The 57,671-nt window shown below is 69.9% G+C and carries 43 protein-coding genes, 1 tRNA gene, 1 pseudogene and 2 riboswitches (1 of these 47 running past the window's edge); of the genes and pseudogenes, 18 read left to right on the top strand and 27 right to left on the bottom strand.

The window, feature by feature from the left end; genetic code table 11:
- The 7 genes from PV762_RS17805 to PV762_RS17835 form a co-directional block, all read right to left on the bottom strand.
- Positions 1 to 1,788 (bottom strand): hypothetical protein (locus tag PV762_RS17805; RefSeq protein WP_421036344.1); only part of this gene is annotated, 1,788 nt, incomplete at its 3' end.
- Between the two features lie 121 nt (positions 1,789 to 1,909).
- A complete protein-coding gene (gene xerD, locus PV762_RS17810; protein ID WP_421036345.1) occupies positions 1,910 to 2,860 on the bottom strand; it encodes a site-specific tyrosine recombinase XerD in 951 nt (316 codons plus the stop codon).
- A 74-nt stretch (positions 2,861 to 2,934) separates the two neighbouring features.
- Complete coding sequence (locus tag PV762_RS17815; protein WP_421036346.1) at positions 2,935 to 3,630, bottom strand: hypothetical protein; 696 nt, start codon at positions 3,628 to 3,630, stop codon at positions 2,935 to 2,937.
- A 308-nt stretch (positions 3,631 to 3,938) separates the two neighbouring features.
- A complete protein-coding gene (locus PV762_RS17820; protein ID WP_421036347.1) occupies positions 3,939 to 5,543 on the bottom strand; it encodes a DegQ family serine endoprotease in 1,605 nt (534 codons plus the stop codon).
- Positions 5,544 to 5,678: 135 nt separating this feature from the next.
- Positions 5,679 to 7,097 (bottom strand): ATP-binding protein, encoded by a 1,419-nt coding sequence (locus tag PV762_RS17825; RefSeq protein WP_421036348.1) that lies wholly within the window; start codon positions 7,095 to 7,097, stop codon positions 5,679 to 5,681.
- On the bottom strand, positions 7,094 to 7,753 hold the full coding sequence (locus PV762_RS17830) for a response regulator (protein ID WP_297524135.1): 660 nt from the start codon (positions 7,751 to 7,753) through the stop codon (positions 7,094 to 7,096). The genes PV762_RS17825 and PV762_RS17830 overlap by 4 nt, the downstream gene beginning before the upstream one ends.
- A 50-nt stretch (positions 7,754 to 7,803) precedes the next feature.
- On the bottom strand, positions 7,804 to 8,751 hold the full coding sequence (locus PV762_RS17835; protein ID WP_421036349.1) for a hypothetical protein: 948 nt from the start codon (positions 8,749 to 8,751) through the stop codon (positions 7,804 to 7,806).
- Between the two features lie 100 nt (positions 8,752 to 8,851).
- Positions 8,852 to 8,955: riboswitch (glycine riboswitch) on the top strand.
- Between the two features lie 10 nt (positions 8,956 to 8,965).
- Positions 8,966 to 9,085, top strand: a riboswitch (glycine riboswitch).
- Between the two features lie 65 nt (positions 9,086 to 9,150).
- Here PV762_RS17835 and gcvT point away from each other — a divergent pair.
- The 4 genes from gcvT to PV762_RS17855 all read left to right on the top strand — a co-directional run bounded on the left by gcvT (position 9,151) and on the right by PV762_RS17855 (position 15,309).
- Positions 9,151 to 10,296: a glycine cleavage system aminomethyltransferase GcvT gene (gene gcvT, locus PV762_RS17840; protein ID WP_421036350.1), complete on the top strand. Its 1,146-nt coding sequence runs from the start codon at positions 9,151 to 9,153 to the stop codon at positions 10,294 to 10,296.
- A 98-nt stretch (positions 10,297 to 10,394) separates the two neighbouring features.
- On the top strand, positions 10,395 to 10,766 hold the full coding sequence (gcvH, locus tag PV762_RS17845) for a glycine cleavage system protein GcvH (RefSeq protein ID WP_421036351.1): 372 nt from the start codon (positions 10,395 to 10,397) through the stop codon (positions 10,764 to 10,766).
- A gap of 86 nt (positions 10,767 to 10,852) precedes the next feature.
- The gene (gcvP, locus tag PV762_RS17850) at positions 10,853 to 13,738 is read left to right on the top strand and encodes an aminomethyl-transferring glycine dehydrogenase (protein WP_421036352.1); all 2,886 of its coding nucleotides are present in this window, start codon (positions 10,853 to 10,855) and stop codon (positions 13,736 to 13,738) included.
- A 179-nt stretch (positions 13,739 to 13,917) separates the two neighbouring features.
- Positions 13,918 to 15,309 carry an L-serine ammonia-lyase gene (locus PV762_RS17855; protein WP_421036353.1) on the top strand — a complete coding sequence of 464 codons (1,392 nt, stop codon included), beginning with the start codon at positions 13,918 to 13,920 and terminating at the stop codon, positions 15,307 to 15,309.
- Positions 15,310 to 15,476: 167 nt separating this feature from the next.
- Here the strand turns inward: PV762_RS17855 and PV762_RS17860 are convergent, their stop codons facing one another.
- On the bottom strand, positions 15,477 to 16,046 hold the full coding sequence (locus PV762_RS17860; RefSeq protein ID WP_421036354.1) for a spore coat U domain-containing protein: 570 nt from the start codon (positions 16,044 to 16,046) through the stop codon (positions 15,477 to 15,479).
- A 138-nt stretch (positions 16,047 to 16,184) separates the two neighbouring features.
- On the opposite strand from PV762_RS17860, the pseudogene PV762_RS17865 reads away from it, so the two are divergent.
- Positions 16,185 to 16,508 (top strand): annotated as a pseudogene (locus PV762_RS17865) (MFS transporter); the annotation flags it as partial.
- A gap of 10 nt (positions 16,509 to 16,518) precedes the next feature.
- Here the strand turns inward: PV762_RS17865 and PV762_RS17870 are convergent.
- The 9 genes from PV762_RS17870 to PV762_RS17910 form a co-directional block, all read right to left on the bottom strand.
- Positions 16,519 to 17,325 carry a S1 family peptidase gene (locus tag PV762_RS17870; RefSeq protein ID WP_421036355.1) on the bottom strand — a complete coding sequence of 269 codons (807 nt, stop codon included), beginning with the start codon at positions 17,323 to 17,325 and terminating at the stop codon, positions 16,519 to 16,521.
- The gene (locus tag PV762_RS17875) at positions 17,322 to 18,626 is read right to left on the bottom strand and encodes a GNAT family N-acetyltransferase (protein ID WP_421036356.1); all 1,305 of its coding nucleotides are present in this window, start codon (positions 18,624 to 18,626) and stop codon (positions 17,322 to 17,324) included. Before PV762_RS17875 ends, PV762_RS17870 begins: the two co-directional genes overlap by 4 nt.
- Before the next feature lie 75 nt (positions 18,627 to 18,701).
- Positions 18,702 to 21,617, bottom strand: a complete 2,916-nt coding sequence (gene prsT / locus PV762_RS17880) for an XrtA/PEP-CTERM system TPR-repeat protein PrsT (RefSeq protein WP_421036357.1) — start codon at positions 21,615 to 21,617, stop codon at positions 18,702 to 18,704.
- Positions 21,618 to 21,661: 44 nt separating this feature from the next.
- Entirely contained in the window at positions 21,662 to 23,029 is a 1,368-nt protein-coding gene (gene prsR, locus PV762_RS17885) for a PEP-CTERM-box response regulator transcription factor (protein ID WP_421036358.1), read from the bottom strand.
- The gene (prsK, locus tag PV762_RS17890) at positions 23,026 to 25,164 is read right to left on the bottom strand and encodes an XrtA/PEP-CTERM system histidine kinase PrsK (RefSeq protein WP_421036359.1); all 2,139 of its coding nucleotides are present in this window, start codon (positions 25,162 to 25,164) and stop codon (positions 23,026 to 23,028) included. Before prsK ends, prsR begins: the two co-directional genes overlap by 4 nt.
- Before the next feature lie 38 nt (positions 25,165 to 25,202).
- Positions 25,203 to 26,579, bottom strand: coding sequence for a TIGR03013 family XrtA/PEP-CTERM system glycosyltransferase (locus tag PV762_RS17895; RefSeq protein WP_421036360.1), 1,377 nt, complete (start codon positions 26,577 to 26,579; stop codon positions 25,203 to 25,205).
- A gap of 518 nt (positions 26,580 to 27,097) precedes the next feature.
- A complete protein-coding gene (locus tag PV762_RS17900; RefSeq protein WP_421036361.1) occupies positions 27,098 to 28,240 on the bottom strand; it encodes a branched-chain amino acid ABC transporter substrate-binding protein in 1,143 nt (380 codons plus the stop codon).
- 351 nt (positions 28,241 to 28,591) lie between these two features.
- The gene (locus tag PV762_RS17905; protein ID WP_421036362.1) at positions 28,592 to 29,020 is read right to left on the bottom strand and encodes a DNA polymerase III subunit chi; all 429 of its coding nucleotides are present in this window, start codon (positions 29,018 to 29,020) and stop codon (positions 28,592 to 28,594) included.
- Positions 29,021 to 29,057: 37 nt separating this feature from the next.
- A complete protein-coding gene (locus PV762_RS17910) occupies positions 29,058 to 30,518 on the bottom strand; it encodes a leucyl aminopeptidase (RefSeq protein ID WP_421036363.1) in 1,461 nt (486 codons plus the stop codon).
- 28 nt (positions 30,519 to 30,546) lie between these two features.
- Between PV762_RS17910 and lptF the strand changes: the two genes are divergently transcribed.
- The 5 genes from lptF to PV762_RS17935 all read left to right on the top strand — a co-directional run bounded on the left by lptF (position 30,547) and on the right by PV762_RS17935 (position 35,593).
- Positions 30,547 to 31,746, top strand: a complete 1,200-nt coding sequence (lptF, locus tag PV762_RS17915) for an LPS export ABC transporter permease LptF (protein ID WP_421036364.1) — start codon at positions 30,547 to 30,549, stop codon at positions 31,744 to 31,746.
- Positions 31,743 to 32,906 (top strand): LPS export ABC transporter permease LptG, encoded by a 1,164-nt coding sequence (gene lptG, locus PV762_RS17920; RefSeq protein WP_421036365.1) that lies wholly within the window; start codon positions 31,743 to 31,745, stop codon positions 32,904 to 32,906. Before lptF ends, lptG begins: the two co-directional genes overlap by 4 nt.
- An 82-nt stretch (positions 32,907 to 32,988) precedes the next feature.
- A complete protein-coding gene (locus PV762_RS17925; protein WP_421036366.1) occupies positions 32,989 to 33,414 on the top strand; it encodes a sirohydrochlorin chelatase in 426 nt (141 codons plus the stop codon).
- Between the two features lie 56 nt (positions 33,415 to 33,470).
- Positions 33,471 to 34,415 carry a CysB family HTH-type transcriptional regulator gene (locus tag PV762_RS17930; protein ID WP_421036367.1) on the top strand — a complete coding sequence of 315 codons (945 nt, stop codon included), beginning with the start codon at positions 33,471 to 33,473 and terminating at the stop codon, positions 34,413 to 34,415.
- An 8-nt stretch (positions 34,416 to 34,423) separates the two neighbouring features.
- The gene (locus tag PV762_RS17935; RefSeq protein ID WP_421036368.1) at positions 34,424 to 35,593 is read left to right on the top strand and encodes a pyridoxal phosphate-dependent aminotransferase; all 1,170 of its coding nucleotides are present in this window, start codon (positions 34,424 to 34,426) and stop codon (positions 35,591 to 35,593) included.
- Position 35,594: 1 nt separating this feature from the next.
- Here PV762_RS17935 and PV762_RS17940 read toward each other — a convergent pair whose 3' ends face one another.
- Positions 35,595 to 37,751 (bottom strand): FimV family protein, encoded by a 2,157-nt coding sequence (locus PV762_RS17940; protein WP_421036369.1) that lies wholly within the window; start codon positions 37,749 to 37,751, stop codon positions 35,595 to 35,597.
- A gap of 248 nt (positions 37,752 to 37,999) precedes the next feature.
- Between PV762_RS17940 and PV762_RS17945 the strand changes: the two genes are divergently transcribed.
- The 3 genes from PV762_RS17945 to PV762_RS17955 all read left to right on the top strand — a co-directional run bounded on the left by PV762_RS17945 (position 38,000) and on the right by PV762_RS17955 (position 40,078).
- Positions 38,000 to 38,704 (top strand): Crp/Fnr family transcriptional regulator, encoded by a 705-nt coding sequence (locus PV762_RS17945; RefSeq protein ID WP_088408218.1) that lies wholly within the window; start codon positions 38,000 to 38,002, stop codon positions 38,702 to 38,704.
- Between the two features lie 127 nt (positions 38,705 to 38,831).
- Positions 38,832 to 39,872, top strand: coding sequence for a phosphotransferase (locus PV762_RS17950; protein ID WP_421036642.1), 1,041 nt, complete (start codon positions 38,832 to 38,834; stop codon positions 39,870 to 39,872).
- A 129-nt stretch (positions 39,873 to 40,001) separates the two neighbouring features.
- Positions 40,002 to 40,078, top strand: a tRNA-Pro gene (locus tag PV762_RS17955).
- A 63-nt stretch (positions 40,079 to 40,141) separates the two neighbouring features.
- Here PV762_RS17955 and PV762_RS17960 read toward each other — a convergent pair.
- Both PV762_RS17960 and PV762_RS17965 read right to left on the bottom strand, forming a co-directional pair.
- The gene (locus PV762_RS17960) at positions 40,142 to 40,837 is read right to left on the bottom strand and encodes an alpha/beta fold hydrolase (protein ID WP_421036370.1); all 696 of its coding nucleotides are present in this window, start codon (positions 40,835 to 40,837) and stop codon (positions 40,142 to 40,144) included.
- Positions 40,838 to 40,880: 43 nt separating this feature from the next.
- Positions 40,881 to 41,393: a hypothetical protein gene (locus PV762_RS17965; RefSeq protein WP_421036371.1), complete on the bottom strand. Its 513-nt coding sequence runs from the start codon at positions 41,391 to 41,393 to the stop codon at positions 40,881 to 40,883.
- 325 nt (positions 41,394 to 41,718) lie between these two features.
- On the opposite strand from PV762_RS17965, the gene PV762_RS17970 reads away from it, so the two are divergent.
- Entirely contained in the window at positions 41,719 to 42,717 is a 999-nt protein-coding gene (locus PV762_RS17970) for an alpha/beta fold hydrolase (protein WP_421036372.1), read from the top strand.
- A gap of 40 nt (positions 42,718 to 42,757) precedes the next feature.
- Here the strand turns inward: PV762_RS17970 and PV762_RS17975 are convergent, their stop codons facing one another.
- Genes PV762_RS17975 through PV762_RS17985 form a run of 3 tightly spaced genes read right to left on the bottom strand, consistent with a single transcriptional unit; the run spans position 42,758 to position 45,109 of the window.
- Positions 42,758 to 43,819, bottom strand: coding sequence for a proline iminopeptidase-family hydrolase (locus PV762_RS17975; RefSeq protein WP_421036373.1), 1,062 nt, complete (start codon positions 43,817 to 43,819; stop codon positions 42,758 to 42,760).
- Complete coding sequence (locus tag PV762_RS17980) at positions 43,812 to 44,402, bottom strand: pyridoxamine 5'-phosphate oxidase family protein (protein WP_421036374.1); 591 nt, start codon at positions 44,400 to 44,402, stop codon at positions 43,812 to 43,814. Before PV762_RS17980 ends, PV762_RS17975 begins: the two co-directional genes overlap by 8 nt.
- Positions 44,403 to 44,461: 59 nt before the next feature.
- Entirely contained in the window at positions 44,462 to 45,109 is a 648-nt protein-coding gene (locus PV762_RS17985; RefSeq protein ID WP_421036375.1) for a LuxR C-terminal-related transcriptional regulator, read from the bottom strand.
- A 230-nt stretch (positions 45,110 to 45,339) separates the two neighbouring features.
- On the opposite strand from PV762_RS17985, the gene PV762_RS17990 reads away from it, so the two are divergent.
- Genes PV762_RS17990 through PV762_RS18005 form a run of 4 tightly spaced genes read left to right on the top strand, consistent with a single transcriptional unit; the run spans position 45,340 to position 48,345 of the window.
- Positions 45,340 to 45,807, top strand: coding sequence for a DUF1348 family protein (locus tag PV762_RS17990; RefSeq protein WP_421036376.1), 468 nt, complete (start codon positions 45,340 to 45,342; stop codon positions 45,805 to 45,807).
- Positions 45,808 to 45,851: 44 nt separating this feature from the next.
- Complete coding sequence (locus tag PV762_RS17995; RefSeq protein ID WP_421036377.1) at positions 45,852 to 46,685, top strand: LuxR C-terminal-related transcriptional regulator; 834 nt, start codon at positions 45,852 to 45,854, stop codon at positions 46,683 to 46,685.
- Positions 46,646 to 47,299, top strand: coding sequence for an isochorismatase family protein (locus tag PV762_RS18000; protein WP_421036378.1), 654 nt, complete (start codon positions 46,646 to 46,648; stop codon positions 47,297 to 47,299). Before PV762_RS17995 ends, PV762_RS18000 begins: the two co-directional genes overlap by 40 nt.
- A gap of 56 nt (positions 47,300 to 47,355) precedes the next feature.
- Positions 47,356 to 48,345 carry an alpha/beta fold hydrolase gene (locus PV762_RS18005; RefSeq protein ID WP_421036379.1) on the top strand — a complete coding sequence of 330 codons (990 nt, stop codon included), beginning with the start codon at positions 47,356 to 47,358 and terminating at the stop codon, positions 48,343 to 48,345.
- Here PV762_RS18005 and PV762_RS18010 read toward each other — a convergent pair.
- From PV762_RS18010 to PV762_RS18025, 4 genes are all read right to left on the bottom strand, one after another.
- Entirely contained in the window at positions 48,329 to 51,292 is a 2,964-nt protein-coding gene (locus tag PV762_RS18010; protein WP_421036380.1) for an ATP-binding protein, read from the bottom strand. The two genes, PV762_RS18005 and PV762_RS18010, sit on opposite strands and share 17 nt — an antisense overlap.
- Positions 51,289 to 54,012 (bottom strand): ATP-binding protein, encoded by a 2,724-nt coding sequence (locus PV762_RS18015; protein ID WP_421036381.1) that lies wholly within the window; start codon positions 54,010 to 54,012, stop codon positions 51,289 to 51,291. Before PV762_RS18015 ends, PV762_RS18010 begins: the two co-directional genes overlap by 4 nt.
- Positions 54,005 to 55,663: an ATP-binding protein gene (locus PV762_RS18020; RefSeq protein ID WP_421036382.1), complete on the bottom strand. Its 1,659-nt coding sequence runs from the start codon at positions 55,661 to 55,663 to the stop codon at positions 54,005 to 54,007. The genes PV762_RS18015 and PV762_RS18020 overlap by 8 nt, the downstream gene beginning before the upstream one ends.
- A gap of 171 nt (positions 55,664 to 55,834) precedes the next feature.
- Positions 55,835 to 57,671 carry the 3' portion of a TonB-dependent receptor gene (locus tag PV762_RS18025; protein ID WP_421036383.1) on the bottom strand. 329 nt of this gene lie beyond the right edge of the window, so 1,837 of the gene's 2,166 nt are visible here — the last part of the coding sequence; its start codon lies off the right edge, out of view; its stop codon occupies positions 55,835 to 55,837.

A 57,671-nucleotide genomic window follows, 5' to 3' on the forward strand; every position in this document is an offset into this window, starting at 1 on the left:
CGCCAGGAAGCGCTCCCCGGCGCCGGGCGGTGCGGCGACCAAAGCGTCGAACAAGATCGGCATGCGCTGATCCAGGACTGCGATCGTGCGATCAAGCGCTGGCGGCCGGGATCGCAGTTCAAAGTCGCTCACGGCATGGCGCAGCGAAGCCGCCGTCCTCTGCGGCTCAGGCGTCTCACTGGAGGCGCTCCCAGCCAGCGTGGGTTCGCTCGCTGCACGGCGTAAGGCCCCTGGTGCCTTCGGAGCCGGGGTCGGATCGAGTCCCTCCGTCTCGGGCAGCTCACCCTTCGACAGCAAGGACAGGACCACACTGGATTCGTCGACGCCGGCGGGGTCCGCGATCGATGGCTTGTCCGGGATGGACGGGGCGCGCGATGCGTCCTGCATCGCAGGTGTCGCAGGTGTCGCGGGCATCGCGTGCTTGCGCGCCTTCGCCAGCGCACGTTCCAGGTCCGCCGCCTCCTGGCGGGTGCGTCCGGTCTTCACGCCGCCGTCGACATCCGGCAGCGGGGTCTTCGGCGCGCGCGCCGACCTGTCCACCAGGCGCTCCTGGATGGCGCGCCGTTCCGCCCAGATCTGCTTCTGCGCGTGCGCCGAGATGACCAGCCTCTTGGCAACCGGCGCGTCAGGAGGCGGCGGTGCCGCGCGCTTGCGCGGTGCCACAGGCACGACGACGATCGGCTCGAGTGGCGCGGGCTGCGTGGCGGGCGCCTGTGCCTCCGACGCGGCGGGTCGGGCAGCGACCGGCTTCATCGGCTCGGGCAGCTCGGCGAGCCCCTCAGCAGGCACCGGCGCATCCAGCAGTGGCGATTCGGCGTGGGCCGGAGGCGACTTCATCCGCCCCGCTGCCGCATTGATCAAGCCCTCCTGACCCTGCGCGAAGGCGGGACCGCGATGGGTCCGCGCCGCTTCGAGGAAGCGCGCCTGATCTACCGCCCGGTCGTGCGAGGTCGGCATCGGCGCACCCACATCGCCCACATCGCGCGCCACCGCATCGAGCTCGCGCTGGCGGCCCATCGCATGCATCAGCGCGATCGCCGCGCCCGACCAGGTCGCGCCGTCCTCGCAGAAGGTGCTCATCTGCGCGTGCTCGCCCCGTTCGAGACGCTGCGTGAATCCCTCGAAGACGCGTGCCATGTCGCCATGGAAGTTCTCCGGCGAACGGGGATCGGCGCGGGCCTCGTGCACGCGGATCCACTGCGACTGCATGCGCCGGCCGGCCTGCGACAGCTCGATTTCCATCAGCCAGTGGCCGTCCTCCTGCGGCAAGGGATGCCGGGCGACCGAGCCGGTCACCCATCCGCCGGACGAAGGCAGTTCGCAACGGCAGACGGCGCCGGGCCGGTCCAGCATCGCCAGCAGCGGCGGCAGCGTCCGGCCCCCGCCATGCGCGACCACGACGTCGGTGACGTTGCGCTCGCACAGACCCTGCAAGGCGCCGATCACATGGGCGGCGTTCATGCCCTGCCCCAGGACGGGCAGCGCCCCCTGCAACACCGGAGGCATCGGTGCCATGGCCCTGGCGGGGACCGGCCAGCCGTGCGGCGACGGCAAGCCCATGGGCATCATCGCGGCGTTGAGCCGCGGCGGCACCACCTGTTCGAGCCAGCCGCCGACCTGCGCGGCCGACAGCGGCAGCATGTGCTGCGGATGGAGATCGGCGGGCGGACGCGTCGGGCAGCACAAGTCCGGCCAGTGGACCGACGACGACATCATCGGCGTGGCCCGGCTCGCGTCCCACGGATGGCCCGTCGGAGGAAGCTGGAAAGGGAGCGTGTGGAAGAACATGCGAGCGGCGGGCGCTTCGCATCGGGACCATGCGTCGCGCTCCGGAGGATCAGAGGTGGCGGATTTGTGCGCCAACCAGGATCGAGGGTTCGCACCGTCGCGACAGCCCTTCAGCCGGGCATCACCCGCGCGGGTGATGCGCCGCGTGCAGCTGCTTGAGGCGCTCCCGCGCCACATGCGTGTAGATCTGCGTGGTCGACAGGTCCGCATGGCCCAGCAACAGCTGGACCGCGCGCAGATCCGCGCCATGGTTGAGCAGATGGGTGGCGAAGGCATGCCGCAGCGTGTGCGGGGAGATCGGACTCGTGATCCCCGCGATGAGGGCGTACTTCTTGACGATCCGCCAGAAGCTCTCCCGCGTCATCGCCTGCCCGAACCGGCTGAGGAACAGGTCGTCGGTGCCGCGCACCCCCAGCAGTTGCGTGCGCGCCTCCTTCAGGTAGCGCATCAGCCAGACATGCGCCTCCTCGCCGAAGGGCACCATCCGCTCCTTGTCGCCCTTGCCGGTCACGCGCAGCACGGCTTCGCGCAGGCCCACGTGCACGCTCTTGAGCGTCACCAGTTCGGTGACGCGCAGTCCGCTGGCGTACATCAGCTCTAGCATCGCGCGGTCGCGCAGCCCTTGCGCCGTGCCGACGTCGGGCGCATCCAGCAGCGACTCGACCTGCTGTTGCGAGAGCGTCTTGGGGACCCGCATCGGCTGCTTGGCCGTGATCAGCTTGAGCGTGGGGTCGCGGTCGATGCGGCGCTCGCGCAGCGCCCATCGGAAGTAGCGCTTGAAGACGGAGAGCCGCCGGTTCGCCGAGCTCGCCTTGCCGCCCTCGTGACGGGCGGCGGCGTAGCCCATCAGGTCCAGTTCCTCGACCTGGTCGAGCGACCGGTCCCGCTCCTGCGCCAGCCAGTCGGCCAGCAGCTGCAGATCGCGTCGATAGGCCAGCTGCGTGTTGCGGGACAGGCCTTCCTCGATCCAGAGCGACTCGATGAAGGCATCGACCGCCCGACGGCTGCGCTCACGCACGGCGGAGGGAACGACAGGTTCGGAAGCGGACGGCAACGGGAGCGACGACGACATGTCGCGCATGATGCCAGCGCCGGGAGGCACTCAAGACCCCCGGAAGCACCGGGACGGACGGCCCGATCCGCCGCTCAGCGCCGACGGACGGGCTGCTCCGGCGTGGCCTCGGCCACGGCCCGTAGCAGCGCCTCCTTCAGGCAGTTGAGCGCGAGCACGGACTGTGTGCAACGCGTCAGGGCCGCTTCGCCGCCGGGAATGCCGTGCGTCGCCTTGCGCAGGGATTCCGCCAGACGCGCTTCCAGCGCGGCGAACCCCGTGTCGAGTACGCTGTGTCCCGAGCGCAGCGCGACGCCGACGCGATCGATCTCTTCCCGCTCCATCTGGCGCAGCGCCTCCCCGGCGTGCTGGCGCAACGCACGGACCACGAAGTCGCGCTCCTCGAGCGAGCTTGCGCGCCGATCATGCACATGCCGGTAGTCGACGCGCATGCGTCCGATGAGCGGAATCAGCTGCGACCTCAATCCATCATCCAGCGGCGTCATGAGGCCGCTGCCGCGCTTCACGGTCAGGGTATGCCAGAGCTTCGTCCAGACCACGGGCTCGGGCTGCGCCAACTGCAGCAGCAGCGCCCGGACGCTCTTCCCGAGGCGGCGCGCACGCCCCCGGTCGCCCATCCAGAGCAACAGATCCTCACCCGGCTGCGCCGCGGTCTTCGGCGGGATCCGGACGATACCTGGCAGCGAGGACACGGCCGCGGGAACGACCACCCGGCTTCCCGCAGGCGGCTGCTTGAGTCCTTGACGAGCTTGTCGCAACTTGATGCGCAAGGCGGCTTGCGCGTCCTGGAAGGCGGGGGCGCCCGCGCGAAGGGCGGCGACGCCACAGCTGGAGGAAAGAGAGGCGGACATCGGAGGACCTCGTCGTTGTCGATGGTTCACGTTCGTCAACCCGCGCCGACGTCCTGTTCCCGAACCATCGGACAAACCACGATCTCGTCAAAAACTCCGGCAACTTTTGGCATCCGTTCCGTCGAAAAAAAGGGGCCCGCGCCACCACGCGCGGGCCCCACGGAGCAACCGCCACAGGCAGCGGTTGATTGGGAGGAAAGGAAGTCCCGAGGGACGGGGGACGCGCCTCAGCCGATGCGCACGGGCACGAAGATCTTGTCGCCCCCCCGCTGCACAAGCAACGCGACGGACTTCTCCGCGCCCTTGACCGCGCTGCGGACCTGGTCGAGCGATTGCACCGGGGTGCCGTTGACGGCCAGCAGCACGTCGCCGGGACGCACGCCGGCACGCGCCGCGGCGCTGCCCTCGCCGACCTCCTGGATCAGCAGCCCGTCGCGGGTGCCGAGCTGGCGGCGCTCCTCGGGCTGCAGCGGCCGCAGGGCGAGGCCCAGCCTGGCATGGTCCGCGTCCGCGTCGCCGCCCTTGGCGAGCCTGGCGCCCTTCTCGTTGGCGTCGCCGAGGGTGGCGGTGATCGTCTCGCGCTTGCCGCCGCGCCAGATCTCGATGTCGACCTTGTCGCCGGGCAGCGATTGGTCCACAAGCGCCGGCAGATCCCCGCTGGCCACGATGCGCTGCCCCTTGAAGCCCAGGATCACGTCCCCCGAGCGGAGACCCGCCTTGGCGGCCGGGCCGTCGGCCTCGACGTTGGCGACCAGCGCGCCCTCGGGGCGGTCCAGCTTGAAGGAATCGGCGAAGCCCTGATTGACCTCCTGCACCATCACGCCGAGCTTGGCGTGCTGCACCTTGCCGCCCTTCTCGATCTGCTGGCGCACCTTGTTGGCGACCTCGACGGGGATGGCGAAGGACAGCCCCTGGTAGCCGCCCGACGCGCTGTAGATCTGCGAGTTGATGCCGACCACCTCGCCGCGCGCGTTGAACAGCGGACCGCCGGAGTTGCCGGGGTTGATCGCCACGTCCGTCTGCAGGAAGGGCACGCGGCTCTCGTCCGGTCCCAGCGAGCGGCCCTTGGCGCTGATCACGCCGGCGCTGACGCTGTTCTCGAAACCGAACGGCGAGCCGATCGCGAGCACCCATTCGCCCACGCGCAGGTCCTTGGTCGCGCCCATCCGGACGGTCGGCAGGTTCCTGGCCTCGATCTTGAGCACCGCCACGTCGGTCGACTTGTCGCTGCCGAGCACCTTGGCACGGTACTCGCGGCGGTCGGTCAGCTTGACGACCACTTCCTGCGCATCCTGCACCACATGGGCGTTGGTCAGGATCACGCCGTCGGCGCTGACGATGAAGCCCGAGCCCTGGCCGCGGACCTCGCGGCTGCCGCCTTCGCCGGGTCCGCCCCCGTTGGGACCGCCTGGCATGCCCGGCACGCCGAAGCGGCGGAAGAACTCGTAGAAGGGATCGTCCGGATCGATCTGCGGCGTGCGCGAGGCGCGCGTCTTGACGGTGCCGGACACGCTGATGTTGACCACTGCCGGGCCCTGCGCCGCGGCGATCTGCGCGAAGTCGGGCATGCCGGCGGGCGGCGGCGTGAAGTTCGCGGCCGGCGCCGCGGCGTTCGCCAGCGGCGTCGCGACGGCGGCGACCTGCGTGTCGCCGTTCGATGTCGGCGCGGACGTCGTCGCACCCTCGGTCGGGGCCTCCGCCGAGGTCTGCGCGACCGGCGTCAGCTTCGCATTGCGCATCGCGAGCGCACCGCCCGCGGCTCCGAACACACCGGCCACGGCCAGCGCCCACACGAGTTTCTTCACCGGAATCATCTTCTCCACTTGAGCCATCTGAACCTCCAGATTCACTGGGAGCCGCCGACCGGAGCGGGAGACCCCGGCGTCGACTCGATGGCTGAAGTTTGAGCAGCTTCGCTTAGGTCGCTCTTAAAGATTCCGGCCCACCGACGCTCGTCGCCTTCGGGTTCAGGCCGGCGGGAGAACAGGGGGTGGTGGGGAGGGCGGCAGCGCCGGCTGCGGCACTGGCTGCGGGATGCGGGAGAGCGGCATCGACAGTTCGACGCGCAATCCGCCGAGCGCCGTGCTGTGTCCCAGGCGCAGCGTGGCGCCATGGTCGTCGGCGATGCTGCGCACCAGCGCCAGGCCGAGACCGCTGCCCGGCGCCTGCTGGGCCTGGGACTCGGACCGGTAGAAACGGTCGAACACGCGCCCGCGCTCGGCGTCGGGAATGCCGGGGCCGTCGTCCTCGACCACCAGCAACGCCTGGCCGCCGCTGCGCTCCAGGCTCAGGTCAACGCGGCTGCGGCCGTACTTGAGGCCGTTGTCGAGCAGATTGCGCAGCAGCATCGTCAGCGCCTCGCGATGACCGTCGACCAGTGCCGCGTCGCAGCGCTCCATGCCGAGGTCGATGCCGCGGCCCTGCGCCAGCGTCGCGCCGTCGATGACGGCGTCGCGGCACAGCTCGTCCAGCGCGATCGGCTTCGCCGGCGCCTGCGCCTTGGCGCTGTCCTGGCGCGCCAGCGCCAGCAGCTGCTCGATCAGATGGGAGGCCCGGTCGATGCCCAGGCCGAGCTTCTCCAGGGCCTGCGCACGCGCCCCCTCGTCCGGCGCGCGCCGCAAGGACTGCAGCTGGAGCTTCAGGGCCGCGAGCGGCGAGCGCAGTTCGTGGGCGGCGTCGGCGACGAAGTGCTGCTGCTGTTCGAAGGCCTGCCGCACGCGATCCAGCAGCGCGTTGAGTTCGGTGACCAGCGGCAGGACTTCGGCGGGCACATCCTCCTCGTCGACGGGGGCCAGGTCTTGCGCCGCGCGGCGCGACAACTGCTGGCGCACGCGCTCCAGCGGCGCCAGCGAGTGCGACACCACCCACCACACCACCAGCGCCAGCATCGGCAGCATGAGCGCGGTCGGCAGCACGGTGCGCCACGCGAGCTGCCCGGCCATGCGTTGCCGCACGGCGATGTCCTGCGCGACCTGCACGACCTGGAAACGCCCCTGCACCGCGAAGACGCGATACCGCTTGCCGCGCAGCGCGACGTTGGAAAAACCCAGCACGGCGCGCTGGGGCAGCCAGTCCGGTCCGGCCGAGCGGTACAGCGGCGTGCCGTCCAACCCCCAGACCTGCACGATCAGGTCGATGCTCTGTTCCTCGCCGAGCGGCAGCGGCAGGCCGGTGCCCATGCCCGCGCGCAGCGACAACGCCACCTGCTGCATCTGGTAGTCGAAGATCTCGTCGGTCTCCATCAGCGCGTTGCGGTAGGCGCTCATGCCCTGCGCGAGCGCGCCGGTCAGCACGGCGCCGAGCAGGAACAGCAGCAGGCGGTAGCGCAGCGAGCTCGGCAGCAGCTGCAGCCGCATCCGGCCGAGGCGTCCCGGGCCGGGCGTCATTCCTTGGGCACGCGGTAGCCCACGCCGCGCACATTCTGGATCAGTTCTGCGCCCAGTTTCTTGCGCAGGCCGTGGATGTAGACCTCGACGGCGTTGCTGCTGATCTCATCTTTCCAGCCGTAGAGCTTTTCCTCGAGCTGCTGGCGGGAGAGCACCATGCCGGGACGCGCGAGCAGCGGCTCCAGCACGGCCCATTCCCGCTGGGACAGCGTGACCGGATGGCCGTTGGCGGTGACCTCGCGCGTGGCGGGATTGATGCTGACGCCCATGTGCTCGTAGACCGGCTCCGCGCGGCCGGCGGCGCGGCGCAGCAGCGCGCGGATGCGGGCCAGGAGTTCGTCGAGCTCGAAAGGCTTGAGCACGTAGTCGTCCGCGCCGGCGTCCAGCCCGGCGACGCGCTGGGCGGTGGCGTCGCGCGCGGTGGCGATCAGCACCGGCACCGCCTGCTTGCGACCGCGCAGCGCCTGCAGCACGCTCATGCCGTCGCGCCGGGGCAGGCCCAGGTCCAGGATCACGAGGTCGTAGGTCTGGGACTGCAGCGCGGTGTCGGCGATCTCGCCGTCACGCACCCAGTCCACGGCGTAACCCTCGGCACGCAGCAGCTCGAGCAGCTGCTCGCCGATCATCAGGTCGTCTTCCACCAGCAGGAGTCGCATGGGCACGATTGTGCACGCGCGCCGGGGCGACCGCGGCCGCGAGCGGCCGGTCAGGCGTCCGCGGGGCGCCGTCGCACGGGGCCGGCCTCGAGGACCGCGGGCGCGCGCCAGTCGCGCGACGGCGCGATCGGGAGCGGTGGGGGCGGCGGCAGCGGCAGATCCTTCGCCGGCGAGGGCGTTCTCCGGCGCCGGGCGGCAAAGCCTGCCCCCGCCTCCTTGGGCGATGTCCCCGCACGCAGCTGCTCGATCACGCAGCGGATCTGGACGAGGTCCCGCTGGCGCTCATGGATCACGGCCAGGCCGTCATGGTCCTCGGCGTCCTCGCGCGGCGAGCGGCATCGCCTGGCCAGCGCGATGGCGTCCCGCAGGCCGCTCGCGAACCGGACCGCCTTGCCGGTCGGCAGCGCATGCACGGAGAGGGACTTCCTGCTGCGCAGTTCACCGTCCACCTCGATCGTCAGTTCGATCCCACGCGGCAACTGGCCCGGCGGCGCCGGCAGCGGCCCTGTCCGGATCCGCAACCGGCCATGGCCCGCGAGCTCCCGGTCCACCATGCACGGCCCGCCGAGCAGGCGCTCGACCAGCGAGCGGTGCTCCGGCGCCACCCTCGGATCGGGTTCCTGGCGGACCGGCACGGCCACGCCGCCGATCCCCTGGTTCAGCACTGCGTCGGCCAGACGCACGAGCAGATCGCCGTCCTGCCCCGCGCCGGGTCCGGCGGCGATGGCCCAGGGATCGCCGGGTCGGCGCAGCACGCCGGATCGGGATCCGGCTTCCAGCCCGGCCACCGGCCCCAGCGCGGCCCGCCAGGCGGTCACGCCCTGGGACAGCAGTCGCCGGCGCTCGAACGCCTCCTTGCTGCCCGGCGCCGGTCCCTCCCGCCTCGCGGCGCTCCAGGCAGACTTCAGGTCGTGGCTGTCGGCCTTGGCATCGAGGCCCAGGCAACGCGTGAACAACGAAAAGATCGATGAGATGACCGGCATGTCGAGGGTTTCCATTCCTGCCCGTCCATCGGGCCGCTCCCCCTGTGTGCAGATGACGGCGCGGAGCACCTGTAAACCAGGCGGTCGCGAGGCGGACCGATTCCATGACTACAATGCGCCCCTGTCAGGAGAGAGTTCCCTCGCGGGAGCCGCCGAAGGCGCAGTGGCACTGGTGATCCCACGCTGCGAACGCTCAGGCAAAAGGACTGACGAAACGCTCGACACTTCGGGCGTCCTCACTGGAGAGAGACGGGGCGGACCTTGCGGTCGAGCCCGTCCACCGAAGGGGCAAGCCGCCGGTCAACCGCCGACGGCCAATCTCTCAGGTAAAGCGGACAGCGAGGGCATCTCCCCCACCTTGACGTGACCGGTTCACAGTCGGGGTGGTCATGACGAATGCCCTCGGAGCCAGACATGTCCGCCGATCAGAACCTCGATCCCCAGGCCCTCACGCCCCTGCTCAAGACCCCCCTGCACGCGCTGCATGTCGAACTCGGCGCCAAGATGGTGCCCTTCGCCGGCTACGACATGCCGGTCCAGTACCCCGCCGGCGTGATGGCCGAGCACAAGCACACCCGCACGAAGGCCGGTCTCTTCGACGTGTCCCACATGGGCCAGGTGCTGCTGGTCGGCGACGATGCCGCGGCCGCGCTGGAAACGCTGGTCCCCGTCGACATCGCCGATCTCGGGATGTTCAAGCAGCGCTACGCGCTCTTCACCGCCGACGACGGCGGCATCCTCGACGACCTGATGGTCGCGCGCCGGACCGACGGTCTGTTCGTGGTGGTCAACGCCGGCTGCCGCGACCAGGACATCGCCCACATGCGGAAGCATCTGTCGGGCCGCTGCGAGGTGCGTCCGCTGCCGGACCAGGCGCTGCTGGCGCTGCAGGGCCCGCAGGCGGTGACGGCGCTGTCGCGCCTGAACGCCGACGTGGCCAAGCTGGTCTTCATGACCGGCGGCTTCTTCGATCTGGACGGCATCCCCACCTTCGTGACCCGTTCGGGCTACACCGGCGAGGACGGCTACGAGATCTCGGTCCCCGCCGACCGGTCCGTGGATCTGGCCCGCAAGCTGCTGGCCCAGCCCGAAGTGATGCCCATCGGCCTGGGTGCGCGCGATTCGCTGCGCCTGGAAGCCGGCCTGTGCCTGTACGGCCATGACATCGACACCACCACCACCCCGGTCGAAGCCTCGCTGACCTGGGCGATCCAGAAGGTGCGTCGCGCCGGCGGCGCCCGCGCGGGCGGTTATCCGGGCGCGGCGGTCATCGACAAGCAATTCGCCGAAGGCGCCGCGCGCAAGCGCGTGGGCCTCGTGAGCCCGGAACGCATGCCGGTGCGCGAAGGCGCCAGGCTCGTCAACGCCGACGGCGCGGAGATCGGCGTCGTCACCAGCGGCACCCTGGGACCGACCGTCGGCAAGCCGGTGGCGCTGGCCTACGTCCAGACGCCCTACGCCGCGCTCGGCACCGAACTCTTCGCCGAGGTCCGCGGCAAGCGCACCCCGATGACGGTCTCTTCCACGCCGTTCACGCCCAACGGATACTTCCGCGGCTGATCCGCGAAGCCGGGGTGTCCCCGGGTCGCGCGGCATCACGCGGAATCTCGTTTTCCCCTTTCAACCTTCCGCAACCATCAGGTAGCACGGAGCCTTCCATGAGCATCAAGTACACGTCCGACCACGAGTGGGTCGACACCACCGACGGCATCGCCACCGTGGGCATCACGGTCCATGCGCAGGACGCGCTGGGCGACGTCGTGTTCGTGGACCTGCCCGACGTGGGCAAGTCCTTCGCCGCCAAGGAAGTGGCCGGCGTGGTCGAGTCGGTCAAGGCCGCCGCCGACGTCTACGCACCGGTCTCCGGCGAGATCGTGGAAGTCAACGAAGCCCTGCGCGACGACCCGTCGCTGGCCAACACCGACCCGCTCAAGGCCGGCTGGTTCTTCAAGGTCAAGCTGTCCGATCCGTCGGAGCTGGACAGCCTGATGGACACGACCGCTTACGACGAGCTGGTCAAAAACAGCTGATCGGGCCCGCCCCGATGACCTCCGGGTCACCGCCGGGCGCGTGATCGCGCCCGGCAATGAATACACCTCTCCAGGATCGCCCCGCCATGTCCGCCCTGCCCTCGTTCGCCGAACTCGAAAACGCCGCCGAGTTCCACGCCCGTCACATCGGTCCCGACGCCCATGACGAGACGCTGATGCTGTCGGCCATCGGCGCCGCGTCGCGCGCGTCGCTGATCGACGCCATCGTCCCGGCCGCCATCAAGCGCGCCGCGAAGATGGACCTGCCGGACGCGGTGACGGAAGCGCAGGCGCTGGCCGAGCTGAAGACCATCGCGGGCAGAAACCAGATCCTGAAGAGCTTCATCGGCCAGGGTTACCACGGCACCATCACGCCGGGCGTGATCCTGCGCAACATCCTCGAGAACCCCGCCTGGTACACCGCCTACACGCCCTACCAGGCCGAGATCTCGCAAGGCCGCATGGAAGCGCTGGTCAACTTCCAGACCATGGTCTGCGACCTGACCGGCATGGCCATCGCCAACGCGTCCATGCTGGACGAGGCCACCGCCGCCGCCGAAGGCATGACGCTGGCCGCGCGCATGGGCAAGAGCAAGAGCCAGGTGTTCTTCGTCGCCGACGACGTGCTGCCGCAGACGCTGGAAGTCGTGCGCACGCGCGCCGAGCCGCTGGGGATCACCGTCAAGGTCGGCAAGGCCGAGGACGCCGGCAAGGCCGAGTGCTTCGGCGCGCTGGTGCAGTATCCCGGCGTGACCGGCGTGGTGCGCCCGCTGCAGGCGATCGCCGACGCGGTGCACGCGCAAGGCGGCCTGCTGGTGGCTGCCGCCGACCTGCTGGCGCTGACGCTGATCGCGTCGCCCGGCGAGCAAGGCGCCGACATCGCCGTGGGCACCACGCAGCGCTTCGGCATGCCCATGGGCGCCGGCGGCCCGCATGCGGCCTACATGGCCTGCCGCGACGAGTTCAAGCGCTCGCTGCCGGGCCGCCTGGTCGGGGTGTCCGTCGATTCGCACGGCAAGCCCGCCTATCGCCTGTCGCTGCAGACCCGCGAGCAGCACATCCGCCGCGAGAAGGCCACGTCCAACATCTGTACCGCGCAGGTGCTGCCGGCCGTCGTGGCCAGCATGTACGTGGTCTACCACGGTCCGCAAGGCCTGAAGCGCATCGCGCAACGCGTCGCCGCCTACACCGCCGTGCTGGCGCGGGGGCTGAAGGCACTGGGCCTGACGCTGGTGCACGAGACCGCCTTCGACACGCTGCACGTGAAGACCGGCGCGCACACCGGTCCGGTGCTGGCCGCCGCCGTCGCCGCCGGCATGAACCTGCGCCAGGCCGGCGAAGACAGCATCAGCCTGACGCTCGACGAGACGACCACCCGCGCCGACCTGCAGGCGCTGCTGACGGTCTTCGCCGAAGGCAAGCCGGTGGCGGACGCCTTCGCCGGCGCTTCGGCCTCGACGCTGATCCCCGGCGCGCTGTCGCGCACCAGCGCCTACCTGACGCACCCGATCTTCAACATCCACCACTCCGAGACGGAGATGCTGCGCTACATCCGCCTGCTCTCCGACAAGGACCTGGCGCTGGACCGCAGCATGATCCCGCTGGGCTCGTGCACGATGAAGCTCAACGCGACCAGCGAGATGATCCCCATCACCTGGCCCGAATTCGCGCAGGTGCATCCCTTCGCGCCGCAGAGCCAGCTGCAGGGCTACGCGCAGCTCGACCAGCAGCTCACCGCCTGGCTGTGCCAGGCGACCGGCTACGCGGGCGTCTCGCTGCAGCCCAACGCCGGCTCGCAGGGCGAGTACGCCGGCCTGCTGATCATCAAGGCCTGGCACGAGTCGCGCGGCGACGCGCACCGCAAGATCTGCCTGATCCCGGAGTCGGCGCACGGCACCAATCCGGCCTCCGCGCAGATGGTGGGGATGCAGGTCGTGGTCACCAAGTGCGACAAGGAAGGCAACATCGACCTGGCCGACCTGAAGGCCAAGTGCGAGCAGCACAGCGCCAACCTGGCCGCGATCATGATCACCTACCCCTCGACGTACGGCGTGTTCGACACGCACGTCAAGGAGATCTGCGCGCTGGTGCATGAACACGGCGGCCGCGTGTACGTCGACGGCGCCAACATGAACGCGCTGGTCGGCATCGCCGCGCCGGGTCAGTTCGGCGGCGACGTCTCCCACCTGAACCTGCACAAGACCTTCTGCATCCCGCACGGCGGCGGCGGCCCGGGTGTCGGCCCGGTCTGCGTGGTCGAAGACCTCGTGCCCTTCCTGCCGGCGCACCGCTCGGCCGGCCTGGGCGAGAAGACCGCCATCGGCGCCGTTTCCGCCGCGCCGCTGGGCAACGCGGCCGTGCTGCCGATCTCGTGGATGTACATCCGCATGATGGGCGAGGTCGGCCTCAAGGCCGCGACCGAGACCGCCATCCTGTCGGCGAACTACGTGGCCGCGCGCCTGTCCGACCACTACGACATCCACTTCAGCGGCAACATCGACGGCGTCAAGGGCGGCGGCGTGGCCCACGAGTGCATCCTGGACCTGCGTCCGCTGAAGGACAGCTCGGGCATCTCCGCCGAAGACGTCGCCAAGCGCCTGATCGACTACGGCTTCCACGCGCCGACGCTGTCGTTCCCGGTCGCGGGCACGCTGATGGTCGAACCGACCGAGAGCGAATCGAAGTTCGAGCTGGACCGCTTCATCGCCGCGATGATCCAGATCCGCGAGGAGATCGCGAAGGTCGAGTCCGGCGCCTGGTCCAAGACGGACAACCCGCTGGTCAATGCGCCACACACGGCAGAAAGCCTGCTCAAGACCGAGTGGGCCCACGGCTACAGCCGCGACGACGCCGCCTACCCGGTGTCCGCATTGCGCCACGTCAAGTACTGGTCGCCGGTCGGCCGCGTGGACAACGTGTACGGCGACCGCAATCTGGTCTGCAGCTGCCCGCCGCTGTCCGACTACGAGTGATCGCTTTCGTTCGTATCGCCTAGCACGAGGAGGGAGATGGGGCCCTGTTTTCTCCATGTCCCCCGGCCGCGCCGCGGCCTCCTCCTAATACTTCCGAAAACAGGGCCCCATCCCCCTCCTCCACCGACCCCCTGCCCCACGCAGACGTCGGAGGAGCGGGATCCACTTCGAGGTCCGCCATGGCAGTCTCCGTCTTCGACCTGTTCAAGATCGGCATCGGGCCGTCGAGCTCGCACACCGTCGGCCCGATGCGCGCGGCGCGCATGTTCGTGCAGCGCCTGCGGCATGAGGGCGTGCTCGATCGCACCGTGCGCGTCGCCACGGCGCTGTACGGGTCGCTCGGGGCGACCGGCAAGGGTCACGGCTCCGACAAGGCGGTGCTGCTCGGCCTGGCCGGGCACGAGCCCGACACCGTCGACATCGAGTCGATTCCCGGCATCCTCGACGGCATCCGCAACGACAAGCGCATCGCGCTGGGCGGCGACCAGGTCGTGGCCTTCGACGAGGCGCGCGACCTCGTCATGTACCGCCGCCAGAGCCTGCCGCTGCACGCCAACGGCATGCGGCTGATCGCCTACGACGCCGAGGGCAACGAGATCCAGAACCGCGTGTACTACTCGGTGGGCGGCGGTTTCGTCGTCAGCGAGGAAGTGCTGGCCGACGGCAGCAAGCAGAAGCAGATCGCGCCGGACACCACCGTGCTGCCCTACCCCTTCAAGTCGGGCGCGGAGCTGCTCGAGCTGACGGAGAAGGAAGGCTGCTCCATCGCCGAAATCATGCGTCGCAACGAGCGCCACTGGCGCACCGACGAGGAGACCCGCGCCGGTCTGCTGAAGATCTGGCAGGTGATGCAGGACTGCGTCCAGCGCGGCTGCCGCACCGAGGGCATCCTGCCCGGCGGTTTCAAGGTGAAGCGCCGTTCGGCCGCGCTGTACCGCGACCTGATCGCGCATCCCGAGGCCGCGCTGCGCGATCCGCTGCAGGTGATGGACTGGGTCAACCTCTACGCGCTGGCCGTCAACGAGGAGAACGCCGCCGGCGGCCGCGTCGTGACGGCGCCGACCAACGGCGCGGCTGGCATCGTGCCGGCGGTGCTGCATTACTACGCGCGCTTCGTCCATTCGGCCAATGAGGACGGCATCGTCGACTTCCTGCTGACGGCCGCGGCGATCGGCATCCTTTACAAGGAGAACGCGTCGATCTCGGGCGCGGAGGTCGGCTGCCAGGGCGAAGTGGGCGTGGCCTGCTCGATGGCGGCCGCGGCGCTGTGCGCGGTGATGGGCGGCACGCCGGCGCAGACCGAGAACGCGGCCGAGATCGGCATGGAGCACCACCTGGGGCTGACCTGCGATCCGGTGGGCGGCCTGGTGCAGATCCCCTGCATCGAGCGCAACGCGATCGCGTCGGTCAAGGCCATCAACGCGGCGCGGATGGCGCTGCGGGGCGACGGCACGCACCACGTCAGCCTGGACAAGGTCATCAAGACCATGCGCGAGACCGGCGCCGACATGATGACCAAATACAAGGAGACCGCCCGGGGCGGTCTCGCGGTGAACATTGTCGAGTGCTGACACGCCGCCGACGTGTCAGAGGGGGAGGCCGATTCGCGTGCCCCGGACGGTACTGCTGTCCGGGATCAATCGCGAGTCAGGCGGCGAAAGCAGTCAGCACTCGAGCAAACGGTCGGTCCTGAAATCTGCCGTGACGGCACGAAGTCGGGACCGGTGTCGCATCAGCTTCAGTAGCTGATCGTCACGGTGACGGTATCGGTGTAGCTGCCCGGCACGACGCTGGCCAGCGAGGGGATGCGGCCGTAGACCGACAGCGACTGGGCCGAACCGGTGCCGGTGCCGTTCTTCGCGCTGGACGACGAGGTGCCGTCGCCCCACACCGAGCTGCGGCCGGAGTCCAGGTACAGCTGATAACCCAGCGTGTCGGAGCCGCTCTTCATCGTGCGGCTGGTGAAGTTGGTCGCGCCGCCCGCGTTCGCGCCGGCGTTCAGCGCGACGGTGTAGGACGTGGTGTTCGAGCAGGTGACGGTCAGGGTGGACGTGGCGTCCAGCGGCGTGCCGGCGACCAGCGGATCGATGGCGGAACCGAAGTTCAGGTTGGAGCCGGACACCGTGCAGGAGCTCGCGATCGTGGCCGTCACCGGGAAGGTGTTGGTCACCGGCGTGGCGCCGCGCGCCTCCTGGACCACGCTGAACATCAGGCCGGCGCCGATGGCCAGGCTGCTGAGCAGCATCGCGCTCTTGAAGCCGCTGTTGCGTTCCGCCCGGATCGCTTTGAGGTACTTGGTGGTGCTCATGTGGTGTCCCCCTGTTGATGGAACGAATCTTCCGTTTCAGGGCGTTTCCGCGGCAGACAGGCTTGCCGCATGGCGCGGTGCAGCGAAGTCGGCAGGCCGTGTAGGCAATCGACCGACAGCTGACAGACACTCTCCTCCATGACTTCCCACCTTGATTCGACACGGCGCCGCTGGCTGGCGCTGGGCGTGCCGTGCCTGGGCGTGCTGATGATCGTGCTGGACACGACCATCGTGAACGTGGCGCTGCCCTCGATCCGCGCCGAACTGAAGTTCACCCAGACCTCGCTGGTCTGGGTCGCCAACGCCTACATGCTGACCTTCGGCGGCTTCATGCTGCTGGTGGGCGGCCGACCGGGCGACCTCTACGGCCACCGGCGCATGTTCCTGGCGGGCCTCGCGCTGTTCACGGTCGCGTCGGGGGCCTGCGGACTGGCCCGGACGCGGGAGCTGCTGATCGCCGCGATGCTGGCCGTCAACGCTCCAGCAAGGGCCAGACGTACTTCACCGGCACCGCATAGGTGATGCCGCTGGGCGCGCTGAGCGCCGATTCGCGCGTGCCCTTGAGCACCACCATGTTCACGACGCCCACGACCTTGCCGGTGCGGATGTCCAGCAGCGGTCCGCCGCTGTTGCCGGGGTAGGCCGTGGCGTCCAGCTGCAGGAATTCCATCGCGCCATCGCGCAGCTGGCGCACCGCGCGTTCCGACAACGTGTTCGACGTCGGCGCCGGAAGCGCCGCGCGGGTGAGTGCGGCGACGGTGCCGCGGTGCGTCGCCATCGTCACGCCGAGCGCCGTGCCGATCGGATAGCCCATCAGCGCGATCGCGGCGCCTTCGCGCACCACCGGCTGGTCGCCGACGACCTCCGCCAGCGACAGCACATCGACGAGCGCGCCCTTGTCGTCGGCCAGCTCGACGATCGCCAGGTCACGCGCGGTGTCGCGGCGCAGCAGCTTCACGGCCCGCAGCTGCGGCTGAGCGGACGCGCCGCCCGCGGCGGGCACCGTGATCATGAGGTCCTTCTCGATCGGGTTCGGGATCACGTGCGCACAGGTGACGATGCGCCGGCCGTCGCCGATCGCGAAGCCTGTCCCGCGGAAGCCGAAGCGGGGGTTGTCCGTCGCCGCGAAGGTCCCCACCGCCACCACCGCCTGCCGGCTGCGGTCGATCAGGTCGGGCAAGGTGTTGGGCATCTCCTGCGCCCGGGCCGGCGTGGGCACGCCGGTCAGGCCCAGCGCGCCTCCCGCGCCCAGCAGCAGCAAGTCGCGTCGTTGAATCATGCCGCGAGGTCCTTTGTCGTGGTGCCCATCTCCAGCGTGGAGACGAAACTGCGCCAATGGCGGTCGGGTTCGTCGATGCGGAAGCCGTAGAAACTGCCCTGCTCGGTGTCCTTGCGCCGCACCGCGCGCGCGGTGACGTGCGCGACCTCGTTGCGGCCGAGTTCGATCTCCACGGTCCCGTCCTCGTTCAGCGGCAGGTCATGATTGCACTCGGCCTGGAAGCCGTGCGCCGAGACCTCGATCACGTCGAGATCGAAGTGACCGAGCTGGCTCTCGTTGGCGGCGCGGATGTCGAGATGTCCCGGGCACCGGATCGAGTAGCGCGGGTACTGCCGCAGCGAGCGCCCCAGGTCCTGGCCGCCGCCGCTGAGCATCGGCAGCACCTCGCGGAACTGGGCGTCCTCGCGGTACACGGACCAGAGCAACGCCTTCTTGCGGTCGTCCATCGTCGAGAACACCGGCACGACGTCGTTGAAGAAGTGATCCAGCAAGGCCGGTGTCATGACCGGGTCGTTGGTCGGGTGGAAGCGGCGCTCCGGCAGCCGGATGTTGGGCAGGCGGTGGCGGAAGAAGTAGTGGTGGAGGTTCTTCTCCGGCCGGCGGCCGCGATAGCGCTTCTCGAACAGCGCATCGGCCTCGTGCAGGTCCAGCGTCGCGCCGACCGCCGGCGCGCCGTTGGCGAAGTCGTATTCCGCCACCGTCTGTTCGCGCAGCCTCGTGAAGGACAGCAGCGCCTCGTAGAGCTCGATCTTGTCGGGGTTCACGGCGATCACCAGGTGCCGGGTGTCGAAGTACTCGGTGCAGTACTGGTGCATGAACTTCATCAGCGGGAACAGGATCGCCCCGCCGGTCTTGCGGAACGCCGGCGCGACCGCCAGCGCCGAGATCTCCGCGACCTTGCCGCCCTTGGCGCGCACGCCCTCGAGATCGAAGACCGACTGCAGCGGGAAGCCGAAGACGCCCTCGCGCACCATCGAGATCGTGCCCACCACCTGCCCGTCGTACTTGGCGCACAGCGTCGTGGTCGTGGGCAGCGCGTGATAGATCGTCACGCGCATGCCGCTCGGGTCGGGCTTCATGAAGCCGCTGCCGACGTAGGCGTCGTGCAGGATGCGGAAGCAGGCGTCGAGTTCCTCCTGCGTGTCCGCGACCTTGAGCTCCAGCCGCTCGGAGGGCGCGGGGTCGCAGTCCACCATGCGCCGGTACACCGCGAAGCGCATCGGCTTGGGCAGCGAGGAGAACAGGCGCCGCAGCCCCTGGTGGAGCCGCTTGCGCAGGCTGGATCGTCGAATCTGGCTCATGACCGTCCCCTCCCCTGGCGCGGCGATGCCACCGTCACGCGGTCCCCGCGGCGACCGACCTCGCGGTCGGGCGCCTCAACGGATCGCGGCCTGCAGCTTGCGCACCTCGGCTTGTTGCTCGTCATTCGGTCCCAGGTCCGCCAGGCGCTTGAGTTCCGCCTCGGCCTCGCCCTTGTTGCCGCCGGCCACGTACAACTGCGCCAGGCGCAGGCGGTACGCGGGCACGTTCGGCGCCTGCTTCACGGCGTCCTTCTGCACCTCGATGGCCTTGGCGGTCTGGCCCTTGGCGGCGAGCGCCTCGGCCAGCGTGTCCATGTACGGCGGCACATTGGGACGCAGCTTGTTCGCTTGCTCGGCAAATTTCAAGCCCTCGTCCGCCTTGCCGGCCCGCAGCCGCAGCCAGGCGACGTTGTTGGCCGCCGCCGCGTTGTCGGGATTGGCCGTCAGCACCGCCTGGTAACGCTGCTCGGCCTCAGGATAACGGCCGGCGTTCAGCGCCACGTCGCCGAGGTGATAGGCGAACAATTCGTCCGTCTTCACCCGGGCCAGGTAGGACGCCGCCCAGCGGTCCGCCTCGTCCTTCTTGCCGGACTGGATCAGCACGCCGTGCAGCGCGATCGCGAGTTCGGTGTTCGGCACCACCGCGCCGGCGTCGCCGGCCAGCTGGTCGGCCTTGCGATAGGCCGCGATCGCCGCCGGCGCATCCTTGCGCGCGCGCGCGACATCGCCTTCGAGCTTCCAGCCCAGGCCGAATTTCGGCTGCGCCGTCTGCAGCGCCTTCGCCGTCGTCAGCGCCAGGTCCGGCAGACCGAGCTGCAGGCTCTTCTCCACGACCTTGCGGGCCAGTTCCCCGTCGCCGGGGGCGATCGCCTGGGCACGCTTGAGCGCCGCGGTCGCCGCGGCCTTGTCGCCGGCCTGCGCGTAGGCGTCCGCCAGACGCAGCGGACCCAGCGGCGAACGCGGCTGCAAGGTCGCGACCTTGTTGAAGCTGCTGATCGCCTGCTGGCGGTCGCCGGCGGCGGCCTGCACCTGCCCCAGCAGATCGACCAGCGCGGGGTTGTCCGGGCTCGCCGTCACGCCTTCCTGCGCCAGCGCCAGCGCCGCCTTCAGGTCTTTCTTCTCCATGAGCAGACCGACCGCCGCCTGGCGCGGCGTCGCATCGTCCGGATGCTGCTTGGCGAGTTCCGTCAGGCGCTTGGCCGCAACGTCCTTGTCGATCAGCTGGTGGGTGAGCTTGAGGCCCAGGACGGCCATTTCGGCGCGCAGGTTCTTGGGGTCGGCCTTCAGCACGGCCTCGTAGCGCTTGACGGCGTCCGCGACCTTGCGTTCCTGCAGGTCCTGCGCCGCGAGGCTGTTGGCCGCCGTCATCGAGCCCGGGTCGCGCCTGGCGGCCTCCTCGAAGTGGGCCCGCGCGCCCGCGCGATCGCCGCGCAGCAGCGCGAGGCGGCCGCGCAGTTCGGCCGGGGTCGACGACTTGGGATCCTTCTTCTCCAGCGCAGCGATCGCCTGCGTCGCGCCGTCGCTGTCCTTCTTGCGCGCCAGCACGCTGATCAGCGCGATGTCGGCGATGGTGCCCTTGTCCTCGGCCGCAAGCTGGCGCAACGCGCGCAGGCCGGCGGCCTCCTCGCCCTTCATGATCTGGTTGAGCGCCAGGCCGACACGGCTGCGCATGTCGTTGGGGTTGGCCTCGGCGGCGCGCGCCAGGTAGCGCTCGGCTTCGGCGCCCTGCCCCTGCTTGAGGCGGATCTCGGCGGCCAGCGCGAGCGCCTCCGACGACGTCGACTTCGCGTCCAGCGCCGGCTGCAGGGTGGCCATCGCCTGGTCGGGATCGCCGCCGCGCAGCTGCAGCTGCGCCAGCGCGACGCGCGCAGGCTGCGTCTCGGGCGAGGCCTGGATGATCTTGCTGTACTGCGTCTCGGCCTGGCGGAAGTCGCCGTTGGCCTGCGCGACGCGACCCGCCAGGAAAAGCGCGCGATCGTTGTTCGGCGCCGCCTTCAGCAGCGCCTGCGTGAGGTCGGTCGCCTCCTTGACCTGGCCCGCGTCCATCGCGAACACGGCGGCGTAGTAGAAGGTCTGCGGGTGCTGCGGCGCGGCCGCCTTCATGGCGGCGACGGCCTCCTTGGCGCCGGCCTTGTCACCAGTGCGCATCAGCACGTTGATCAGGCCCGCGTGGGCGCCGACGAGCTTCTTGTCGAGTTCGACCGCCTTGCGGAAACTCGCGACGGCATCGGCCGAAGGCGCGTCGGACAGCACCTGCAGCTCGCCCTTGAGCTGCCAGGCCTCGCCCGATTGCGGCGACTTGGCGATCACCCGCTCGACCTCGGCGAGCGCCTCCGCCGGCTTGCCCTCGCTGCTCAGGAGCCGCACGTTGACCAGGCCCGCCGCCGGGTTGTCGGGGGCCGCGCGCAACGCGGCGTTCGCGGCCTGGCGCGCCTCGGGCAGCTTCTGCTTCGCGACGTAGGCGCCGACCAGCGCCATCTGGAGGTCGGCCTCGTCGGCCGGCGTCCGCAGGTGGGTGCTGCCGTACTGGCCCAGCAGTTCGTCGACCTTGCCCTGCAACAGCAGGAGCCGCGCCTGGAGCGCGACCAGCGCGTCGCCGCCGAAGCCCTGCGTCTTCGCCTTGTCGGCCTCGATCACCGCGCCGGGGACGTCGCCGCTGTCCAGCAGCGCCTTGGCGAGCAGGAAGCGCGCCTCGGCCAATGTCTCGTCCTTCTGCAGCGCGTTCTTGAGCTGGATGATCGCGGCCTTGTTGTCGCGCTTCTCCAGGTGGCCCTTGGCGGACTTCACCAGGTCCTGCGCCGAGTCGCCGAAGCAGCCCGCGAGCAGCAGCGCCGAGCCCAGCGCCAGCGCGGTCGCGCCGCGACGCAGCGCGCGGGGACCGGAACGATCGCTGCGATCGCTGCATTCACGGCGGGGTTGGCAGGCGTCCTCCGCGCCGAGGGTCACAGACAGGGGACCGGACATCTTGGTGTTCTCAGGCTTGCGGGACATGCGTCGTCTCTTTCGCTGTCGGGTTATCCGTGGAAGGTCACTCGTCAGGCCTTGACGCCGAGGCGGGCCATCAGATCGTACAGAGTCGGCCGGCTGACGCCGAGCAGGTCGGCGGCCTTGGCGATGTTGCCGTCGGTGCGTGACAGCGCGGCCACGACGGCCTGCCGCTCGGCGCGCTCGCGCACGGCGCGCAGGTCGAGTTCCGAGCCGTCGGACGGGACGTCGGCGCCGGCGGGCACGGGCAGGTTGAGGTCGTCGGCGGTGATGCGCTCGCCGTCGGCCATGATGGACGCGCGCTTCATGACGTTCTGCAGCTCGCGCACGTTGCCCGGCCAGCGATGGGCCTCGACGGCGCGGATCGCGTCGTCGGCCAGGCGCAGGATGGGGCGGCGCTGCTCGGACGAGAAGCGGCGCAGGAAGGCGTGGCTCAGCAGCACCGCGTCGCCGGCGCGATCGCGCAGCGGCGGGATGTCCACGACGATCTCGGCGAGCCGGTAGAACAGGTCTTCGCGGAACAGGCCCTGCTCGATCTTGGCCTTCAGGTCCTGGTGGGTCGCGCCGACGATGCGCACGTCGACCGCGATCTCCTGGCGGCCGCCCAGGCGGTCGATGCTGCGCTCCTGCAGGAAGCGCAGCAGCTTGGCCTGCAGGGGCATGGGCAGATCGCCGATTTCATCGAGCATCAGCGTGCCGCCGTGGGCGGTCTCGATCTTGCCGACCGTGGTCTTGGTCGCGCCGGTGAAGGCGCCGCGTTCGTAGCCGAACAGCTCGCTCTCCAGCAGCGCTTCGGGGATCGCCGCGCAGTTGATGGCGACGAAGCGGCCCTTGCGCTTGGACGCGTCGTGCAGCGATTGCGCCAGCACTTCCTTGCCGGTGCCGCTCTCGCCCAGCAGCAGCACGGTGGCATCGCTGCCGGCCACGCGCTCGACGGTGCGGCAGATGCGCTGCATCTGCGCGTCGCGCGTGAGCAGCTTGCCGGTAGGTTCGCCGTCCTGCTGCGTCAGCAGGCGCTGGTTCTCCTGCTGCAGCTCGTGCAGGCGCATCGCGCGCTCCACGGTCAGCACCAGCACGTCCGGATCGACCGGCTTGGCCAGGAAGTCGTAGGCGCCCATGCGGATCGCGCGCAGGGCGTTGGTCTGGTCGTTCTGGCCGGTCAGCACGATGACCTTGGTGCCGGGCTCCAGCTCGATCAGCTTCTCGAGCAGCTTGAAGCCTTCCGAGGTCGAGTCCTGGTCGGGCGGCAGTCCGAGGTCCATCGTGACCACCGGCGGCTTGTGCCGGCGGAACTGCAGCACGGCGCTGGCGACGTCGTCGGCGGTGACGGACTCGAAGCGGTCCATGGACCACTTGAGCTGCTTCTGCAGCGCGAGGTCGTCCTCGACGATCAGCAGTGACGGGGGTTGTGCACTCATCGGGCCTCCACCAGACCCGCGTCACTGCCCGACTGGGCAAAGAACAGCGGCAACAGGATGGTGACCTTGGTGCCTTGTCCGGGCGCGCTTTCCACGTTGATCTTCCCTCCGAGTTCCTGCAGGTACTGGTAGCTCTCGTAGGCGCCGATGCCCATGCCCGCCGCCTTCGTCGTCTGGAACGGCTTGAACAGCCGTTGATCGATGAACTCCTGCGACATGCCGCAGCCAGTATCTTCCACTTCCACCTGCGCGTGGCTGCCCACGCGCTGCAATCGCAGGGTCACGCGCCCGTCCAGGGGCGTCGCGTCCAGCGCGTTCTGCACCACGTGGCCGAGCACGCGCTCGATGCGCTCCTCATGGCCGCGCGCGCTGACCTCATCGCGCAGCTCCAGCTCCAGCGCGCGGCCCTTGCTCACGGCCGCCGCGGCCAGCCGCCGGGCGATCGCCGTCAGCGCCACGCCGCCGGCGCTGCCGTGATGCGGCTTGTCGCCCTCGCGCAATTGCAGCATCAGCTGACGCATCTTCTCCAGCGAGTTTTCCACCGTGTCCAGCATGTCCTGCTGGAACTCCGGGTTGTCGCGCAGGCGCTTGGCGTTCTTCATCATCAACGACAGCTGCGTGACGATGTTCTTGAGGTCGTGCACGACGAAGGCCGACATGCGGTTGAAGGCCTCGAACTTGCGCGCCTCCAGCAGCGCCTCCGCCGCCTGCATCTGCGCCAGGTAGCTGGCCGCCTGCTGGGCCGCGGTGCGCAGCAGGTCGCGCACTTCCCAGTCCAGCTCCAGGCGCGTGCGCGGCTGGCCCAGGATCACCCAGCCCGTCAGGACACCGGCGTTGAGCAGCGGGATCAGCAGCCAATGACGCGCATCGCCGGCGATCGCCTCGGGCAGGGCGGCATGGTCGTAGGCGGCCGGATGGCGGCGCCATTCGTCGAGGTCGACGATCCACGCGCGTTCCTGCAGGAGGCGCAGCAAAGGCGCGTCGGCGGTCAGCGGCTGGCGGTCGTCGTTCAGGTTCCAGCGCGCGGCCTGCTGGTAGTCCGTTCCTTCCGCCGTGGCCGGCGAGCGGCGCAGCCACAGCGCGCCGCCGGGGCTCTCCACCAGGTGCGCCAGGCCGCGGATCACCGATTCGCCCAGCTCCGCCGGCGACGCGCTGGCCGACAGCATCGCGGTGAAGCGCAGCCACTCCTGCCGGTAGTCGTAGCGGTAGCTGAAGAAGTGCTTGCTGATGTAGACCCGCAGCTTCGCGCGCAGCGAGCCCGACAGTCCCATCGTCAGCAGCGCCAGCACGCCGACCGCGAGCAGCACCTGCTGCAGCGCGCGGCCCCATTCGCCGCCGGTGTAGCGCACGTAGTAGCCGATGCCGGACACGCCCAGCAGGTACACGCCGACGATCAGCAGCGTCGCGGAGTGGAAGGCCGCGGTGCGCGAGACATGCAGCTTGTCCAGCCACTTCTTGTGGCGGCGGCTGGCCATCCAGAGCAGCGGCACGGCCAGGCTGTGCACGGCGGCGCGCACGCTGACGGCGTCGCCGTCGAACTGCGCGAACAGCGAGGCCTGCGAGAACACGAACACGTCGAACGCGAAGACCGCACCCAGCCCGAGGCTCACCGGCTTGGCGTTCCAGCGCGCGTCGCTGTCGATGTTGCGCAGCATCTGCTCGATCAGCACCAGCCCGAACACGCCCAGGCCCAGCCACGACATCGTCATCGGACGCTGCAGCGCCGCCAGCGGCGCGTCGCCCCAGTAGCGCCACAGCGGCAGCGCGACGGCGGCGGCCACGCCGGCCCAGGCCAGCCATTGCAGCGGTCGGGCGACGCCGGCGCTGCGCGCGCGGCCGTCGTCGTCGCGCGATTCGATCAGCGCCAGGATGAAGGAGAACCATGCGCCGTAGCGCAGCGCATCGCAGATGGGGAGCAGCACCAGCACGGGCCACTGGTGGGCGCCGAGCCAACCCTGCTCGGCGGCGGCGTCAAGGGCGGCCCACAGGGCCGTCAGCAGCAGGGCCGCTTCCAGGCGCAGCGCGCGGCGCCGGTGCTGGCCGAACTGGGGCAGCACCACGACCGCCAGGGCCAGATGCGCAAATACCGCGACGATCCCCGACGCGGCGCCGAGGCTCAGGGTGTTGGCCCACATGGATCAACGTCCCGGAGCGGGACGCTCCGACGTCGCGCTCAGCGCGCCCCCCGGCCCGTCAGGACCACCGCCACCGTCTCGAGCATGATCAGCAGGTCGAGGAACAGCGTGTGGTTCTTGACGTAGTACAGGTCGTACTGGAGCTTCTCCAGCGAGTCCTCGATGGTCGAGCCGTATTCGTAGCGGACCTGCGCCCAGCCGGTCACGCCCGGCTTCACGCTGTGACGCACCGCGTAGTACGGGATCTGCGCCACCAGCTCGTCGACGAAGAACGGACGCTCGGGACGCGGACCGACCATGCTCATCTCGCCGCGCAGCACGTTGATCAGCTGCGGCAGCTCGTCGATGCGGACCTTGCGGATGAAGTTGCCGACGCGCGTCACGCGGGCGTCGTTCTTGGTCGCCCACTGGGGACGGCCGTCCTTCTCGGCATCGTTGCGCATGCTGCGGAACTTGATCACCTTGAAGGTCGCGCCGCGCAGGCCGACGCGCTCCTGGGTGTAGAAGATGCCGCCGGGCGATTCCAGCTTGATGAGCAGCGCGGTGACCGCCATGATCGGCGCGGTCGCGACCAGCAGCAGCAGGGAGGACAGCAGGTCGAAGGCGCGCTTCACGGCGCTGCGCAGCACGCCCTGGTTGAAGCCGTCGCCGAAGATCAGCCAGCCGGCGTGCACGTGGCTGATCTTGATCTGCGCCAGCGTCTTCTCGAAGTAGGTGGCCAGGTCCACGACGCGGATGCCGTAGAGCTTGCAGTCCAGCAGCTGGCGAAGCGGCATGCTGCCGCCGCGGCGCTCGGACAGCGCCACGACGATCTCGTCCACGCCCAGGCGCATGGCGGCGTCGGTCAGGCTTTCGGCGGCCAGCAGCTCATGCGCGGGCACCTGCGGATCGATCTCGTTGGGGCCGGGCAGGAAACCGACGATCTGCGCGTGCGGATCGGCGGCGCGCAGGCTTTCGCTGACGGCCAGCGCGGCGTGGCCGCTGCCGAAGATCAGGATCTTGGTCCGGCCGGCGCCCTGCGCGCCGGAGTGCGCGGCGTACACGCGGTGCACCATGACCAGCGCGACGGCCAGCATGGCGGTCGTGGTCAGCAGGTCGCGGTGGGACACGGTGGCGGGGATCAGGCTGAACAGGCCGTAGGCCAGCGGCAGACCGATGAGCAGCGCGAACAGCGCACGCGCGCAGGACTGCGTCAGCGAGCGCTTGTGGGATTGGGAGTAGAGGCCGGACGCGGAGTTGATGACGAACATGCCGCCGGCGAGGGAGAGTCCGTAGGACGCGGCGAAGGTCACCATGTGCTCGCCGCTGCCCTGGCTCAAGGCGACCGCGAATACCGCCGCCACGATCAGGCCCAGGTCGAACAGCACCTGAACCAGGGTACGACGATGAAGGTAATGGTTGAAAATTCGAATCATGCCCGTCCCCAAAGCTGGTCACGGCATCCTCTTGGGATGCTGTCGCCGACCCGGGTGAACCTCTCAGGACCGCTCATCGCGAACACGCCCTCCGCCCGAGGAGGCCCCATTCGCTGCGGGGGGCATCATGCCTCCCACCCCCAGGCTTGAAAGCCCCCTGTTTGCAGGGGCGTCCGCCTTGCAATCCGGCTCGGTTGAACCCGTCTCGCCGACCGCCGCCGGATCCCCGAATCGACCCCGTGGCGCGCTGACGGGGGCCATTGTCTGTAGGGCCGCAGAGGTGCGAACCCCCTGACTGAATGCTTTGAGGGGCTCTCGTGTGGGAATGCACGTGAGTGAGGGGGGGCCCCCTCGATCAGGGGACAGGGTCTGTGTCGCCCCGACATCGGCGTGTCAGAGGGGCCTGGCGGGAGGTGCGACGGCGGGGCGGCGGACGAAAAAACGCCCACCGAGGTGGGCGTTCCTTGATCGTTCCGTGACGGCCAGGCCCCACCGGAGCGGGGCCTGGCGCCGACGGCTCAGCGCACGACGGCGAGCTGCTCGCGGTTGCCACCCTTGTAGGTGTACAGGGTCAGCGCGCCGTTCTTGATGTCGCCCTTGGCGTCGAAGGCGATCGTGCCGGTCACGCCCTTGTAGTCGGACGTCTTGGCCAGCACCGGCAGGTAGACCTTGGGGTCGGCGGACTTGGCCTTGACCATGGCGTCGACCATCACGTTGACGGCGTCATAGACGTACGGGGCGTAGATCTGGACCTCGACCTTGTTCTTTTCCTTGAACTTGGCCTTGAAGGCGTCCAGCGACTTCTTCGACTCGCCTTCCACGCCGCCCGCTTCCGCGCAGACGACCTGGCTGTCGGAGATGGTGCCGGCCGACAGCTTGGGCAGTTCGGCCGTGCAGATGCCGTCGCCGCCCATGAACTTGGCTTCGATGCCCAGCTGCTTCATCTGGCGCAGCATCGGGCCGGCCACGGCGTCCATGCCGCCGAAGAAGACGACGTCGGGCTTCTTGCCCTTCAGGGAGGTCAGGATGGCGGTGAAGTCCGTGGCCTTGTCGTTGGTGAATTCACGACCGACGACCTTGCCGCCCGCGGCCTTGACGCCCTTCTCGAATTCGTCGGCGACGCCCTGGCCGTAGGCGGTGCGGTCGTCGATGACGGCGATGGACTTGCCCTTCAGCGAGGTCACCGCGTACTTGCCCAGCGTGCCGCCCAGATGCACGTCGTCGGCCACGACGCGGAACGCCGTCTTGTAGCCGTTGCGGGTGTACTTGGGGTTGGTCGCCGAGGGCGAGATCTGCGGGATGCCCGCGTCGCTGTAGATCTTGGACGCGGGGATGGTCGTGCCGGAGTTCAGGTGGCCGATCACGCCGTTGACCTTGGAGTCGACCAGCTTCTGGGCGGCCGCGGTACCTTGCTTCGGATCGCCGGCGTCGTCTTCGGCCAGCAGCTCGAACTTGACCTTCTTGCCGCCGATCGTCACGCCCTTGGCGTTCAGCTCGTCGATGGCCATCTTGGCGCCCAGTTCATTGTCCTTGCCCAGGTGCGCGATGGCGCCGCTGGTGGGACCCACGTGGCCGATCTTGACCACCGCATCCTGCGCCAGGGCGGCGCCGCTTGCGGCAATGGCGATTGCGCCCACGATCACATTCAGCTTGGATTGCATCTAGGAACCTCCGACTCGGGATATGTGGAATGACGTTGAGTTCTCAACGCGAGCGACCATACCCCGAAAGACGGAAGCGTTTCCATAGTGAAAATGCTGTGAACGCGGTCACGGGCCAGACGTTGTGGCAGCCCTGTCACCGGGGCAAACCCGGATGGTTTTCGCGGGAGTGCGACGTCGCACACACAACCCGCACGCGGAGTGCGGATTTCCGCCCAGATCGACGATCGCGACGCGACTCAGCGCCCTGTCGACGGGCTTCGCGGCACCACGGCGGCGCGGGCTGGCACCCGCTTGGCGCAGGCCTCGGGCCTGCGAAGCAATGACAGAAATCAGCGGAAATCCGTCGGCTCAAGCCGACATCACGTGGTGATTGAGCGTCAGACCGAGCGCCTTGTAGGCCTTGAATCGTCCGCGTCCCGCGGCGACCTGCTCGGCGTCGGCGGAGACCAGCTCCAGCACACGCTCGAAACGCTCGAGGCCGGGCGGCACGCCGGGCTCGAAATTGAGCAAGACCTGGCACCCGGCCAGCGCGTCGAGCTGGTCCGAGAGCAGGATCGGGGTGCGCGCCCGCAGCGCCTCCGGTGTGTCGGCCCGCAGCAGCAGATGCGGCAGGAACTCGCCGGGCTCGAAGGTCCAGAGGGTCTGATCCAGTCGCTCCAGCAGCCGCATCGCCCCCCAGACGCCGACGGTCAGACCCGCCGCCTGCGTCTTGCGCAGCAGGCGGCAGGCATAGACCTGACGGTCGGGCACGCCGGTATAGAAGTTGACTTCCGTCACCGGACCCGCCCTCCCCTTGTCAGAACGCCGCGAGCGGTCAGCGGACCTGCGACAGCACGAAGTGCGTCAGCAGCCCGACCGGACGGCCGGTCGCGCCCTTGGCGGCGCCGCCCTTCCAGGCGGTGCCGGCGATGTCCAGGTGGCCCCAGCGGTACTTGGACGCGAAGCGCTGCAGGAACTTCGCGGCGGTGATGGATCCGCCCTCGCGGCCGGCGACATTGGCAACGTCGGCGAAGTTGGTCTTCAGGCCGTCGGCGTAGTCGTCGTCCAGCGGCAGGCGCCAGCACGGGTCCAGCGCCGTCTCGCCGGCGGCGCTCAGCGCGGCCGCCAGTTCGTCGTCGCTGGCGTACATGCCGGAGCGCACGCCGCCCAGCGCGATCACGCAGGCGCCGGTCAGCGTCGCGACGTCGACGACGGCCGCGGGCTTGAAGCGCTCGGCGTAGGTCAGCGCGTCGCACAGGATCAGTCGGCCTTCGGCGTCGGTGTTCAGGATCTCGATGGTCTGGCCCGACATCGAGGTCACCACGTCACCCGGCTTGACCGCACGGCCGCTGGGCATGTTCTCGCAGGCGGCGATCAGCACGACCAGGTTGATCTTGGGCTTGAGCTCGACCACGGCGCGCAGCGTGCCCAGCACGGAGGCGGCGCCGCCCATGTCGAACTTCATCTCGTCCATGCCGGCGCCCGGCTTCAGCGAGATGCCGCCCGAGTCGAAGGTGATGCCCTTGCCGACCAGCACGACCGGCGCCTGCGTCTTGGCGGCGCCTTCGTACCTGGCCACGATGAAACGCGGCGGCACGTCGGAGCCCTTGGCCACGGACAGGAAGGAGCCCATGCCCAGCTTCTCGATGCCCTTCTGGTCCAGGACCTCGACCTTGATGCCGTGGCTCTTGGCCAGGGCCTTGGTCTGGTCGGCCAGGTAGGCCGGCGTGGCCACGTTCGGCGGCAGGTTGGCGCACTCGCGCGCGACGGCGATGCCGGCGCCGATGGCCTGGCCGCGGGTCAGGCCGGCCTTGACCGCCTTGACCTCGTCCTTGCCGTGCAGCAGGGCGATCTTCGTCAGCTTCGAGGCGGCGGGCGCGCTCGGCTTGGTCTCGCGGTAGACGTAGGTGGCTTCCAGGGCGGCGAGCGCGGTCTGCTCGGCCAGGGACTCGGTCAGCTCGGCGCCGAAACCGACGTAGGCGATCGAGGCGCCGGCGGCGCCCTTGCCCTTGAGTTGACCCAGCGCGGCGCCCAGCGCGGCGCGTGCCGCCTTCAGCGACGGGCCGCTGCCGGCGACGACCAGTCTGGGCGCCTTCAGGCCGGCGGGACGGACCAGGGACAAGACCTGACCCGCCTTCAGCTCGAAGTCGCCGAGCTTGACGGCGTCCTTGACCAGGGCGGCGACGGTCTTGTCGAGCGAGGCCGGCAGGCTGTCGCCCGCGACCACCAGCACGAGGGCGTCAGCGCCGTGCGACGACAGGGCGTCGAGGGAAACGAGCTGAGAGCGGAAGTCCATAATGCCGAGAAGTAGATAAAGTGCCCGGATGTTATTCGATTCAACCGTACGCAAGGAACTGGCCCGCAGTTTCGGATTGGCCTTCGTGGTCATCCTGACCATCGTCGTGACGATGCTGCTGGTGCGCTCGCTCGGCATGGCGGCCAAGGGGACGGTGGCCCCGCAGCACGTGCTGCTGTCGCTGGGTTACCTGACCCTGACCCAGCTGCCGCTGATGCTCGGCCTGTCGCTGTTCGTGGCCGTCGTCATGTCGCTGGGACGCATGTACAAGGAATCGGAGATGACCGTCTGGTTCGCCAGCGGCCTGGGGCTGACGCGCTTCGCCCGCCCGGTGCTGACGATGGCCGCACCCGTGCTGGTGGTGGTGCTGATCCTGCTGACCATCGTCTCGCCGTGGAGCAACGACAGCAGCGCGCAGCTCCGTGCGCAGTTCGAGCAGCGCAGCGACCTGTCGCGCGTCGCGCCGGGCCAGTTCCAGACCTCCAGCGACGGCACGCGCGTGTTCTTCATCGAACGCGATCCGGCCGACGAGGCCGCCGCGCGCAACGTCTTCATCATGAACAACACCGAGCACCTGGAGTCGGTGACGACCTCGGCGCGCGGCGCGCTGCAGTACAAGGACAACCAGCGCGTGCTGGTGCTGGAGCACGGCCAGCGCAACGACGTCGACCGGCGCAACGGCGACAAGTCCGTGGCCCGCTTCCAGCAGTACCAGGTCGTGGTGGACGAAGAGGTCATGCGCGTCGGCGGCACGCTGCCGCCCAAGGCGAGACCGACGATCGACCTGCTGGTCGAGCGCACGCCGCAGGGCGACGGTGAACTGGCTTTCCGCTTCGGCATGGCGCTGGCCTGCGTCAACCTGGTGCTGCTGGGCATCGGCATCTCCGCGACCAATCCGCGCCGGGCCAGCAACTGGAACCTGCTGTTCGCGCTGCTGGCGTTCATCGTCTATTACAACCTGACGACCTTGAGCCAGACCTGGGTGGTCGGCAACAAGGTGAAGCTGGGCCCGGCGCTGCTGGCGCTGCACGGCGGCGCGCTGGTCGTGGCGATGCTGCTGATGCTGTGGCGCGAACAGGGCGCGCGACTGGGCGCGCCGCGCAGCGGCGTGATCCCGCCTCCGCCGGAGAACCCGGCTTATGCCGAGACGGTCTTCTCCGCGCCTCCCGCCAGCCTGGTGATCGCGCCGGCATCGATGTCTTCCTCCACGCCGGGAGTGCCCACATGAGAACCGTCCGGCGGCTGCTGTACCGCGACATCCTGAGCTCGTTCGCCCTGGTCATGACCGGGTTCCTGGCGCTGTTCTTCTTCCTGGACTTCATCGACGACCTGGAGCGCTTCCAGCGCCTGGGCCTGGGCATCGGGACGGCGGTCTGGTCCAGCATGCTCAAGCTCCCGGGCCGCTTCTACGAGCTGATGCCGATCGCGGTATTGATCGGCACCATCTTCAGCATGGCGCGGCTGGCGCAGTCCAGCGAGTTCACCATCCTGCGCACCGGCGGTCTCGGCCCGCAGCGCGCGCTGGGCCTGCTGAGCGTGATGGCCCTGGCCTTCGCGGTGCTGGCCTTCGTCGTGGGCGACTTCGTCAACCCGTGGGCGGACCGTCAGGCGCAGCTGCTCAAGTCCAGCGCCAGCGGCGGCGTCACGAACGCCCAGGGCGCGTGGTTGAAGGACCGCGTCGGCGACTACAGCTACGCCGTGCACGTCGGGCGGGCCCGCGCCAACGGGCAGATGGAGGACGTGCTGATCTTCGAGTTCGACAGCAAGGGCGCCATGGCCACGCGGCTGACCGCCAAGAGTGCGACCGTCGACCTGACCGGCCGCTGGCTGATGAACGAGGTGCAGCTGATGTTGTGGTCGCGCACGCCGACGCCGCTGAACCAGCCCGCCATGTCCGCGCCGCAGCACGCGGATCCCGCGGCGCCGCAGGACAGGCTGGCCGAGAACCCCGCGGTGCGCGAGATCCTCGTGCCCACCTACGAATGGCAGAGCCAGTTGCCCTCGGGCGTGGTGGCCGCGGCGGTGCAGCCGACCTGGAACATGTCCACGCTGGAGCTCTACCGCTACACGCGCCACCTGTCCTCGCAGGAGCAGTCGTCGGCGCAGCCGGAGATCCAGTTCTGGCGCAAGGCCTTCTATCCGTTCGCCTGCATGGTGATGGTGGCGCTGGCGCTGCCCTTCGCCTACCTGCATTTCCGCTCGGGCGGCATCAGCGTGAAGGTCTTCGGCGGCATCATGCTGGGCATCAGCTTCGTGGTGCTGAACGCCATCACCGGCCACCTCGGGCTGCTGCGCGACTGGACGCCATGGCTGGTCGCCTCGGCGCCCAGCCTGGTGTACCTCGGCATCTCGATGGGGGCGTTCTACTGGCTGGTGCGCTATCGATGACGTTGGCGATCCAGTGCGGGATCGCCGCCTGCCCGGCCGACGGCCGGCCCGACTCCACCTGTCGCCGGAAGGGGACCCGCTGATGCAAGGTCTGCTGCTTTTCGCCCACGGGGCCCGCGATCCGGCCTGGGCCGGTCCGTTCCAGGCCATCGCCGCGGAACTCCAGATCCGGCGGCCGGAACTGCCCATCGCCCTCGCCTACCTGGAACTCATGGCGCCCGACCTGACCACCGCCGCCGGCGCGCTGGTCGCGGTGGGCTGCACGCACGTGCAGATCGTGCCGATGTTCCTGGGCGCCAGCGGCCATGTGCGCCGCGACGTCCCGCCGCTGGTGGAGTCGCTGCGCGCGGCGCACCCCCGCGTGCTTTTCGTCCTGCACGACGCCATCGGCGAACAGCCCTCGGTGATCCGCGCGATGGCGGGCGCCACGCTGGACCTGATCACGTCCGTCACCCTGCCCGCCGATCCGCTCAACCCGGCCACGCCGACCGAGCTGCCCCAGTCCTGAGCCGTCCCGTCTGACTGTCCCGTCGACCATCCCGCCGACCTTGCGATGACCCCGCCATGAACCTGCACCAGTTCCGCTTCGTTCAAGAGGCCGCGCGCCGCAACCTCAACCTGACCGAGACGGCCAAGGCGCTGTACACCTCGCAGCCGGGCGTCTCCAAGGCGATCCTGGAGCTGGAGGAGGAGCTCGGTGTCGACATCTTCTCGCGCCACGGCAAGCGCCTGCGCAGCATCACCGAGCCCGGGCGCCAGGTCCTGAAGTCCATCGAGATCATCATGCGCGAGGTGGGCAACCTCAAGCGCATCGGCGAGGAGTACTCCAAGCAGGACGTCGGCACGCTGTCGATCGCGACCACGCACACCCAGGCGAGGTACGTGCTGCCCGGCCCGGTCACGCAGTTGCGCAAGCAGTTCCCGCAGGTCAACATCGGCCTGCACCAGGGGAGCCCGGACCAGGTCGCCCGGATGTTGATCGACGAGACCGCCGACGTGGGCCTCGCGACCGAATCGCTGTCGCAGTTCGAGGAGCTCGTCACCCTGCCCGCCTACGAATGGCAGCACGTGCTGGTGATGCGCGCCGAGCATCCGCTCGCGCAGCTCGAGCGCATCGACCTCGAGCACCTGGCCGCGCAGCCGTTGGTGTCCTACCACCCCAGCTTCACCGGCCGCACCCGCATCGACCGCGCCTTCGCGCAACGCCAGCTCAAGCCCGACATCGTGCTGGAGGCGATCGACTCCGACGTCATCAAGACCTATGTCCGGCTGGGCCTGGGCGTGGGCATCGTCGCCGAGATGGCGGTGCGCGAAGACCCGCCGGGCGGCGAACTCGTCTCGCGGCCGCTCGGCCATCTGCTGGGCCAGAACGTCGCCCGCATCGCCTTCAAGCGCGGCGCCTACCTGCGCAATTACGTGTACAGCTTCGCGGAGCTGCTCTCCGACCGGCTCAACCGCACGCTGCTGCAGCGCGCGATGAGCGGCGAAGCCAGCGACTACGACTTGTGATCCCTACCATGCGCATTCACACCCCCGTTCCCGCGAGCCGTCTGCCCCAACTGGGCGTCACCGTGTTCAGCGTCATGTCCGCGCTGGCGCAGCAGCACCAGGCGGTCAACCTCGGCCAGGGTTTCCCGGACTTCGAAGGCGACCCGGCGTTGCTGGACGCCGTCGACGCCGCGATGCGCGCCGGCCACAACCAGTACCCGCCCATGCCCGGCGTGCCGGCGCTGCGCCAGGCCATCGCCGCGAAGATCGAGACGCTCTACGGTCACGCCTACCACCCCGACACCGAGATCACCGTCACCGCCGGCGCGACGCAGGCGATCCTGACGGCGCTGCTCGCGATCGTCCATCCGGGCGATGAAGTGGTCGTGCTGGAGCCGGCCTACGACAGCTACGCGCCCAACATCGCGCTGGCCGGCGGCGTCATGGTCCCGGTGCCGCTGGATCCGGCGAGCTTCCGTCCCGACTTCGACCGCATTCGCGCCGCACTCACGCCGCGCACCCGCGCGATCATGATCAACAGCCCGCACAACCCGAGCGGCGCGGTGTGGAGCGCGGACGAACTGCGGCAACTCGCCGAACTGCTGGACGGCACCGAGGTGCTGGTGATCAGCGACGAGGTCTACGAGCACATGGTCTACGACGGCCAGACGCACCAGAGCGTGTCGCGCCTGCCGGCGCTGGCCGCGCGCAGCTTCGTCGTATCGAGTTTCGGCAAGACCTACCACGTGACCGGCTGGAAGGTCGGCTACGTGACGGCGCCGGCGCCGCTGATGGCGGAGTTCCGCAAGGTCCACCAGTACAACGTGTTCACGGTGAACTCGGCGATGCAGCACGGCATCGCGGCCTATATGCGCGACCCGGCGCCCTACCTGGGCCTGAGCGACTTCTATCAGCGCAAGCGCGACCGGTTCCGCGCGGGGCTGGCCGAGACGGCTTTCGTGCTGCGTCCCTGCCCCGGCAGCTACTTCCAATGCGTTGATTACAGCGCGCTGCCTGCGGCGCAGGCGGCGATGGGTGACATGGAAATCAGCCAGTGGCTCACGCGCGAGATCGGTGTCGCCGCGATTCCGCTGTCGGCGTTCTACACCGGCGGCAGCGACGCCAAGGTCATCCGTTTCTGCTTCGCGAAGAAGGACGAGACGCTCGATCTCGCACTGGACCGTCTGAAGAAGATCTGAATCACCGCCCCTTGGGTTCCCGCGGCGTGTCGTCCTCGACAAGCGACAGATCCAGGTCGATCGACTGCGTGAGCGGCGTGCGCGACGGCGTCGGCGACTGCCAGACCATCGTGGCCATCTGATCTGTCGGCGCGGTCGCGTCCAACGGCAGCACGACATCGATCGAATTGCCGTCGATCTCGTGCTCGGCCCGATCGCGGGCCACCGCGTACAGCAGCAGCAGATCGCGATACGCGGGCAGCCCCAGGTCCCCGTTGTATTCCTGGTGGTTGGACAGCAGGTCCTGAAGCAGGCTCATGCTGCCTTCCGGATCGGACCAGGCCGCTTCGAGCCGCGTGATCAGTTCAGCGTGGGTTTCCAACGCGTTGCCCTCGTTGAGGTCGTCGCTCCACGACGGGGCGCGGGCGTGGAACTGCGAGGAGAAGCGCGTGCCGATGCGATCGAAGGCTTCGCGGTCGCCGCGGCGCTGATAGAGCTCCATCAGCTTCAGGAAGGGCAGCCCGCTGGCCGCGTCGCGATGGTTCAGGCGCGAGGACAGCAGCTCGATCGCCGCGTCGTCCTGGCCCAGCACCATGAAGAAGTCGACCTGCTGCTCGAGGTCGATGAGTTCCTCCACGGTGACGGTGACGCCGCCGCCGCCCAGATCGGTCGAGAGCGGCGCCGGCCGCGTGTCGCCGCGCTCGAACTGCAGGCTCAGCGGCTCCATCGCGTCGAGAGCCGCCAGGGCGTCGAGCGCATCGTCCGCGGCGGTCGTCGGGGCCCGGGCGGGCGGTCGGGACGGTGAGGCGGACCTGGCGAACGCGGAAGGCGCCGGCGGGGCCGGCGGCGTCGGCGTCATCAAGGGCGCGGGCCGTGTCGGCGGCTCGTCGAGGCTCAGTGGCATCGGAATCGTCGACGGCGCCTGGGACGCCGCGGGGCCGTCGCTCGACAGGTGCGACATCAGCGGCGCCGGCGAGCTGTGCGGATCGGTGGGCGTGAACGGGGACGGTCCGGTCGGGACCGGCGGCAGCACCGTCTCGGCGCCGGCGTCCTCGTGACGGGAATCACCCAGCCAGTGCTGGCCGGCCTCGCGCTTCTGCACGCGGTTGCTGCGCCAGAGCAGCAGGCTGCTGGCGGCCAGTGCCAGGCTCAGCAGGCTCAGGCCCAGCACCCAGACCGACGAGGCGTTGCCGCCCTTCTCGGCCTCCGCGCGAGCGGCCTGCAACTCCTGGCGCAAGGTCGTCATCGCGGCGAGCGTGCGCTGCTGCTCGGCCTGCATGTCGGCGAGCTGCTTCTGCATCGCCATCATCTGCTGGCGAGCATCCTCCGCGGCGCTCGCGGCACTGGCGGCGGCCTCGGCCGCCAGCAAGGCCGGCGCTGGCGGCTGCAGCGCCTCCACCGGCTCCAGCGACAGGCGCGGCGTGGCGGGACGCACGACGCGTGCCTCGCGCCTCGGTGCCTGTGTTCGATCGCGGTTCTGCCGCGCCTCCCGCGACGAGGTCGAGCTGCCGCTGCCCTCGGAGCCAGGACTTGCCTCGGCGGTGCGGCGTGCCGGACGACGCGGGCGTTCAGTGGCGGCCTTGCCGGCATTGGCGGCACCTTCGGCGGCACGGGGCGTCGCCGCGGCGGCGATCGCCAGTTCATTGCCGGCACGCGGCGCCTGACGCGACGCGGCCTCCGACGATCGCACCGGCTGACCTTCCTGTTGCGCCTGCAGCGCGGGCGACACGGCCGGCGTGGGCGTCAGACCGGGATCGCCGATCACCTCGCCGTTCAGGCCCGGCGGGTCGATGAACGCGGTGTACTGGCGCGTCAGGCGCGTCGGGCAACCGACGCTCAACTGCACCGAGACGATGGGCTCGTCGATGCGCTGCATGCTCCGCAGCCGCACGCCGGTGACGCGAGAGCCGTCGCCCTCCACCTGCCAATGCAGGCCCGACGCGTTGAGCGCGTTCTCGCCGGCGCTGACTTCCGCGCGCACGCACTCGGGCGTCACGGTCTCGCCGGGATTGAGCTGGACGGGGAACAGCAGGTTCAGAGGCTGGCCCAATGACGAGGCCGCCTGGGGGCGGCCGACACCGAGGCTCCAGGCCGCCGGCGTCGACATCATGAGGAGGGCAAGCACGAGAACGCTGTGCGACGGCGACGCGCCGCGCGGGTCGTGAAGGTCTCGATCCATTCCCGCTGTTCTTGCTGTTGGTGTGCGTTTCACTCTAGCACGGTGCTTACAGGGACAAACCCGGAAAAGCGCCCTGCATTCCCCCCGGATGCGCATCGCCCACGCATCATGCCCGCATCGCCGAGGCACCCGCAGGCAGCGCGCGGGTCCCTCACAATAGGCCAGAAACAACCCGGAACAGGCCGCCATGGCTGCGGCCCATCCCCACAATTCAGGAGACGGCTGGCCTGTCACGCCAGCGACAAAGCATGAACAGCTCGGTTCTTACAATTTCGGAACGCAACAACATCGAGACGGGGCCGTGGTTTTCCAAGCTGTCACTGCCGCTGCGCAGCGACATTCTGGCGCGCGCCACCGTGAGACGCCTGACCGACGGCGCGCTGATGTCCGTGCGCGGCGAACCGGCCGAGGAATGGATCGGCGTGGCCAAGGGCGCGGTGCGGGTGAGTTCGGTGTCGCTGTCGGGCAAGCAGGTGACGCTGACCTACGTCGAACCCGGCATCTGGTTCGGCGACATCGCCCTGTTCGACGGCCTGCCGCGCACGCACGACGCGAGCGCGCATGGCGAAACCACGCTGCTGGTGATCCGCAAGCCCGATTTCCGCGACCTGCTGCAGCGTCACACCGAACTCTACGAAGCGCTGCTGCGCCTGAACTGCCGGCGGCTGCGCCTGATGTTCGATCAGGTCGAGGATCTCAACACCCGGCCCCTGGCCTCGCGACTGGCCAAGCAGATCCTGCTGCTGGCGCGCAGCTACGGCGTGTCGCAAGGCGAAGAGGTCCGCATCGGTCTGCAGCTGGCGCAGGAGGATCTGGCGCAATTGCTGGGCGCGTCGCGGCAGCGCGTGAACCAGGAGCTCAAGGGCTTCGAGCGCGAAGGCGCGGTGCGCGTCGAGCCGACCCGGCTGGTGGTGTTGAGCAAGGAAAAGCTGCTGGCCATCGCCAACCGCTGAGCGTCCCGGGCACGTTCCCGCCTGCCGAAGGCGGAGGATTCCGGGGACGCGTCGATCACGAATCACGACAACTCCAGGAGACCTTGTGGACGACGCTTTCACCGGCACCCGCGCCCCTTCGCAACCGATGGACACCGAGGCGCTCGCCGCCTGGCTGGCGCGCGAGATCGACGGCTTCGCCGGCCCGCTGACCATCGAGCAGTTCAAGGGCGGCCAGTCCAATCCCACCTACAAGCTGATCACGCCGGGCGCGACCTACGTGATGCGCGCCAAGCCGGCGCCGGTGGCCAAGCTGCTGCCGTCGGCGCACGCCATCGAGCGCGAGTTCACCGTGATGCGCGCCCTGGCAGGCACCGACGTGCCGGTACCGCGCATGCTGGCGCTGTGCGAGGACGAATCCATCGTCGGCCGCGCGTTCTACGTCATGGCGTTCATGCAGGGTCGGGTCTTGTGGGACCAGACGCTGCCGGGCGCGTCCAACGCGGAACGCACGGCGATTTACGAGGAGATGAACCGCGTCATCGCCGCGCTGCATCGCGTGGACTTCCGCGCGCTGGGGCTGGAGGGTTACGGCAAGCCCGGCAACTACTTCGAGCGCCAGATCGGCCGCTGGAGCAAGCAGTACCAGGCCACGATCACCGGCCCGAACGAGGCCATGGACCGCCTGATCGAGTGGCTGCCCGCGCACATCCCCGACTCGGCGCGTGACGAGCGCGAGGTCGCGATCGTGCACGGCGACTACCGGCTGGACAACCTCGTCTTCCACCCGACGGAACCGCGCGTGCTGGCGGTGCTGGATTGGGAGCTGTCGACACTGGGCCATCCGCTGGCGGACTTCAGCTACCACTGCATGTCGTGGCACATCCGCAAGAGCGGCGCGGCGCGCGGCCTGGGCGGCGTGGACCTGGCGCCGCTGGGCATCCCGAGCGAACTCGACTACGTGCGCCGCTATTGCGAACGCACCGGTCGCGGCGACGCGGCGACGGTGATGAAGGACTGGAACTTCTACCTCGCCTACAACCTGTTCCGCATCTGCGCGATCCTGCAGGGCATCGCCAAGCGCGTCGAGGACGGCACCGCGTCCAGCCAGCAGGCCCGCGAGGCCGGCGCCGGCGCGAAGCCGATGGCGGAACTCGGCTGGCAGTTCGTGCAGAGGCTCTCCAGCTGAAATGTTGTCGGGCTGATCGCGAGCGCTCCTTCCGAGGGGGCTCCGAGCCCCCTCCGAGGCGGGTGTGAGAAGAACCTTCATCGTTCTTCAAGGGGAGTGAAATTTCCAGGCTAGAATGCAAGGCTCAGTCGGGGCGTAGCGCAGCCTGGTAGCGCATCTGCTTTGGGAGCAGAGGGTCGCGAGTTCGAATCCCGCCGCCCCGACCAACCAACACGAAAGCCGCAAGGAGTCCTGCTCCTTGCGGCTTTTCCTTTGGGGCTCGCCGCTTCCTACTTGGGCGAACGCAACTGCCGGGCCGCGCGGTCGATGAACTCCGCGACCTCGCCGGGGTGCGACAGCATCGGAACGTGGCTGGCCGGCAGGGTCAGCGTGCTGGCGTTCAGCCGCTCGACGAACTGGCGCTGCAGCGCCGGCAGGATCATGCGGTCCTCGGTGGCGACGACGTACCAGCTGGGTCGGGTCTTCCACGCCGGCTGTCCGGTCGGCGCGCCGAAGGTCGAGCCATGCGTGGGCGTCTGCACGGCGTGCATCAGGCGGCCCTCCTCGGCCGGCAGATCCTGCGCGAAGTTCTCGAGCACGCCCTGCACCGTCATGCTCACGAAGCCGTGGGCGTCCGGCCGGAGTTCCGCCAGCCCCGGCGGCGGCGGGAACGCCTTGCCCAGTTCGCCGACCGCTTCGCCCTCGCCCGGCGCGAACGCGGCGACGTAGACCAGGCCGACCACCTTCGCGTCGTTGCCCGCGTTCGTGATCACCGCGCCGCCGTAGGAGTGCCCGACCATCAGCACCGGTCCGTCCACCAGCGCCAGGGCGCGCTGCGTGGCGGCGACGTCGTCGGCGAGCGAGGTCAACGGCAGTTGCACCGCCGTGACGCGAAGGCCCTGGCCGAGCAGGATGGGAATGATCTTGCGCCAGCTGGAGCCGTCGGCCCAGGCGCCGTGGACCAGGAGGATGAGAGGTGCGCACATGGCGGTGTCCTTCTTCAGTGGAGTAAAGAGGTGGTGGGAACGCTCAAGGTCCCCGCGCGATGAACCGGTCCGCGCGCGCGGCCTGGAGGACCAGGTGGTCCTGCTCGACACAGCTCGCCGGCGAGGCGCCAGCGAGCCAGGCGTTGGGGCTGGCGAACCAGCAGGCCAGTTCCCAGTCGTCGAAGACGGCCTCCAGCTCGCAGAGCACGCGCGCGCAGCAGGGCCGCACCGCGAAGCCCGGCGTCAGGAACTGGAACGCGGGGATCCACGTCCGGGCCTGCCATTGCACGGTGACGATGGACCGCGACACGAACCACCGCGCGATCTGGGAGATGGGCTGATCGACCGCGGGCCGCAGGCGGCGTTCGAGCTCCTCGCTGCAGAGCAGCCCGCCCTGATCGGAGAAGGCGTGCCGCATGACGTCGAACTGGGTCTGGCGCAGCAGCTCGTTGCCGTACCAGTCCAATCGCCGCGAGGCGTCCATGATCCGGCGCGCGGGCCGCGCGGGCCGCGCGGACGCCCGGGCGGGTCCGTCATCCAGATTGAAGATCGTCATCGGGGCACCTCGCACACGGGTCGTTGGTCGTGCCCTACTGTCGAAGTTCCGCGTCGCCGGCGAATCCTCCAGAGGGGAGGCGCCGCATTGGCCTAAAGACGGACCCTGGCTCCGCCCCTATCGAGCGATCGTGCCGCGCCGCCTTCACCACGCCTTCACCACGTTTAACCAGAGCCAACGCCGCGACGCGTCGGGAGGCGATACCTTGGCTGCGCCACGCCGATTCCGATGCGGCGATCGAAAGGACCTCCTCATGCGCGCGACCACGCTCCGCCCTCCGCTTCACTTGTCTCTCCCTCTTTCTCTTCTTCTTTCAGCGGCCCTGGTGCTCGGCGCGAGCGCCAGCGCCATCGCGGCGCCGCCGTCGACCGAGCCGCCCACTGCCGCCTCCGGCGCCGCGACTGCGGCCCCCACTGCGACTGCCGCTTCGCCGATCGTCGTCCGCCACGACTTCGCCGACATCGACGGACACCGGGTCTTCTACCGGGAGGCCGGTCCGGCCGACGCGCCGGCGATCCTGCTGCTGCACGGCTTTCCCACCTCGTCGCATCTGTTCAGCGCGTTGATCCCCAAGCTCGCGCAGCGCTACCGCGTCATCGCGCCGGACATTCCTGGCTACGGCCTGACCGAGGTGAAGGCCGGCGCCCCGTTCGGCTACACCTTCGATGAGCTGACGCAGGTCATCGCCCGCTTCGCCGAGGTCCGGCAACTCAAGCGCTACGCGCTCTACGTCTTCGACATCGGCGCGCCTATCGGCTGGCGCCTGGCGGTCGCGCACCCGGAACAGATCACGGCGATCGTGTCGCAGAACGGCAATGCCTACGAGGAAGGCCTCAGCCCCGGCTGGGCGCCGATGCGCAAGTACTGGGCCGACCCCTCCCCCGCCAACCGCGAGCCGCTGCGCGGGCTCTTCAAGCTGGAGACGACGAAGTGGCAGTACCTCGAAGGGGTCAAGCCGCCCGAGCGCGTCGCGCCCGAGCACTATCTGCTGGACCAGTCCTTCCTCGACCGCCCGGGACAGGAGGACATCCAGCTGGCCGTGCTGCTCGACTACCGCTCCAACCTGAAGCAATACCCGGCCCTGCACGACTACTTCCGCCGTCACCAGCCGCCGCTGCTCGCGATCTGGGGCGCCAACGATCCGTTCTTCCTGCCCGCGGGCGCGAAGGCCTTCCAGAAGGACCTGCCGCGCGCGGAGATCCATCTGATCGAAGGCGCCGGCCACTTCGCGCTGGTCTCGCATGGCGACGAGGTCGCCCGGCGGATGCTGGACTTCCTCGATCGCCAGCTCCCGCGACCTTCGCCGGTACCGTCACCGCGCTGAGCCGGATCCGACCGGGGCTGGAAGCAGGTTCAGCCCTCGCTCACAGCGACGCGAGGAAGCGCAGCAGGTGACCGAAGTACACGGCCTGGTCGTCCCACATCGCGAGGTGGCTGCCGTCCGGGCAGATGGCCGCCTTCGCATTGGGCATCAGCGTCGCCATGCGGCGGATGTCCTCGGGATCCATCGTGTCGTGCCGCGCGCCCAGCAGCAGCGTGCGGGTGCGGATGTCCTTGAGCCGGTCCCAGAGCTCCCAGTCCTTCAGGTTGCCGCTGACCTCGAATTCGCTGGGGCCCTGCATCTGCACGTAGATGGCCTTGTTGAGGTGCTTGAAGCTGCGCATCAGCGCATCGGGCCAGGGATCCAGGCGGCAGATGATCTTCGTGTACAGGTGCTCGAGGATGATCTGCTCGTACTCGGGGTTGTCGAAGTCGCGGGCGGCCTCCAGCGCGTTGAGCCGCGCCAGCAGCGGCGCGGGCAGCAGCGTCTCTTTCAAGTGGTTCACGTGCTTCAGGTAGGCCTGCATGCCCGCGACCATGTTGGAGACGACCAGGCCCTTCAGCACCTTCGGATGCTTCAGCGCGTACTCCATCGCCAGCACGCCGCCCCACGAGTGGCCGAACAGCACGAACTGCTCCAGACCCAGCGCACGACGCACCTCTTCCACTTCCTCCAGGTAGCGCGGCAGGGTCCAGAGCGTCGGATCTTCCGGCTGGTCCGAGTTGTTGACGCCGAGCTGGTCGTAGAAGTAGATCTCGTAACCCGCTTCCGGCAGGAAGGCCGCCATCGCCTCGAGGTACTCGTGCGAGAACGCCGGGCCGCCGTGCAGCAGCAGGATCTTGGTCTTGCCGCTGCCCACACGTTTGGTCCACACCTTGTACTTGCCACCGACGACCGGCACCAGCCGCACGCCGGCCGTGCGCACGCCGACGGGATTGAGCCCGTCCGGCACGCGGGCCGCGATGTCGGACGCACGCGCCGTGCCGGACGCGGCGTCCGCGCGAGTCGGCGCAACCAGCACGCCGGCGCCGGCCGTGGCCGCGACGGTGGCGGCTGCCGTGGCGGCGCCCGCGCCGATGGTCAGGAAACTTCTTCTGTCAGTCATGAACGTCTCTGCTGTTGGAAATGATCCGTTGCGCCTCGATCTCGGCTTCGGTGAATCGGCGCGTGATGTGCTGCGGACAGTTCCAGTCCCAGCCCTCGATGCGGATGAGGAAGACGCGCTCCACGTCCGCCGGATAGCCGGGGTCGCTCACCGCGTCGATCGCGGCGTCGCCGTGCTCGCTCGCGCCCGCCTCGACCAGTTCCACGCGTCCGAGCAGCTTGAGCCGGCGCCGGCGCGCGTAGTCGATGATGAGGATCGAGATCCGGTCGTCATGGCGCAGGTTGCCCACGCTCAGGTACTGCACGTTGCCGCGGAAGTCGGCGAAGCCGAGGGTGCGCGCGTCGAGGACCTTCAGGAATCCCTTGGGGCCGCCGCGATGCTGCACATAGGGCCAGCCCGTCTCGCTGACGGTGGCCTGGAAGAAGTGGTCGGCCTCCTTGATGAACTGCGCCTCGCGCGGTGTCAGCGCGTCGCCGCGGTCCTGCATCGTGTCGAGGAACTCGTACTGCGCGCGGCTCCCCAGCTCGGTCTGCGTCTCGCGCACGCCGGGCGTGAACATGAGGTCTGAATAGGCTCGGCCCATGGTGGTCTCCGGTGATGACTGGAAGCGCGCCCGTCGGACGACGCCTCGCGATGACGATCTCAGTTCAGCGACGCGAGCTCGAAGCGCGGCGAACGCGTGAACTCGACGATGCCGAGCTCGGCGGCGATGCTGGCGGCCTCGGTCCGCGTGGACGCGGCGAGCTTGCCGAGGATGGCCTTGACGTGGCTCTTGACGGTGCCCGGCGCGATGCCGAGGTTGGTCGCGATGGACTTGTTGCATTGCCCGCGCGCGAGCAGTTGCAACACCGTCTCCTCGCGGGTGGTCAGGGGCTCGCGCGAGAAGTTCGCGGCCACCCGCTGCGCCACCTCCGCGCACACGTAGCTGCGACCGGCCGCCAGCGCGTCCACCGCGATCAGCAGCTCCGATGCCGTGCAGGACGCCAGCAGGACGCCGCCCAGGCCGCGGCGCAGCGCGGACAGCATCGGCTGCTCGCGCGCCTGCGACGAGACGACCAGCACGCTGGCGGCCCGCGACGGATCGGCCCGGTCCGCGGACAGCCAGCGCATGCCCTGCGACCAGTCGGTCACCAGCACCTGCACCTGCAGCGGTACGCCGAAGTGAGCCTCGTCGTTCCCCACGATCTGGAGGTGGGGCGCCCGCTGCAGCGCGGCACGCAGGCCCATCGCGAGGAGCGGCTCCTCGTGATCGATGAGGACTCTCGGCAGAGCGGAGGGGACACGAACCATGACTTGCTCCTGAACGTGCACCGGCACGACTGGCGGTCATGGTCCGTCCCCGGCCGATGCGCCGTCGAGTTAGTTCCGGTTAATAACCATAAGGCGTTGTGCATCCTCGCGCCAGTCCGGCGCGCCGCCGGTTAATCGTGGTGAAACGAGGTGAGAAGCGGCCGCCCGGCCGCGTCGATCGGGTCCGCGACTTCCATACTCGTCTCACCGCAACGTGCTGGAGCACCTTCATGGAACAACGCCCGCCCTTCCCGCCCTACACCCTCGAGACCGCCCTGCAGAAGGTGCGCGCCGCCGAGGACGGCTGGAACTCCCGCGACCCCGAGCGCGTCTCGCTCGCCTACACGGTCGACACCGTGTGGCGCAACCGGGCGGAGTTCCCGCGCGGACGCGATCAGGTCCAGGCCTTCCTCACCGCGAAGTGGCAGCGCGAGCTGGACTACCGGCTGATCAAGGAGCTGTGGGCCTTCCACGAGCACCGCATCGCCGTGCGCTTCGCCTACGAATGGCGCGACGTCCACGGCCAATGGCATCGCAGCTACGGCAACGAGAACTGGGAGTTCGCGCCCAGCGGGCTGATGGCCCATCGCCACGCCAGCATCAACGACCTGCCCATCGCCGAGAGCGCGCGGCTGTTCCGCTGGGACCTGGGCCGCCGACCCGACGAACACCCGGGCCTGTCGGAGCTCGGGCTCTGACCTCGTCCCGCCACCGCCACCGCCACCGCCACCGGAGAAGCGCGATGTCCCTCAGACCCACCGTGATCGAGCTGTCCCACGAGCTGCCGGTCGTCGAAGCGGGGCTTCGACAGATCCTCGGCGCGTGGCCCGAATTCGAACTGCGGCCGTCGTCGAACGACGACGCGCCGGCGAGATCGACGCCATGGCCGCAATGGCCGCAATGGCCGCAATTCCCGCAGGGACCGCAGGGATCGCAGCCGGCGCCGGACCTGCTCGTCCTCGATCACGACCGCGCGCTGCGGCACGCGTCGTCGCCGCCCGGCGGCCCCGCCAGGCACGCGCCGGTCCTGGTCGTCGCGATGGACGGCCAGGCGCCCGACGTGCGCGCCGCGTTGTCGGCCGGCGTGCGCGGCTACGTGATGGTGAGCTGCGGCCGCGAGGAGATCGTGCGCGCCGTCCGATCCGTCGCGGCGGGTCTGCGTCATCTCTGCGCGGCCGCGTCGCTGCATCTGGCCGACAAGCTCGGGCAGCCGGCTCTGACGCTGCGCGAGGGCGAGGTGCTGGCCCTGGTGCTGCGCGGCCAGAGCAACAAGGAGATGGCGCGTTCGCTGACGATCTCCGAGGGCACGGTGAAGGCCCATCTGCGCACGCTGTTCTCCAAGCTCGGCGCGCGCTGCCGGACCGAGGCGCTGTGGATCGCCTCGGAGCGCGGACTGCTCACGCGGCCCACGCCCGCCGACGGCGCACCTGTCCGAATGGGCGAGCGGCCCATGACCGCAAGTGCGTTGGCGCCGCACGCGCTTCTTCCGAGACTGGGAACTCGTTACGCAACCGCAACTTTCCCAGAGGAGGCCCCATGCCCATCACCGCCACCGTCCGCCCTGCGTCCCGCCTGATCACGCCGACCGACCACACGCTGGTGCTGATCGACTTCCAGCCGCAGATGGCCTTCGCCACGCAGTCCATCGACGGCGTGAGCCTGCGCAACAACGCGGCCCTCGCGGCCCGCGCCGCGGCCGGATTCCAGGTTTCCACCATCCTCACCACCGTCGCGGCGCGCAGCTTCTCCGGCCCGATGTTCGACGAGGTCACCGACGCCTTCCCCCAGCACGAGCTCATCGACCGCAGCACCATGAACTGCTGGGAGGACGCCAACGTCGTCGCCGCCGTCAACGCCATCGGCAAGCCGCGCGTGGTCCTCGCGGGCCTGTGGACCTCCGTGTGCATCGTGGGTCCGGCGCTGGCCGCGCTCGAGCAGGGCTACGACGTCCTCGTGCTCACCGACGCCTGCGGCGACATCACCTCGGAAGCCCATGAACGCGCCGTCGCCCGCATGGTGCAGGCCGGCGCGCAGCCCATGACCGCGCTGCAGTATCTGCTCGAACTGCAGCGCGACTGGGGCCGCGCCGACACCTACGAGCTGACCACCGGCATCGCCCGCGAACTGGCCGGCGCCTACGGCGTGGGCATCGCCTACGCCACGGCGATGTTCGGCGCCTCCGAAGGCTGAGGCGCCCGCGCTTCAGCTCCTTCCCTTCTTTCCTCCAACCCCAGAAAGGGTCTCCCATGAAGCACTCCGCCTCCGCGTGGGTTCTCGCCTCATCGCTGCTGCTCGCGTTCGCGCCGCACGGCGTGCAGGCCGGTCCCGCCGCCACCCAGGACGCGACGAACGTCGCCAGCACGGCCGCCGTGAGCTACCGCACCGTGAAGGTCGACGGCCTCGACATCTTCTACCGCGAGGCGGGTCCGAAGGACGCGCCCGTGCTGTTGCTGCTGCACGGCTTCCCGACCTCGTCGCAGATGTTCCGCAACCTGATCCCGCGTCTGGCCGACCGCTACCGCGTGATCGCGCCGGACTACCCCGGCTACGGTCGCAGCGAAATGCCTCCGATGGACAAGTTCCAGTACAGCTTCGACAACCTGGCCAAGGTGGTCGACAAGTTCACCGAGGTCGTCGGCGCGAAGAAGTACGCGATGTATGTGCAGGACTACGGCGCGCCCATCGGCTACCGCCTCGCGGCCGCGCATCCCGAGCGCATCACCGCGATCGTGGTCCAGAACGGCAACGCCTACGACGAAGGACTGGACAACGAGTTCTGGGTGCCGGCCAAGGCCTTCTGGGCCGACAAGTCGGTGGCCAACGGCAACAAGCTGCGCCCGCTGTTCGAGCTTCCTGCGACGAAGTGGCAGTACTCGGAGGGCTACCGCGACGCGACCCACATCAGCCCGGACGCCGCGGCCACGGACCAGTTCTACATGGACCGCCCGGGCAACAAGGACATTCAGCTGGAGATGTTCTACAGCTACGGCACCAACCCGCCGCTGTACCCGTCGTGGCAGGCCTACTTCCGCAAGCACCAGCCGCCGATGCTGATCGTCTGGGGCAAGGGCGACAAGATCTTCCCGCCCGCCGGCGCGCACCCCTACCTGCGCGACCTGCCCAAGGCGGAGCTGCACCTGCTCGACACGGGCCACTTCGCGCTCGAAGAGGAGAGCGAGAAGATCGCCGGCCTGATGCGCGGCTTCCTGCAGCGCAACGTCAAGGCGTCGAAGTAAGCGAAGGGGCACCGAGCGCGGCGAGCAGCTCGGCGGCCCCGAGCAGATCCCGCGTCTCGACTCCTTCGGTGAACTCGCCGATCACGGACTGGAGCAGGTGGCGCGCGTCGGCGGTCCTCGTCCGACCGCGCCACAGCCTCGCGAGATCGCAGGCCGCGCGCAGGCGCCAGGCCAGCGTGCCGGAGGCGCTCGCGAGGGCCATGGCGTCGATCAGCAAGGCCTCGGCGACGTCGACGCGGCCCCGGGCCGACGCGATGCCGGCCTGCACGCGGATCACCTCGGGCAGGCACCAGCCCTCTTTCTGCGACGACGCGATCTCGCGCGCCGCGACGATCGTCGCCTCCGCCTCCTCCAGCCGACCGCGATCGCGCTGGGCCTCGGCCAGCACGCCGAGGTAGTACGGCATCCGTGCGAGGTGATTGACGCTGCGGAAATCCTCGATGGCCGCTTCGATCGCGGCCACGGCGTCGACGCCCGGTTCGTCCCGCACATGCAGGAGCGCCGCGCGGAAGAAGCGCGCCACCGGCCGCCGGGCCACCAGGCCGTGCCGCCCGACGTGTTCCTCCAGTTGGGCCACCGCGCGGTCGCAGCGCTCATACTGCCCGCTCCAGAAGTACACGGCGCAGAGATAGGACAGCACATTGTTCAACGAGAGCTCATGCCCCAGCGCCCGCGCGTTGTCGAGCGCGAGCCCGGCCATGCGCATCGCCGTGTCGGCGCGGCCGCCCAGCCAGTGGACGTGGCTCAGCACGCTGCGCACCAGGATGACGGGATCGGACAGGTAGCGCACGCCGTAGGAGCCGAAGTAGCGCAGGTCCCGGCGCTCCAGGCTCTCCAGCCGGCGGCGGGCGTCGGCCAGGCGGCCGAGGAAGAGTTCGCCGATGCCGACGTGGGTCTCGCCCTCGGGCAGCACGGACGGATCGCTGCGCGCGGCGACCGCGGTGAAGCGCTCCAGCGTGCCCAGTCCCGCCTCGTGGTCCCCGGTGAACAACTGGTGGATCCCGATCATCATGAGGCAGCGCAGGTGGTAGTCCTCGTCGCCGATCCCGCGCGCGATCGCCAGCGCGCGCTGCGAGGCGGCCATGGCCTGCGGCCGCAGGCCGCGCGTGAACATGGTGGAGCCGCCCAGCGACAGCTGGAGCTTCATCTCGTGCGCGGTGCCCGTCATGCCCGCCGCCGCCAGGGACTCGACCGCCCGCGAGGCGTGCACGCGGCTCTCCGCGGTGAGGGAGAAATGATTCCAGAGCAGCAGGCCCGCGACGGTCAGCCGGATGTGCAACGGCCGGTGCGCCTCGTCCGTGACCAGCCAGGCCAGGGCGCCGCGCAGGTCGTCGATGAAGCGGCCGTAGACCGCGGCCCATTCGTCGGCCGGACGCTTGGCCCACTCGGCGCCGGCGCGCTGGAGCATCGCGCAGAGGTGGCGCGCGTGGCGCCCGCGGACCTCGCGTTCCTGCTCGGCGGCGCGCAGGCGGTCGACACAGTAGGACCGCGTCGTCTCCAGTAGCCGGTAGGCCGCGCTGGACGCGTCCAGGTCCGTCGCCAGCAGCGACTTCGCGGCGAGCTGCGACAACCCCTCGGCGGCGTCCGCGCGCGGCAGGTCCGCGACGGCCGCCGCGCCCTCGCTGTCGAAGACGCCCGCGAACACCGACACCGCCCGCAGCAGCGCGGCCTCGTCGTCCGACAGCAGGCCGTAGCTCCAGTCGAGCGTCGCGGTCAGCGTGCGCTGCCGCTCCGGGCCGGCGCGCCGGCCCTGCAGCAGACGGAAGCGGTCGTCGAGCCGCTGCAGCAGGCCGTTGATGCCGAACGCGTCGACGCGCGTCGCGGCGAATTCGATCGCCAGCGCCAGACCGTCGAGCCGGCGGCAGATCTCGGCGACCCGCGGCGCATCGCCGTCGCTGAGCTCGAACGCGTCCACGCGTTCGGTCGCCCGTTCCACGAAGAGCTGGATGGCGGGGAACGCGAGCGACTGCGCCGCGTCCAGCGAGACGGACGCGGCCGGCGCCGCCAGACCGGGCAGCCGGCGCACGCGTTCGCCCTTCACCAGCAGCGGCTCGCGGCTGGTGGCCAGGACCTTCACGCCGGCGGCTTCCGCGAGCAGGCGGTTCACGCAGGCGGCGGCCGCGTCGATGACGTGCTCGCAGTTGTCGATGACGAGCAGCAGCGACTGGTCGCGCAAGGCGGCGCACAGCGGCGTGAGCATGTCCGCCGAATGCGCCGTCAGGCCGATCGCCGCGGCCACGGCGTTGGGGACCAGGGCGCCGTCCTTGAGCAGCACCAGGTCGACCAGCCAGACGCCTTGCGCGAAGGTGTCGAGTTCGAGCTCGGCCGCCGCAAGCGCGACCGTGGTCTTGCCGATGCCGCCCGCGCCCACCAGGGACACCAGGCGGGACCGCGCGAGGTCCCGCCGGATCGCGGCGATGGTCTCGGCCCTGCCGAAGACGCGCGTGCCTCGGGTCGGCAGGTTGTCGCGCCGCGCGCCCGGGCCCGGGCCCGCGCTCGAGAGGCCGGCTTGGCCGTCAGGCGTTACCGACTGCACGGGGGCGACGAAGCGGTAGCCGCGACCGGTCACGGTCGCGATGTACGGACCGGGGCCCGGACCCAGGGTCGGTCCGGTCGTCGATCCGGCGCTCGATGCGGCGTTCGATGTGACGTTCGATGCGGCCTGCGGTCCGGCATGCGGTCCGTCCCCCAGCGCCCGTCGCAGCGCCGCCATGTTGACCTTCAGGTTGCCGTCGTCCACGACCGTGTCGGGCCAGACCTGCTCGATGAGCTCCCGCTTGCTGACGACGTCGCCGGCGCGTTCCACCAGCAGCGTCAGGATCTCCAGCGCGCGACCGCCGATGCGCACGGGCATCTCGTCGCGCAGCAGCAGCTGACGCTCGGGCAGCAGCACGAACGGGCCGAACGCCAGATGCCGCGCGCGGGGCGTGTCGGGGTCGCGGTTCATGCGTCCTCCGGACGGGGGGCCTCCCCGGTCTGCAACTCGGCGAGCAATTGCGCGGCGGCCGCGTGGTCCCGCGTGCCCAGGCCTTCGCTGAAGCGATCCAGGACCGCCCGGAGCAGGCGCAGGGCCTCGGCCCCGCGCGACCGCGTCCGCCACAGCCGCGCGAGGTCGCACGCGGCCCGCAGTTCCCAGCTCAGCGCGCCGATGGCGACCGACAGGTCGAGGGCGCGCATCAGCATCACCTCGGCGTCGCCAGACCGGCCCTGGGCGGACAGGAGGCCGGCATGGATGCGACGGATCTCCGGCAGACACCATTGCTCGTTCTGCCCGAAGGCCAGCGCTTCGGCCTCATGGATCGCCGCCTCCGCTTCCGGGAAGCGCGCGCGTCGGCCGAGCGCCTCCGCCAGCATGGCGATGTAGAACGGCAGACGCGCCATGTGCCCGATCTGGCGGCACTCGTCGATCGCCTGCCGCATCGCGGCGATGCCGTTCCTGTCGTCGCCGCCGTCGTTCCCGGCGCTGTCCCGGCGGGCCGCGACGGCCCCGCGGCAGAAGGTGGCGATGGGCCGCCAGGTCACGATGCCGTGCCGCTCGACGAGTTCGTCGAGCATGGCCGCGTGGCGGGCGCACTCGTCGTCGCGGCCGATCCAGAAGTAGACCAGGCTGTTCCAGGCCAGGCCGATGCTGAGCGACAGCTCATGCGTGGACTGGCGTCCGTAGACGAGGATCTTCGCCGCCGTTCGGGCCGCCGCGTCGACCTGCCCGGTCAGCCACTGCGCATGGCACAGCACGACCAGCATGTTGACGCTGTTGCTGTACTGGAAGCGGGCGAAGCGCGCGTCGTTGAAGTCCTGCGAGCTCTGCGCGCAGACGCGTTCCATGCGGCGGCGGGCGTCGGTCAGGCGGCCGACGAAGGTCTCGCCCACGGCCAGATGCGTCTCGCCTTCGGCCAGCGCCGACGGGTCTTCCACGCGAGCGATCGTCAGGAAGGTCTCCAGCGTGCCCAGGGCCGTGTCGTTCTCTCCGAAGAAGAGTTCGAGCGTGCCGATCAGACGCAGACAGCGCAGGCGGAAGTCCGTGTCGCCCAGGCGCTCCGAGATCTCCAGCGCGCGGCTGATGGCCTGTCGCGCTTCCGGCTTGATGCCGCGCGTGTAGAGGATCGCGCCGGCGAGCGCGAACTGCAGGTGCATCTCCACCGGCGACGCGGCATCGTCGTCGGTGCCGATGGCGGTGCCGGCGCCCATGCCCGCTACCCTCGCCGCCCTCGCTGCCCTCGCTGCCCTCGCTGCCCTCTCGCCAGCGAGCCTGGCGATGCCCTGGCTCAGATGGATGCGGCTCTCGTCGGTCAGCGAGAAGTGATTCCACAGCAGTGTGCCGGCCGTGGTCAGCCGGATCATCAGCGCATGGTGACCGGGCTCGGCGTCGGTCCAGGCGAGCGCGGCGCGCAGGTCGTCGAGATAAGGCCCGTAGGTGTCGCCCCAATCGCGCGACAGCTGCCGCCCCCACTCGGCCGCCGCACGCTCCAGCGTGTCGCAGACGTACTGCGCATGTCGCAGCCGGGTCGCCGGCTCCTCGCCGGCCTCCTCGAGCTTCTCGGCGCCGTAGACCCGCGTGGTGTCCAGCAGGCGGTAGACGTTGCCCGCCGCGACGGCGATGCCCGCATCGGCATCGGCATCGGATGAGGTTTCGTTGCCTGCGGCGATGCCGACCTCGATCGACAGCAGGGACTTCGACGCGAGTTCCGCCAGCAGCGGCGCGGCGACCTCGGCGGTCGTGGCATCCACGGCCGCGGCACCCTCGATCCGGAAGCCGCCGCCGAACACGGACACGGCGCGCAGCAGCCGGGCCTCGTCCGGCCCCAGCAGGCCGTAGCTCCAGTCGAGCGTGGCGGCCAGCGTGCGATGCCGCTCGTGGCCGGCGCGCCGGCCGGCGAGCACGCTCAAGCGGCCGTCCAGCTGCTTCTGGAGGTCCTTCACGCCGAAGACGTCGACCCGCATGGCCGCGAGCTCGATGGCCAGCGCAATGCCGTCGAGGCTGCGGCAGATGCCGGCGACGGTCGTCGCGTCGTCGTCGCCGAAGACGAAGCTGTCCAGCCGGTCGCCGGCGCGATCGACGAACAGCCGGACCGCGGGGAAGGTCAAGGCCAGCGCCGCCGTCAACGCGGCCGATCGCGGCGGCGAGGCCAGCCCCTCCAGCCGGTGCTCCAGTTCGCCGTCGAGCTGGAGCGCGCAGCGGCTGGTCGCGAGGATGCGCACGCCGGAGGTCTCGCGCAGCAGCTCCTCCACGCAGGCGGCGACGGCCGTCACGAGGTGCTCGCAGTTGTCCAGCACCAGCAGCGCCCGGCCATGGCGCAGCGAGCGGCACAAGGCGCCCAACACGTTGGCCGAGTGCACGGCCAGGCCGGTCGCGGCCGCGATCGCGTGGGGGACCCGCGACGCATCGCGCAAGGGCGCGATGTCGACGAACCAGACGCCGTCGGGGAAGTCCTCGTCCGCCCGCTCGGCGACGGCGAGCGCCACGGTCGTCTTGCCGATGCCGCCCGGACCGACGACGGTGATCAGCCGGGCGTGCGCCACCTGCCTCAGCAACTGGTCGACGACCGCCTCGCGCCCGACCACGCGGGTGCTCGTGGCCGGCAGGTTGGTCCGGGGCCTGGCCCCGGCAGGGAAATCGAACAGCTTGGCCGACGCGGCGGTCGGGCGCCCCTCCCCGGAGTCAGTCATGTCCAGGGGTATTCCGCCCTGTCGATGGGTCTTCCGACAGGAACGCGGCAAGGCGCCGCCCTGCGTCCTCGCGCTCGCCGAGCGCGATCAGCTGCTCGATCGCGAAGGCGCGGGTCAACGGGGTCTGGCGGTACTGCATCTCGCCGTCCCGCGCCTCGGCCACCAGCAGCGACTTCGCGACCAGTTGCCCGACGTCCTCGACCACGGCGGCGTACGTGAGCGCCTCCGCAGCACCTGCCGCCGCGCGATCCTTCGCCGCTTGGGTTGCACCCTGAGTCGCACCTTGAGTCGCACCTTGAACCGCAGCTTGGGCCCCACCGACCCGGCAGGCGGCGGTCAGGCTGAACGGCCCCTCGAAGATCGACAGCCGGCGCAGTACCGCCTGCTCGCTGGCGGACAGGAGGTCGTAGCTGGAGGCCACCGTCGCCGTCAGCGTGCGGTGCCGCTCGGGTCCCTCGTGGTGGCCGTCGAACATGTGGAAGCGCCGCGCCAGATGGTCCAGCGTGCCGGCGATGCCCAGCGCGCCGACGCGGCGCGCGACGCGCTCGATGGCCAGCGCATGGCCCTCCAGCCGTCGGCAGATGGCGACGACCTCCTCGGCATTCGCCTCGTCGAGGTGGAACGCGCGCTGCGGCTCGCTCGCCCGCTGGACGAAGAGCTGCACCGCGGCAAAGGCGATCGCGTCCTCGGCGCGGAGCCGGTCCCGCCCGGATGAAGCGGATGGCAGCGAAGGCGGCAGCGCCAGGCCGGACAGGCGCCGGACGAGTTCTCCGCGGATGCACAGCGGCTCGCGGCTGGTGGCGAGCAGCTTCACCTGCCGGGTGCCGGCCAGCAGTTGGTCGGCGCAGCTGGCGACGGCGCCGATCAGGTGCTCGCAGTTGTCGAGGACCAGCAGGACCTCGTGATCCCGCTCCGTCCCGTTCCTCGCCTGCGCCAGCGGTGACGGCGACAGTGACGACAGCGACGACGACATCGACGGACCGGCGCTCTCGCGCAGCGCGTCGGCGATCGCGACCGGCACCAGTGCCGGGTCCGTCAGCCGCGCCAGGTCGACGAACCACGCGCCGCTCCTGAAGTCGCCGGCGCCTCGAGCGGCGGCCGCGAGCGCCACGGTGGTCTTGCCGATGCCGCCGGGTCCGACGATGGACACCAGCCGCGAATCCCGCAGGTCGCGCAGCACGACGGCGATGGCCTCGTCCCGGCCGCAAGGCGGACTGCGCAGCGCCGGAAGGTTGCTCGTGCGCGGCTGCGGCGAAGTGCATCGAGTCGACGACGCGTGCGACGCCTGCGACGCTTGATGCGACGCCCGATGCGCCAGGAAGCGCACCTCCGCGACGAACCGGTAGCCCGTGCCTACCACGGTCTCGATGTAGCGCGCCGGATCGGCGCCGTCGCCCAGCAGTCGCCGGAGCGCGGAGATGTTGACCTTGAGGTTGCCCTCCTCCACGACCAGTCCGGGCCAGACGCGCGCGATCAACTCGCGCTTGGAGACGACCTCGCCCGGGCGTTCCACCAGCGCCGTCAGCAGGTCCAGCGCGCGCCCGCCCACGCGCAGCGCCTCCTGGTTTTCCAGGAGCTGCTGCCGCTCGGGGATCAGGAGGAACGGCCCGAACGCGAAGGCATTGGCCGCCTCGGAAATCAGCGCCGTCAAGGACACTCCTGGGAAAACTGCGAACGTAGTGGTGTACCTCCTCGGCGCGCGGCGCTCAAGTAAATTGCGGTTAATGGCTCCGCCCCGCGCTCCGGGCCAGCCCGGCGGGAGCTCATCGGGAGGCCAGCGGGAAGGCCGTGGGAAGGCCGTTGGAAGCCCGCGGCGCGGGCCCTAGAACTGATGCCGGGCGTTCAGGACCCAGGTGCGCGGCGGGTTGTAATAGGCGGTATCCACCCCCAGCGGCGGGATCACATAGGGCAGCACGGCGATGGTGCGGTTGAAGAGGTTGCGCACCTGCAGCGAGAACCGCCAGCCGCCGCCGGGCGCCTCGTACGCGGCGCCTGCGTCGACGTAGGTCTCGGCGGGAATGGCCAGTGCGCGCGCGTTGGCGGGATCGGTGAAGCGCCCGCTGGTGTAGCGCAGCGCCGCGTCGATCAGCCACGCGCCGCCAGCCGATCCGCTCCACCGGTATCGCAGGCCCGTCGACAGGCTCCAGCGCGGCGCGTTGGGCAGCTCATTGCCGACATAGTCGTTCGCCGCAGTCCCGGTCGGATTGGCGAAGCGGTCGAAGCGCGAGCGCAGCCATTCCACCGCCATCGTCGCGTCGAGATCGCGCGTGAGCCGCGCCGCCAGTTCCAGGTCCACGCCGCAGGTCCTGGCCCGGCCGGCGTTCGCGAAGACCGCGTCGGGCACCAGGACCCCGCCGACGACCAGGTTGGACAAGGCGGCCAGATAGTCCCGGTAGTCGTTGTAGAACAGCGCGGCATCGGCGCTCAGCCGGCCGTCGAGGTAACGCCCTTTCGCCCCGACTTCATAGGCGGTCACGCGCTCAGGCTTCGCGGCGAAGCGCGCGGAGATCTCGGAGGACGCGGCGCGGTTGAAGCCGCCGAACTTCTCGCCCTTGGCCACGCTGGCATAGAGGAACTGGTCGCGCGAGAGCTGATGGTCGACACCGAGCCGCGGCAGCCACCCCGACGACGAGGTCTCGAGATCGCCCGCCGCATAGACCTCGCGCCGTCGCTGCCCCGCTGCGTCGGTGGCCCAGTTGGAATTCGTCTCTGTCTGGCGGGTCCGGTACGCCCGCAGCCCCGCAGTGACGCCGGTCGACTCGGACAGCACCCAGCGTCCCTGTCCGTAGACGCCGAAGTCGACGGTCCGCAGCTTGGTGAGGGCCCGGCCGTACAGCGGCGCGGCCGCCGCGAGCGGGAAGGTCAAGGTGACGCGGTCGAAGTCGAACAGGTCGCTCACCAGCAGCGCGCCGGCGGTCCACGTGACATCGCCGTTCCTGCCCTGCGCCTGCAGCTCCTGCGAGAACGCCTTCTGCCCGTCGGTCTGCCGGACGCCAAATCGCTGCACCGGCAGGCCGCCGAAATCCGCCACGGCCGGATCGTCGTCGTAGGCGCGCCAGGCGCTGATCGAGCACAGCGTCAACGCGTCCGAGACGCGGTGCGCGAGATGCAGCGACAGCCCGCCGGCCTGGCGCTTGAAGTCCCCGTCGGGACCGCTCGTGAACGAGACGCGCGGGGCCGCGCCCGGCACGTTCCTCGGGTAATTGACGGTGTTCGTGTCGGACCGGTCCAGCAGCCCGTCCAGCGCCAGCACGGCCTCCGTCGCCGGCGACACCTCCCAGCGGAGCTTGGCGCGGAACTGCGTGACGTCGAGCTGGTTGATGCGCTCCCGGCGCGTCGCGTTGTAACCGAAGCCGTCGTTCTCGCGATGGGAGAAGGCCAGGCTGGCGGTGAGCGCGCTGTCGCCGAGGCGACCGTTGACCAGGCCGCGCATCTCGCGCGCGCCGCGATTGCCGACACCGGCCGACAGCCAGGCCGTCGCGTCGCCGCTCGGCGGGGCGGAGATGATCTTCACCGCGCCGGCGCTGGAGTTCTGTCCGTACAAGGTGCCCTGCGGGCCGCGCAGCACTTCGATGCGGACGATGTCGGGCAGGTCCCAGAGAGCGGTCGCGTAACCGCGCACCAGCGGCACGTCGTCGACATAGAGGCCGACCGCCTGG

This window comes from Mitsuaria sp. CC2 (genome assembly GCF_048957715.1).
Classification (GTDB): domain Bacteria; phylum Pseudomonadota; class Gammaproteobacteria; order Burkholderiales; family Burkholderiaceae_C; genus Roseateles.

Bases quoted from the DNA above. Each gene is read 5' to 3' on its own strand.
- PV762_RS17860 (WP_421036354.1), bottom strand. From the start codon at position 16,046: ATGAGCACCACCAAGTACCTCAAAGCGATCCGGGCGGAACGCAACAGC.
- PV762_RS17875 (WP_421036356.1), bottom strand. From the start codon at position 18,626: ATGAGCCAGATTCGACGATCCAGCCTGCGCAAGCGGCTCCACCAGGGG.
- PV762_RS17820 (WP_421036347.1), bottom strand. From the start codon at position 5,543: ATGGCTCAAGTGGAGAAGATGATTCCGGTGAAGAAACTCGTGTGGGCG.
- PV762_RS17855 (WP_421036353.1), top strand. From the start codon at position 13,918: ATGGCAGTCTCCGTCTTCGACCTGTTCAAGATCGGCATCGGGCCGTCG.
- gcvP (WP_421036352.1), top strand. From the start codon at position 10,853: ATGTCCGCCCTGCCCTCGTTCGCCGAACTCGAAAACGCCGCCGAGTTC.
- PV762_RS17980 (WP_421036374.1), bottom strand. From the start codon at position 44,402: ATGGGCCGAGCCTATTCAGACCTCATGTTCACGCCCGGCGTGCGCGAG.
- prsK (WP_421036359.1), bottom strand. From the start codon at position 25,164: ATGTGGGCCAACACCCTGAGCCTCGGCGCCGCGTCGGGGATCGTCGCG.
- PV762_RS17900 (WP_421036361.1), bottom strand. From the start codon at position 28,240: ATGCAATCCAAGCTGAATGTGATCGTGGGCGCAATCGCCATTGCCGCA.
- PV762_RS18015 (WP_421036381.1), bottom strand. From the start codon at position 54,012: ATGACTGACTCCGGGGAGGGGCGCCCGACCGCCGCGTCGGCCAAGCTG.
- PV762_RS18000 (WP_421036378.1), top strand. From the start codon at position 46,646: ATGCCCATCACCGCCACCGTCCGCCCTGCGTCCCGCCTGATCACGCCG.
- PV762_RS17995 (WP_421036377.1), top strand. From the start codon at position 45,852: ATGTCCCTCAGACCCACCGTGATCGAGCTGTCCCACGAGCTGCCGGTC.
- prsR (WP_421036358.1), bottom strand. From the start codon at position 23,029: ATGAGTGCACAACCCCCGTCACTGCTGATCGTCGAGGACGACCTCGCG.
- PV762_RS17985 (WP_421036375.1), bottom strand. From the start codon at position 45,109: ATGGTTCGTGTCCCCTCCGCTCTGCCGAGAGTCCTCATCGATCACGAG.
- gcvT (WP_421036350.1), top strand. From the start codon at position 9,151: ATGTCCGCCGATCAGAACCTCGATCCCCAGGCCCTCACGCCCCTGCTC.
- PV762_RS17935 (WP_421036368.1), top strand. From the start codon at position 34,424: ATGCGCATTCACACCCCCGTTCCCGCGAGCCGTCTGCCCCAACTGGGC.
- prsT (WP_421036357.1), bottom strand. From the start codon at position 21,617: ATGTCCCGCAAGCCTGAGAACACCAAGATGTCCGGTCCCCTGTCTGTG.
- PV762_RS17825 (WP_421036348.1), bottom strand. From the start codon at position 7,097: ATGACGCCCGGCCCGGGACGCCTCGGCCGGATGCGGCTGCAGCTGCTG.
- PV762_RS17965 (WP_421036371.1), bottom strand. From the start codon at position 41,393: ATGACGATCTTCAATCTGGATGACGGACCCGCCCGGGCGTCCGCGCGG.
- PV762_RS17960 (WP_421036370.1), bottom strand. From the start codon at position 40,837: ATGTGCGCACCTCTCATCCTCCTGGTCCACGGCGCCTGGGCCGACGGC.
- PV762_RS17950 (WP_421036642.1), top strand. From the start codon at position 38,832: ATGGACACCGAGGCGCTCGCCGCCTGGCTGGCGCGCGAGATCGACGGC.
- PV762_RS17930 (WP_421036367.1), top strand. From the start codon at position 33,471: ATGAACCTGCACCAGTTCCGCTTCGTTCAAGAGGCCGCGCGCCGCAAC.
- PV762_RS17925 (WP_421036366.1), top strand. From the start codon at position 32,989: ATGCAAGGTCTGCTGCTTTTCGCCCACGGGGCCCGCGATCCGGCCTGG.
- PV762_RS17830 (WP_297524135.1), bottom strand. From the start codon at position 7,753: ATGCGACTCCTGCTGGTGGAAGACGACCTGATGATCGGCGAGCAGCTG.
- PV762_RS17910 (WP_421036363.1), bottom strand. From the start codon at position 30,518: ATGGACTTCCGCTCTCAGCTCGTTTCCCTCGACGCCCTGTCGTCGCAC.
- PV762_RS17945 (WP_088408218.1), top strand. From the start codon at position 38,000: ATGAACAGCTCGGTTCTTACAATTTCGGAACGCAACAACATCGAGACG.
- PV762_RS17895 (WP_421036360.1), bottom strand. From the start codon at position 26,579: ATGATTCGAATTTTCAACCATTACCTTCATCGTCGTACCCTGGTTCAG.
- PV762_RS17940 (WP_421036369.1), bottom strand. From the start codon at position 37,751: ATGGATCGAGACCTTCACGACCCGCGCGGCGCGTCGCCGTCGCACAGC.
- PV762_RS17975 (WP_421036373.1), bottom strand. From the start codon at position 43,819: ATGACTGACAGAAGAAGTTTCCTGACCATCGGCGCGGGCGCCGCCACG.
- PV762_RS17990 (WP_421036376.1), top strand. From the start codon at position 45,340: ATGGAACAACGCCCGCCCTTCCCGCCCTACACCCTCGAGACCGCCCTG.
- xerD (WP_421036345.1), bottom strand. From the start codon at position 2,860: ATGTCGTCGTCGCTCCCGTTGCCGTCCGCTTCCGAACCTGTCGTTCCC.
- gcvH (WP_421036351.1), top strand. From the start codon at position 10,395: ATGAGCATCAAGTACACGTCCGACCACGAGTGGGTCGACACCACCGAC.
- lptF (WP_421036364.1), top strand. From the start codon at position 30,547: ATGTTATTCGATTCAACCGTACGCAAGGAACTGGCCCGCAGTTTCGGA.
- PV762_RS17835 (WP_421036349.1), bottom strand. From the start codon at position 8,751: ATGGAAACCCTCGACATGCCGGTCATCTCATCGATCTTTTCGTTGTTC.
- PV762_RS17870 (WP_421036355.1), bottom strand. From the start codon at position 17,325: ATGATTCAACGACGCGACTTGCTGCTGCTGGGCGCGGGAGGCGCGCTG.
- lptG (WP_421036365.1), top strand. From the start codon at position 31,743: ATGAGAACCGTCCGGCGGCTGCTGTACCGCGACATCCTGAGCTCGTTC.
- PV762_RS18005 (WP_421036379.1), top strand. From the start codon at position 47,356: ATGAAGCACTCCGCCTCCGCGTGGGTTCTCGCCTCATCGCTGCTGCTC.
- PV762_RS18010 (WP_421036380.1), bottom strand. From the start codon at position 51,292: ATGAACCGCGACCCCGACACGCCCCGCGCGCGGCATCTGGCGTTCGGC.